Below are 57,671 nucleotides of genomic sequence, written 5' to 3' on the forward strand. Positions count from 1 at the left end.
GTTTCTGTTAAACCTAATATAAATAGAACGTTTGTACTCTTATCATTTTGTAATTTTATAAAAAAATGATGATGAAAGTTTTAATTACGGGTGCAACAGGGCTTATTGGGAAAGAAATAGTTAAACGTTGCCATAAAAATAACATAGATGTTAATTACTTAACCACAAGCAAGTCTAAAATTGAGAACACAAAAAATTATCAAGGTTTTTACTGGGATACTAAAAACAAAGAAATAGATGTAAATTGTTTTAAAGAGGTTGATGCCATTATTCATTTAGCTGGTGCCACTATTTCTAAGCGATGGACGCCTGCTTACAAAGAAGAGATTATAAATAGTAGAGTTGAAAGCACCCAACTTTTAATTGATTCCTTAAAGGGAGAGTCGCACACCATTAAACATGTTATTGCTTCAAGTGCTATTGGAATCTATCCAGATTCGATAACCCATTATTATGATGAAACATTTAAGGATTTTGATGATACGTTTATAAGTGACGTTGTTGTAAAATGGGAGCAAAGTGTAGATGGTTTTTCTAAATTAGATATATTAGTTTCTAAAGTCAGAACCGGATTGGTATTATCAGAAAAAGGAGGAGCACTTTCAGAAATGGTAAAGCCTATAAAAATTGGATTAGGAGCTTCTTTTGGAACAGGAGAACAATGGCAATCGTGGATTCATCTTGACGATTTAACTAATATGTATCTTTATATTTTAACCAATTCATTAGAAGGCGTTTATAATGGTGTCGCGCCAAATCCTGTTACTAATAATGAGTTGACAAAATCCATTGCTAAAACATTAGACAAGCCCTTATTTTTACCCCAAATACCTAAGTTTACTATGAAACTCGTTTTGGGAGAGATGCACACGTTGTTATTTGACAGTCAAAGGGTCAGCTCTAAAAAAATAGAAGAGATGGGCTTTAATTTTAAATTCAGCTATTTAAAACCAGCATTGGAGGATTTGTTGGGGTGATTTAATTCCAATAATCAACAACCAAAACATCATCCAAATGCGGACTTAAAACATCCACAAAGGATTTGTGGGATGGATGAGGTAAATATACAGCTCTGTCTTCTTCACTATCAAAAGTGACCAAAAAACAATGTGTAAATCCTTTGTTTAATCCTTCAGGACTGTTGTTCAATCCCCATTCATAGGCTTTAATTTCTTTAATTTCTGAAGGTAATTTTCCAAAGGCCGTTTCTACTTCTTTGATATCAGCAGGTGTTGATGATTCTTTAAATTTGAATAGCACCACATGGCGCAATTGTTTGGTCATTTCTTTTGTATTGGTTGTTATTTCAGGTTTTTGGTCTGTTTCATTTTTTTTATCAACGCAACTACATATTAATATAGAAGTAAATAGTAGTAAAAATTTTATTTTCATTTTGCTTAAATTTAATGGTTAGTTGGTTTTTAAATAAAAATATAAGAAAAGTGTAAAAGTTTATAAAACGATGGTTTGCTTACTTAGTGGTAATTAAAATAACCCCGTTGGCACCTCTAGACCCGTAAGCAGCGGTTGCTGATGCGTCTTTTAATACATCAATTGATTTTATATCCCTTGGGTTTAAATTCTTTAAAGAGCCATTATACTGTGAACCATTAAGCATGATAAGAGGTGCATCACTGGACATTAAACTGCGATTTCCTCTAATTGTAATTCCTAAATTCCCACCTTCTTCAACAACACTAACACCAGGAACAGTTCTTAAATAAGTTGCCATATCCAAATTGTTTTCTTGTTCGATAAATTTTTCGTCCACAGAACTCACAGATATAGTGCTTTCCGATTGCTTAATTTTTCCATAGCCAGTATTAACCTCTTTTTCTTTAAAAGCTTTTTCATCATACTTTAAAAAGATATTGATGATGTCTTTTCCTTTCACAGCTATTTTTTGCGTTTTGAAACCTTCTTGCGAAAAAAACAATTTTCCTTTTTGAGGAACGTCAATAGTGTAAAATCCAGTAGCATCAGTAAAAACTTCCACTTCACTGTCGTTTGTTTTTACACTAACATTGCTTAACGGATTTTTTGAATCATCTTTTACAATACCTTTTATGGTCGTATTTTGACTTGCTATATGCAAACTTGGTACTATGGATAGAAATAAAAGCATTAAGGTTCTACGTATCATGGCAATTGTTTTATTTAGTTATTTATTACGAAATTATGGTTTTTTTATGAAAATTTGTTTTCAATCGCTTATAAAAAAAATTTAATGACATTATGACATTTTTCTAATAATGGCAGTAATTTTGCCAATACGTTTACGTGTTTGTATTAATATCAGAAATATATGAGTAAAAAAGATAAGAAAGAGGATATAAAAACAGAAGCAACTACCCAGACTCAAACAGAAACTGCAGATTTAGAGCAACAAGTTGTTGAAGAACAAACCCTTGAAGAAAAATTACAAGAAGAATTAAGACAGGAAAAAGATAAATTTTTACGCTTATTTGCTGAGTTTGAAAATTATAAAAGACGCACTTCCAAAGAACGTATTGAATTGTTTGCTACGGCCAGTGAAGATGTCATGAAAACATTATTGCCAGTTCTTGACGATTTTGAGCGTGCATTAAGCCATATTGACGATGACAAAGAAGCGGAAGCTTTACGAAAAGGTGTGATGTTAATTTATCAGAAATTAATGAATACTCTGGAACAAAAAGGGCTTGTTGCCATTAAAATTGATAAGGGAGAAACGTTTAATGCCGACAACCATGAAGCAATTACACAAATTCCAGCGCCCACAGAAGATTTAAAAGGAAAGATTATCGATATTATTGAAAAGGGATATAAACTTGGCGATAAAGTCATTCGCTTTCCTAAAGTCGTTATTGGACAATAAAATATATTAATTTAAAAAATTCTTTCCATTGTAAAGGATTTAGTAAAGGAACATGGCAAAAAGAGACTACTACGAGATATTAGGTATTAATAAAAATGCTAGCGAAGCCGAAATAAAAAAGGCATATAGAAAAAAAGCTATAGAATACCACCCAGATAAAAACCCCGACAATAAAGATGCTGAGGCCAAGTTTAAAGAAGCTGCCGAAGCTTATGAGGTATTAAGTAATGCCGATAAAAAAGCTAGATACGACCAATTTGGGCATCAAGCTTTTGAAGGTGGCGGTGGCTTTAGTGGAGGGAACATGAATATGGATGACATATTCAGTCAGTTTGGTGATATTTTTGGCGGTGCTTTTGGTGGAGGCGGATTTTCTGGTTTTAGTGGAGGTGGCGGTCAACGCCGTGTAAAAGGAAGCAATTTACGCATCAGGGTAAAATTAAATCTTGAGGAGATTGCCAATGGTGTTGAAAAGAAAATAAAAGTAAGACGTAAAGTCCAAGCCCCAGGAACTACCTATAAAACATGCTCAACTTGTAACGGTAGCGGTCAGGTAACACGAATTGCCAATACCATTTTAGGTAGAATGCAAACGTCTTCTCCTTGTAACGTGTGCGGTGGTGCCGGACAAATTATTGATAAAAAACCAGCTGATGCCGATGCGCAAGGTTTAAAAGTCGTTGAAGAAACGGTGTCCATTAAAATACCGGCAGGTGTTGTAGATGATATGCAACTCAAAGTCTCAGGAAAAGGAAACGAAGCTCCTGGACATGGTATTTCGGGGGATCTTATTGTGGTTATTGAAGAAGAAAAGCATGATAAACTACAGCGTGAAGGTGATAATTTGCATTACGATATGTATATTAGTTACCCTGATGCGGTTTTAGGGACTTCAAAAGAAATTGATACCGTAACAGGAAAAGTGCGTATTAAAGTGGATGCTGGTGTGCAATCCGGTAAAATTTTACGCTTACGCGGAAAAGGAATCCCCAGTATAAATGGTTATGGCCGTGGCGATTTACTGGTGCATGTCAATGTTTGGACGCCAAAAACGTTAAGTAAACAGCAAAAGGAGTTTTTTGAATCCATGCAAAATGATGAGCATTTTGAGCCGAAGCCAGATAGCACAGATAAATCTTTTTTTGAAAAGGTAAAAGATATGTTTTCTTAGTATTAAAGCCTTAAAACATAGAATCCGTATTTATACGGATTTTTTTTGCTTATAACTTATCATATTCTTTTGTTGATAATTAAAAAAAAACTATATTTGAATATCACTAATTCATTTTAGTGATATTTTTCTTTTTCATAGCAATTTTTTTCCCATCCTTAATTTATTGAGGGTGGGTTTTGCTTTTATAGCCACAGCATTTAAATATTAAATTATCATAAAAGGTTGAAACTACTCCCTTAACATTTAATATATTTACGTTTCAAAGTCAATTAAAAACCAGTATGAGCAACTTACTAGAAGTCAATGGCGTTTCAAAAAACTACGGAGACTTTACGGCACTTAATAATGTGTCTCTAACGGTTCCCAAAGGAAGTATTTACGGATTATTAGGACCAAACGGCGCAGGAAAAACAACTCTTATTAGAATTATAAACCAAATTACGATGCCAGATAGCGGCAGTGTGTTTTTAGATGGCACGGCACTTAACTCAATTCATATAAAGGATATCGGCTATTTGCCAGAAGAACGTGGGTTGTATAAAACCATGAAAGTGGGCGAGCAGGCGTTGTATTTGGCACAATTAAAAGGTTTAAGCAAGGCAGAAGCTAAAATACGGTTGAAGTATTGGTTCGAACGCCTTGAAATCGGGGATTGGTGGAACAAAAAAATTCAAGAACTCTCAAAAGGGATGGCGCAAAAAATACAATTTGTGGTGACGGTTTTGCACAATCCGAAACTTTTGATTTTTGATGAGCCTTTTTCGGGTTTCGACCCTATTAATGCCAATTTAATTAAAGACCAAATTTTGCAACTTCGAAATGACGGTGCCACGGTTATTTTTTCAACCCATCGTATGGAATCCGTTGAAGAATTATGCGATGATATCATGTTGATACATAAATCGAATAAAATATTGGATGGAAAATTGTTGGATGTAAAACGCCAATTTAAGACCAACACGTTTGAGGTTGGTATTAAAGTTTCAGAGAAATTGAGCTTAGAGCAAGAATTGTCTCAAAAATTTCAAATTGCACCTGCTAATTTTAAAACCTTGGGAGATGAATTGAAACTCAATATAAAACTTGCGGAGAATGATAAAGCAAATGATTTATTGAGTTTTTTAACATCCAAAGGTGAAGTGTCACATTTTGTGGAATTGATACCAAGCGTGAACGATATTTTTATTCAAACAATAAAGAATAACTAACAGTATGAACCATTTACCACTCATTATAAAACGCGAGTATTTAACAAAAGTTAAAAATAAATCGTTTATAGTCATGACTTTTTTAAGTCCGATTATCATGATTATTCTAATATCTGTTGTTGCCTATTTGTCGCAATTAAATAATGAGAAACAGCGTGTTATTGCCGTTTTAGATGAATCAGGATTGGTAAAAGATGCGTTTCAAAATACCGAACACACAAAATACAATGTGTTTGAAGACATGACTTTAACAGATGCTAAGGCGATTGTTAAGGAAACATCTAATTACGGATTATTATATATAGGTAAATTAGATACCATAAATTTTGTTCCACAACACATGGAATTTTATTCAGAAGAATCACCGTCTCTTGGCTTAATTTCAGATTTGGAAGGCATTTTGGAAAATAAGCTTACAGACCTAAAGTTACAAAATGAGGGCTTTGATATCGAAAAAATAAAAACATCAAGAGCAACAGTTTCTATTGAACAAGAAAGTTTTGATGGTCAAAAAACATCCAAAATAGATAGCGTTCTAAAGCTTATTTTTGGAGGTATGGCAGGTTATCTGTTGTTCATGTTCATCATTATTTATGGCAATATGATTATGCGTAGCGTCATTGAAGAGAAAACAAGTCGTATTATTGAAGTGATTATTTCTTCAGTAAAGCCAGTCCAATTAATGTTGGGCAAAATCATTGGAACTTCGTTGGCTGGAATCACTCAATTTCTAGTTTGGATAGTATTAGGTGGCGTTTTACTGATTATTATTTCTACAGTCTTTGGAATTGATGTTACCCAAATGCAATCACCACAACAACAAATGATGCAACAAGCCATGGAAAATCCAGAGGCCAATATGCAATTACAAGATATCATGATGGCGTTTTACAATCTGCCCATTACCAATCTTATTATTGCATTCATTCTATTTTTTATTTGTGGTTATTTATTGTATAGCTCGTTATATGCTGCTATCGGTGCCGCTGTTGATAATGAAACCGATACCCAACAATTTTTATTACCAGTGATGATGCCTTTGATATTAGCCGTTTACATTGGCTTTTTTACAGTAATTGAAGATCCGCATGGCACAGTTTCAACCGTATTTTCGTTTATACCGTTTACATCACCAGTGGTTATGTTAATGCGCATTCCTTTTGGTGTGCCTTGGTGGCAACAATTGTTATCATTATTAATTTTAATTGGCACCTTTATTTTAATAGTATGGTTTGCAGCAAAAATTTACCGAGTAGGTATTTTAATGTATGGTAAAAAACCAAGTTATAAGGAATTGATAAAATGGATGAAGTATTAAAATGAATCAGGAGTTACAAAAAATAGAAGAAAAAATTAAAGAAAGTTCTCTTTGGGAAAAAACAAGTAAGTTCCTAAATGAACATGTCGATTTTACTAAAGATATTAGTATTTCGGTTAAAGATGTATTAATTGTTATTACTATTATTTTCATAACCACACTTATATTAAGATTGGTTTTAAGAATTATAACAAGAAAACTTCCAGAGGATGATAAAGGCAAGTTTAATGTTGTTTTTGGATATTTCAGATGGTTGGTCTATTTAATCATTTTGCTTATTACCCTAAATGGCTTAGGCGTAGATGTCACAGCCATTTTTGCAGCATCTGCAGCATTAATGATTGGTATTGGATTAGCCCTACAAACATTGTTTAAAGACATCATTTCTGGGGTTTTTATTTTAATTGATCAAACGGTTCATGTGGGCGATATTATAGAAATTGATGGAAAGGTAGGACGGGTCGAAGAGATTAAATTGAGAACAACTAGAGCGGTTACAAGGGATAATAGGGTTTTGATAATTCCCAATCATTTGTATTTAGACAATAGTCTTTATAACTGGACACAAAATGGAACAACGACAAGAGAGGTTGTTGATGTTGGGGTAGCTTATGGTAGCGATGTTCACTTAGTGAGAAAGCTATTAATACAAGCAGCTAGTACGCATCCTGACGTGTTGCCTGAGCCAGAAGTTATGGTCCTGTTTGATAATTTTGGCGACAGTTCATTAGACTTTAAAGTCATATTTACCTTAGCGGATAGTTTTGCGGCTAATACCCCAAAAAGTGATATCCGTTTTGAAATAGACCGCTTATTTAGAGAGCATAATATTTCCATACCATTTCCGCAGAGAGATATTCATATTATAGGACAGACAATAGACAATAGATAATAGGCTAGAGATTTTTTAGTTTACAAATTTAAAAACGCAATTGTTTTAGTAGGGGATAGAAGAAATATTGAACAATCAATTAGAAATATTAGAGCTGTAAATTAATTATGATAGGACAAAAATCTAATTTATATAGTATAGATGTCTTTTGTCTATTATCTTATATTTTTTAATCTAAAATAAAAAACATGCCAAAAATTTTAATAATAGAAGACGAAGCAGCTATAAGACGTGTATTGGCTAAAATTCTTTCCGAAGAAAATGATGCCTATCAAGTTGAAGAAGCCCAAGATGGTTTGGAAGGTATCGAAAAAATTAAAAATGATGATTTTGATTTGATTCTTTGCGATATTAAAATGCCTAAAATGGATGGTGTTGAGGTTTTGGAAGTTGTAAAAAAATTAAAACCAGAAATACCCATTGTTATGATTTCTGGGCACGGGGATTTAGATACAGCCGTTAATACCATGAGGTTGGGAGCTTTCGATTACATCTCTAAACCACCCGATTTAAACCGTCTACTAAATACCGTTAGAAATGCTTTAGATAAAAAAGAACTTGTTGTTGAAAACAAGCTACTTAAGAAAAAAGTCAGTAAAAATTTTGAAATGGTTGGCGAAAGTAAGGCCATTACACATATAAAAGATATTATTGAAAAAGTAGCACAAACGGATGCTAGGGTACTTATTACAGGGCCAAATGGAACGGGTAAAGAACTGGTGGCGCATTGGTTGCATCAAAAAAGTGACCGCTGTGAAGGTCCCATGATTGAGGTTAATTGTGCGGCCATACCAAGCGAGTTGATAGAAAGTGAATTGTTTGGACATGTAAAAGGTGCTTTTACAAGTGCTGTAAAGGATAGAGCAGGAAAATTTGAAGCTGCTAACGGAGGCACTATTTTTTTGGATGAAATAGGGGACATGAGTTTATCCGCACAGGCTAAAGTGTTACGCGCCTTACAGGAAAGTCGGATTCAGCGTGTGGGCAGTGACAAAGATATTAAGGTGGATGTGCGCGTCGTTGCCGCTACCAATAAAAATTTGAAAAAGGAAATTGAAGAAGGTAGGTTTCGTGAGGATTTGTATCATAGATTGGCAGTGATTTTAGTCCAAGTGCCACCTCTTAATGATAGACGGGAAGATATTCCTATGCTTATTGATTATTTCACCAATAAAATAGCCGATGAACATGGTAATACTAAAAAAGTATTTTCTAAAGAAGCTATCACATTATTACAGAATTACGATTGGACTGGTAATATCAGGGAATTGCGGAATGTTATTGAACGCTTAATTATATTAGGCGGTAATGAAGTTAGTGAAAATGACGTGAAATTATTCGCTTCAAAATAAAACAAGCTCCTTAAAATAAACACTTTAAGGAGCTTTGGTTTTTATATAATGCAAAAATTATTTGTCACATGAATTTAATTGTGCTAAATAATTTGATGTTAATCCTTTTAAGCTATTTAGATAATAGGATTTAATTTCATCAACGCTTTTTTGAGACACATCTGTAGTTTTATCATCAAGTTTTATGGGTTCATGGGCACAATTACAGACTTTTAGGGCATTATTATAACTTTCAATGTTTGATGAAATCGCACTTTTATAAGAATTAATCATTTGCTCTTTTTTCAGTTTTAATTCCATATCATTTTGTTCAGCCAATTTCACTTTAATTTCTTCTGCTCTGCGCTTTAATTCTTCTTGTTGCTGTTTTAATTTTTCTTGCTCCATTTGCAAAGAAAACAACTGGTCGGAACCATTACTTACTTGAATATCTTTCGTAGGAATGGTACATTTGTCAAGTTCGGTAACACTTTGTTGAGCAATATCCCTTGCTCTTTTAACAAAAAAACGCCCATCTTCATAAGTTTCGGCGGTTTCCACTTTAGCTAAAAGCTGAGCAGCTTCAAAAGCCAAATCGAAAGCAGTGTCACAACCGCATTCTTTTAATTTTTTCTTGGAACGCTCAAACACTTCTAAAGATCTATTAGCGTAATATTTTAAATGGGATATATTGTTGGAATTATATGAAGATTTAGCATGGGAATACGCGTAAATCAAATCCGAATTAGCATCATCACAAGCTGTTTGTCCATAAAAGACCAAAGAAGATAATGCAAAGCATAAAAAAAGGTAATGTTTTTCCATAACATTTGGTGTTAAGTTAATAAGTAGGTGGGTCAAATATATTAAAACCCTAATTAATAAGAATGTAGTTCGTCGAATATATGATTTTAGTATATTTAGGAGATATAATCAAACAAATAACAAAATATGGAGCCTATAAACATAAACGATTTTAAAATCACCTCAAGTATATCGATAAAGAATGCACAAACAAAAATGGTAATAGACAATGCTGATAAAGACATTGAGGATATAAGAAAAAAGCTTGGCGATATTCAAGATACGATGTATGCGCATGGAAAATATGCCGTTTTAGTTTGTTTACAAGGTATGGATACAGCAGGAAAAGACAGTTTAATAAGGGAAGTCTTTAAAGATTTTAATGCCAGAGGTGTTGTGGTGCATAGTTTTAAAGTCCCTACGGAGTTAGAATTAAGACATGATTATTTATGGCGTCACGCGGTAGCATTGCCAGAACGAGGTAAGTTTAGTGTTTTTAATAGAACCCATTATGAAAATGTATTGGTTACACGGGTGCATCCTGGTTATATTTTAGGTGAAAATATTCCAACAGTAAATTCGGTTGAAGATGTAAATGATACTTTTTGGGATAAACGTTTTGAACAAATAAATAATTTTGAAAAGCACATTGCCGAAAATGGAACCATCATTTTTAAGTTCTTTTTAAATCTTTCAAAAGACGAGCAGCGCGATAGGTTGTTAAGGCGTCTGGATAAAAAAGAAAAAAACTGGAAGTTTTCACCAGGCGATTTAAAAGAACGAAAACTTTGGGATGAATATCAAAAATACTACGAAGATGCCATTAACAGAACCACAAAACCACATGCGCCTTGGTATAATATCCCAGCAGATGATAAAGATTCCGCGCGCTATATTGTTGCCAAAATCATGTACGATACCTTAAAGGAATTTACCGACATTAGAGAACCGGAGTTGGATGACGATATTAAGGAAAACCTAAAAATGTATAAAGAGCAGTTAGAGAATGAGTAAATTTTAAATGTTTTGAAGCTTTTATAGACTTGTTAATTAAGATTGTATTAAAAATAATCACACGAAATTTTATAAAAAATGCCCAACAAACGTTGGGCATTTTTTATAACTAAGATTTAATACGATTTATTTAACCAATTGTTTTTCCTTTTTTGGAGCAAAATCAATGGCTATTTGATTGTTTAAAATATCTTCAAACGTTTCTCTTTTTCGAATAAGATGGGCTTTGTTATTATACCATAATACTTCGGCTGGTTTAAAACGTGAGTTATAATTGCTTGCCATGGAGAAACAATATGCTCCAGCATTTTTAAAACACAAAATATCACCATCATTAATTTCATTGATACGTCTGTTATTTCCGAATGTGTCCGTTTCACAGATATAACCAACTACCGTATAGAATCGTTCACGGCCTTCTGGGTTTGAAATATTGATGATGTCATGATGGGAACCATAAAACATGGGTCTGATCAAATGGTTAAATCCAGAATCCACTTGTGCAAACACCGTCGATGTGGTTTGTTTAACGGAATTCACCTGAGCTAAAAAGTAACCAGATTCACTTACCAAAAATTTACCTGGTTCAAAAGCTAACGTAAGGTCTTTGCCATACTCTTTGCAGAAATCATTGAATTTATCAGATAATTTTTGTCCCAATTCTTCAATATTGGTTTCAATATCGCCAGCTTTGTAAGGCACTTTAAAACCAGAACCGAAATCTATAAACTCTAAATTTTTAAATTGTTTAGCCGTTTCAAACAAAATTTCACTAGCATATAAAAATACATCAATATCCAAAATATCACTACCAGTGTGCATATGAATACCATTGATATTCATTTTAGTATTTTCTATAATACGCAGCAAATGTGGAATTTGATGTATGGAAATCCCGAATTTAGAGTCGATATGTCCAACTGAAATATTGCTATTTCCACCAGCCATTACGTGCGGATTTATACGAATACAAACAGGTGTTTTAGGGTGTTTGGTTCCAAATTGTTCTAAAATAGACAAGTTGTCTATGTTAATTTGTACACCGAGTTTGGCTGCTTCTTCTATTTCATGCAATGACACACCATTTGGCGTAAAAATAATTTGTTGGGGTTTAAAACCAGCAGCCAAACCAAGTTGAACTTCTTGCATAGAAACGGTATCTATACCAGAACCAAGCGTATTAAAAAACTTTAATATCGAAATATTTGATAATGCTTTGACAGCATAATTTATTTTTAATTTTTTAACCGATTTAAAAGCACTTGTTAATCGTTTATATTGTGATTCAATTTTTTCTGCATCGTAAATATAAATTGGGCTTCCAAATTCTTGTGCTATTTTCAGCAACTGACCTTTTTCCATAGTCTTTATTAATTTTCCGCAAAGATATTTTTTTACTTCCAATAAAAAATAAATAAATAAAAAATTTTACAAATTAAACAAATTGTTAATTATTTAACAATTTAAAAAAGTATATAGTTAAATGAGCATTCGCAAATAAAATGTTAGTGTAATTAATTGGTATTATTTACATTTGCCTTTCTTAAAAAAGATTAAGCAAGTTATGAATTTACACGAATATCAAGGTAAACAGATTTTAAGCAGTTTTGGAGTAAGAATTCAGAGAGGAATTGTTGCCCAAAACGCAAAAGAAGCAGTAACTGCTGCAAAAGAACTAACTGCAGAAACAGGCACAAGTTGGCATGTTATAAAAGCGCAAATTCACGCTGGAGGCCGGGGTAAAGGTGGCGGAGTTAAGCTTGCTAAAAATATAAATGAGGTAGAAGAGATTGCTGGAAAAATTATTGGCATGAATTTAATCACACCTCAAACGTCAGCCGAAGGCAAAAAAGTACACCAAGTGTTGGTTGCCGAAGATGTTTATTATCCAGGAGAAAGTGAAACCAGTGAGTTTTATATGTCCGTTTTATTAAATAGAGGTACTGGCAGAAATATGATCATGTATTCTACCGAAGGTGGTATGGATATTGAAACCGTAGCAGAGCACACACCACATTTAATATTTACTGAAGAGATTGATCCTTCAGTTGGATTATTGCCATTTCAAGCTAGACGTATTGCCTTTAATTTAGGATTGTCTGGAAATGCTTTTAAAGAAATGACCAAGTTTGTTACTAATCTTTATACAGCTTACATAAAATCTGATGCGTCATTATTTGAAATCAATCCAGTTTTAAAAACCAGTGATAATTTAATTTTAGCGGTGGATGCTAAAGTGACCATTGATGATAATGCGCTTTACAGGCACAAAGATTATTTGGATTTACGTGATTTACGTGAAGAAAACGCCATTGAAGTTGAAGCTAAAGAAGTGGGATTGAATTATGTTGATCTTGACGGAAACGTTGGTTGTATGGTTAACGGAGCAGGTTTGGCTATGGCGACGATGGATTTGATTAAACAAGCAGGGGGTGAGCCAGCAAACTTTTTAGATGTTGGTGGTACTGCCGATGCCGCTCGTGTGGAAGCTGCCTTTAAAATCATCTTGAAAGATCCAGCAGTAAAAGCCATTCTTATTAATATTTTTGGAGGTATTGTACGTTGCGATCGTGTAGCTCAAGGTGTTATTGATGCTTATAAAAATATGGGGACTATTAATGTGCCTATTATAGTACGTTTACAAGGAACCAATGCAGATATTGCAAAACAATTAATAGATAACTCTGGTTTGGCAGTATTGAGTGCTACCGAATTTCAAGAAGCTGCAGATAAAGTTCAAAAAGTATTGGCGCAATAACGTTTTTACTTAAAGTTAAAAAAAGAGCAACGTTATTCGTTGCTCTTTTTGTTTGTTTTAGAGTGTAATAAGCTTTTCTTTTTTACAAACTTATTTTGTGTCGCTTTCGAGGAAGCTTCGACTTGTTGTGTTTCTCCAGTTTTGGAATTTTTATTTTTTTCTTTGTTGGAATTTTTCTCTGGCATGGGTCCTCTTAAGTGAATAACCAAACCATTTAAAAAATTCCTTAGAATTTGGTCGCCACATTCCACATATTTAGGATGATCTTCTTTTCTAAAAAAAGCTCCTAGTTCACTTGTTGATATTCTAAAATCTACCAACATTAAAATGGCAACAATATCATCATCACGAAGCTTTAAAGCCACTCGTAATTTTTTCAAAATATCATTATTTGTCATACTACTTATTTATATGTGCATTTCATCGATTCCTCTCAGCAACGCATGTATTTCTAGCGTTTTTTAATTTTTTGTAAAGATACTTTAATTTTTTGTGCCTAAAATTAAAAAATTGATATTTAAAAAATAATTTAATTAATTGATTATCAAGTATTTATATATTAAAATTATATCTATTTATGCATCGTATCTTAGTGAAATCCAGCAGTTTTTTAGTTTTAAATTTTCATTTTTGAGATGAAATAAATAAAATCCCCGACCAAGTACGAACCACTTTTCGACAAGCTACAAAATATCCCCGATTATAAAATGGCACTTCGTTGTACCTTTATATTGTTAATAAATAATCCCTCGGACTATGATAAATCGAGTAGAAAAATTAAGTCTTCTTTCAGAAATGATAGCTTTTGCTAAATATGATAAAGACATAAAGAATATAGAATATAACTTTTTATTGGGAGTTGCTAGACAATTGGAAATTTCTCGTGAAGATTTTGATTATTTAATTGATCACCCAATAACCTATACGCACTTAAAGTCTCACAGTGAGCGTATTGTACAATTTCATCGTTTAGTTTTATTGATGAATATTGATGAAGATAGTTCATCAAAAGGTGCTATTAAATTATATAACTTCGGATTGAGAATGGGTTTAAGTCACGAATCTATCAGCAAGGTTTTATATTTAATGGAAAGTTTTCCTAATAAAATAGTGCCGCCAGATGTTTTGATAGATATATTTAAAACACAATATAATTAAAATTCGGCTAAGTTTTAATTGATTAACCTTATGGTTATAGAAAAGCTAAAAGTTTTAAACTTTTAGCTTTTCTAGTTTATCTTGGTAACCTTTAATTTCATCCCTTAGTTTTGCCGCCACAATAAAATCCAATGCCTTAGCGGCTTCTTCCATAAGTTTTCTTTTTTCTCGAATTCTCTTTTCTAATTCTGGCTTACTCAAATAATTGCTTTCAGGTTCCGCAGCTTTTCTAGCCTCTAGTTCATAGCTATATGTACTAATGGAATTTTTTGTTAAAGCATTATCTAAACTTTTATTTAATGCTTTAGGAACTAGATTGTGTTCTGTGTTGTAAGCTATTTGTTTTTCGCGTCTATAATTGGTTTCATCAATGGTCTTTTGCATGCTATTGGTCATTTTATCGGCATACATAATGGCTTTGCCATTTAAGTTTCTAGCCGCTCTACCAACTGTTTGGGTCAATGAACGCGCCGAACGTAAAAAGCCTTCTTTATCGGCATCTAAAATGGCAACTAGTGATACTTCTGGTAAATCCAAGCCTTCCCGTAATAAGTTGACACCGACTAACACATCAAACAAGCCTTTACGTAAATCTTGCATGATTTCAACACGCTCTAAAGTATCCACATCACTATGGATATAACGGCAGCGGATTTGAATTCTGTCTAAATATTTAGTCAGTTCTTCAGCCATGCGTTTCGTGAGTGTTGTCACCAATGTTCGCTCATCTTTTTCAACACGAAGCTGAATTTCCTCAATTAAATCGTCTATTTGGTTCAAACTTGGACGAACCTCAATGATAGGATCTAATAATCCTGTCGGACGAATTAACTGTTCAATATAAACACCATCCGTTTTTTGTAATTCGTAATCAGCAGGCGTTGCACTTACATAAATAACTTGGTTTTGCAGAGCTTCAAATTCTTCAAATTTAAGTGGACGATTATCCATGGCGGCGGGTAATCTAAAACCATATTCCACCAAATTTTCTTTTCTGCTTCTATCTCCACCATACATGGCATGGACTTGGGAGATAGTGACATGGCTTTCATCAATCACCATTAAAAAATCATCGGGGAAATAATCCAATAAGCAGAATGGTCGAGTGCCAGGCAAACGTCCATCTAAGTACCTCGAATAATTTTCAATACCAGAACAATAACCTAATTCCCTAATCATTTCCAAATCAAATTCGGTGCGTTCTTTTAAACGTTTGGCTTCTAAATGTTTCCCGATTTTCTTGAAATAATCATGTTGTTTTACCAAATCATCTTGAATTTCCTTGATAGCACCTTGTAAAACATCTGGAGATGTCACAAACATATTGGCGGGATAAATATTCAATCGGTCATATTTTTCAATAACACGATTGGTTTCAATATTAAAAGATTCTATATCTTCAATTTCGTCACCAAAGAAGTGAATTCTAAAGGCATCATCTGCATAACTTGGAAAGATATCAACGGTATCGCCTTTTATTCTGAAATTACCATGATTAAATTCGCTTTCCGTTCTGGAATATAGACTTTGAACGAGTTGATGCAGCAATTTGGTTCGAGAAATCACTTGATCCCGTTCTAAAGTAATCACGTTTTTTTGAAATTCCACAGGGTTACCAATACCATATAAACATGAAACCGATGCAACTACCAATACATCACGCCTTCCAGAAAGCAGGGAAGAAGTAGTACTTAAGCGCATTTTTTCAATCTCTTCATTGATTGATAAATCTTTTTCTATATAAACACCTGAAACAGGAATATAAGCTTCAGGTTGGTAGTAATCGTAATAAGAGACGAAGTATTCTACTGCATTATTAGGAAAAAATTGTTTGAATTCTGAATATAATTGAGCAGCTAAAGTTTTGTTATGGGCTAAAACCAGAGTGGGTTTTTGCACTTCTTGGATCACGTTGGCGACGGTAAATGTTTTACCAGAACCTGTTACGCCAAGCAAGGTTTGATATCTTTCATGACTGTTTATACCATTAACAAGTTGTTTAATGGCTTGAGGCTGGTCTCCCGTAGGTTTAAATTCTGATTCGACTTTAAATTGCATATTGCAAAATTAAGCAAAATAAGTATGTTATCGCTTTAAAGCAAAGTGGCCTTTTATGGTAAATGCATTACCTTGTTGAATAATATTTGCAACAAACCAATAATCATCCGCGGGCATGTTGTAGCCATTATAAGTACCATCCCAACCTGTAGAAAAATCAGGTAAAGTCTTTAAAAGTTTGCCATATCTATCATAAATATATACCACAGTTCCCGGTAATTGTCTATTATCAACAACATGCCATGTGTCAAAATAACCGTCATTATTAGGGGTTACAAATTTAGGAATATCAAAAACGGTCACTTCTTGAGAAATATCTTCGCAACCATTTAAGTCCCTTACAGTAACTGTATGCGTACCAAGTGTTACATTATCAAATGTATTTGAAGTTTGCGGTTCACCACCATCTAAAATAAAAACATAATCACCAATACCACTAACATCTACGGTAATACTATTAGGGTCGGCAAAATTAACAGTTGTTGTAAAATTGATATCAGCTATAGAAGATTCAATAACCGAAAACGGTTTTGTAAACTCACAAGTAGGAGCATTTGTGTAAGGTCTTGTTACGGTTACCCAATAATTACCAATATCACCCATACCTAATTCTATTTGTGGCGTGGTTTCTCCAGTAGACCATAAATAGGTGTCAGTTGGATTTCCTGTTTCAGCATCTATAACTAAAGGTAAATCGTTTAAACATAAAGTAATCACGTTTTCAACAGGTACTACAGGTAGTGGATTTACAAAAACGTTAAATTGTGTGATGTCATAGCAACCGGTATTATTATTTTCTAATCTGGCGTAAATAATGTCTCCATTAATTGCGGGGTGTAAATTATTTACGGCATTAATTCCTGCTTCGGCATTTGCTAGATTGGTGTGATAAGTAATTGTGTAAGCCGTTTGATTTTGAGTGCCCAAAATAGCGTTATTATTTTGCGCCAAATCGAATGTAAAGATGCCATCATAATTATCATCACATTCAACTAAATCTTGTGGTGTACTGGCAATAGGATTTGGATTGATTTGCAAGTTAAAAGAGGTTGTAATAAAACATCCTGTGTTAATATCTGAAAGTCTGACAAAAATAATATGGTTGTTAGATGTGTAATTGAATGTATTTCCGATTGGTGCCACGTTATTATCAGCATCGGCTTGCGAATTGTGATAAGATATATTAGCAATGCTAGGATTATTCAATAGCATTTGATTTACTAGTGATAAATCATAAGTATCCGTATTATTATCACATATCTGAATGGTTCCAACGTTATTAAAAGTTGGTGGTAAATCAACTATTAAATCTAAAGGAATTATAGTAAAACAATTGGTAATGGTGTTGGTTACTTTGATGTAAACGGTTTTGGAGCCTGAAACGTAATTTGTTGGATTAGGAATGGCAAGCGCATTATCCAAAGCGTCATCTTGATTGATGTCATCAAAATTTTCAAAATAATGTACGGTGATGGTTTGTATTCTATCTAGATTTTGGTAATCAGCATTATCAAGATTGAAAACAGCGATGCCATCCAAACGATCCGTATATGTATCACAAACTTCTAGCGGATTTGCATCTGTTAGATTTGGTGAAGGCACAATGTTAATACCTAACTCATCAAAAACCACGCATTGTGTATCGGTACTTTGAATTCTAATGTACAAGGTTTGTGGATTTGTAGCATTTGTATATTGAAGAGGTAGCGCGCCTATACCATTTTGTGCATCAGCAGATGTTAAATGAAAGGTTACGTTCAAATTATTTGGGTCAGGTGAACCTTGTCTAATTTCCGTTATTTTTTCGCTTAAATAGAAAAGATGTTCTTCATCATTGCTTCTGTCATCACATTGAAAGTAATCTTCAAAAGCCGTATTGTATATAGGATTGGAAGACACTCTGATAGTGAATGAACTCGTTCCGAAGCAACTCGAATCCGTTGTGTTTTCTACCCTAACGTAAATAGTTTGTGTGGGTGATGTGTTAAAGTAATCATTGTTTTTATCAATGGCATTGACTAAATTTCCATTTAGTGCATCGGTTTCATTTTCAAAATAATAAACCTCTTTTCCTGTTTGTCCGTTTAATATTTCGACATCCTTATCAGATAAAATAAAGGCTTCTGTTTGATCGGTATCATCTTCACAAACTTGCATGATTCCTATGGTAGGAAAAACAGGAAGGGTGTTTACTATAATTTCCAGAGGAACTACTTTATAGCAAGGCGTTATGGTACTTTCTACCCTAATGTAAACGGTTTGGGTTGAAGCATTAAAAGCGATTCTTTCTGCATTTGAAAGCGGATTTGTATTGGCTTCTGCATCTGTAATGGAATTGAAAAAATCAATATTCAGACCAGTGGTACTTGGCACAACTTCTGGTATTGAAGAATCAAGATTTACTATTGAAAATCCATCTTGGTCATTATCACAGATAATAATTGGACTAGGAATTGCAGCTTCAGGAGCTTGAATGATTTGAATATCAAAACTAGAAACTGTAGAGCAGCCTGTTTCAACATTTTCTATACGTACCCATATAGTTTCAGTTCCATTTACCGAGTAAAAAGGTGGGTGTTGATTAAAATTTGTATCAGCGTCATTCTCTGTCGGAAAATAATTTACTATAAAATCTGTGTTGCCATTTGTTATAATGTCATCAAACGAAGATAAATCAACCGTGATAGTACCGTCTGTAACATCACTATCATTGTCACAATAGGTTAAAGGCGCTGTAGGATTAAATAGCAAGATTGGGTTTACTATAAGTCTAATTGAAGCGACTTCTTCACAAATACCATTATTAATTCTCAAATAAAGCGTTTTTGGGGTTGTATTACTAACATTGTATAAAGCGTTTTTGGGAATTGGATTGATGTTGTTATCCCTATCGTTTTCAGAATCAAAAAATGTGATAGAAATATTATCTAAGTCATTGGCAACATATGTTTCAACAGTATTTAAGTTAAATCCAATAATACCACCACTTCCTTCAGTATCGCATAACGCATAATCCTCAATAGCAGTTCCTGTCAGTAACAAATTGGAATGTGCTTGTATGGGCACAATGGTGAAGCACCCAGTTGAATCATCTTGGATACGTACGTAAACACCTTGGACATTTGGTTGAATATTAGCATAATTTGTTGGATCTAAAATAGGATTCGAGCCAGATTCAGCATCAGAAAAAGTTTCATAAAAAGAGCTAGTTACTCCAGTTAAACCATTTAAGATATCAGCCAATACTTGGGTTAGATCAAAGGTTGCAAAGCCATCCATGTCAGTATCACAAGCGTCAATAAATTGTGTGTCGGTAATTACCAATGGGCTTATGTCCATATTTATATCCAAAGTTGTGGTATTAACACAGCCAGTTTGCGTACTAAAAACCCTAACATAAACCCGATCTGTTGGTGTGGTACTGTTTATAAAAGTTGATATTGGGTTATTTCCAGAATTGGCATCGGGTTGATTATAATGATATGAGACTATTAAGTTGCTTTGTCCTCCAGTTATTTCATCATCTTTTTCAGTTAAATCTATAATACTAAAGCCATCGGGTAATGAGTCACTATCACATGCAGACAATGGTGTTGGAGGTATTATATTAGGAATTGGATTGACTATTAAGTTAAAAGTTGTAAAACCCAAACAACCAGTATCAGTATCTTCTATTCTAACATATATTGGCTGTGGACTCGTCGTATTTTGAATAGGAGCTGTTATACTTCCAATATTGTTTCTTGCATCGGCATCAGATAAATGGTAAGAATATATATAGTTTGCAAAAGGAATATTATTTTCGATATCTGTATTTTTATTTGAGAGATCGAATGTTTCAAAACCATTCCCACCTATATCGTCACATAATTCAAAAGTAGAAATAGGATTGATGTTTTCTTCGGTATTTAAGGTTACGATAATCTCATCCTCTTCAACACAGGTATTACTTCCTAATGGTACAGAAACTTCAACTTTATAAGTGCCATTTTGGACAACATTAAGTGTTGGATTTGTTTGCCCAATAATTTCGTTATTATTTAAAAACCATTTATAGCTGGCTGATGGATTTTGGATATCTGCATTCAGTAAGGTAGAACCAGAACAAGTGGCAATATCATCACCTAAATTTAAAATATTGAAACTGCCACCTTCTATGAATACAGCCGAATCAAAATTTTGATCAGAATTATCGGCGATTACTAATTTTATATGGTATTGTACATAAGGAATTATAGTGGCAGATGCCGTTAATACAGTTGTTCTTCCTTCATAATTAGTATCGCCTATGTTGTAACCATCAAAATACTGTTCGTTAACAGCGGGACAATTAGGACCTAGTTGCGGATGTATAGTTCCAGTATTTACTGGTGTTGAAGTGTTTGGTATTAAAGCTATATTTTGATAGGGGACGGCACTTCCTGTTGGTTTTATTAAAAAAGCAAAACCATCGGAAAACTGACAAGAATTAATGCCTTCATATTCTTCTGAAGCCAATAAATAATTAAATTGAAGTTGGTTAGAGGTAGATATAATATCAAATTCAATAGATGTTGCATTGAGGCTATTGCTAACTCCTAAAGCAGCTTCTAAATCAGGGTCAGATCCCCAAGCGGTAGAACCTTCACTAAGTGTTGGTGTTATTAAAGAATTTCCAGCTGATAAGGCATTGCCCGTGGATAACATAATACCATTTTCAAACGGGAAATTAGAACTGCCTCTAGTAAATTGCCCATAACTGGAAAAACCATAGCTACTGCCATTTATAGATGAGGTTATATTGGTCACTTCAACGCAACCATTAATAAGATTGTTTAGTATTAAATCTTGTAAGCTAACAGAATTATTGACATTGATTTTTTGAGCAGATGCTACAGTTACACTACAAATTAGCATAGCAATAAAGTAATGTAAATTTCTGTTCATTTTTGCTTTATTTGGGTAAAACTTTTTAGCCATCAATTTTGTGGTGAAAGTAGATATAATTAAGATTAAACGCAAAAAAAAGCGATAAAATACATTTTATATCTCTTAATGATTTAAAATGTTAATTAATTCTTTAACGTAAAATGATTTTTAAACACACGTCCGTCTTGAAGTTTTACTGAAAACCAATAATCATCAGAGGGTAACCTTTGTCCATTAAATTTGCCATCCCAGCCTTCACTTAAAGGATCCAATTGTTTAATTAATTTTCCAAACCGATCATAAATCGTAATATTCGTATTTGGTTGAAACATATCTGATACCCCAATTATTTGCCATTTATCATTGACACCGTCATTATTTGGAGTGAAAAATTTTGGATAACCAATGACAGAAACCTGGCTATCAACAACCCCACAATCATTTTCTACATCTTTAACATATACAGTATAGATACCTGGGTATATATTCTCGAAAACATTACTATCCTGATAAGGTTTGTAAACATTATTTCCAGAATCGTATAACGCATAATTATAAATACCTTCACCAGTTACCAAAACGGTAATAGTATTGTTCTCGGTTACATCTTCTACTTTAATGTCTTTGAATGTGGCTATATTTGAAGACTCTACTGTAATCGTCCTAGTCTTACTGCAACCATTAATTTTGCTGGTTACTGTTACTGTGTAATCACCAACAGCATTTACTAAGGTTTGGTAGCTTGTATCTCCATTAGACCAAAGAAACGTGTAATTATTTGGGTTGTCATCTATAAGTCCCGCATCAAGGGTAATGTATTCTGGAGATTTGTTTAAACAATAATAATCAACACCTGTTAGCTCTATATTGGGCAATCTATTTACAATTAAGCCAACTTCACTAATACCATAACAAGCATTTGAATTTTCTACTCGTGCGAAAATGGTTTGTGCATAAGGTTGCTTATTTATATAACTTACTCCTAATTTGTTAATTTCTAAAAGCGCATCTTCATAAGTTTCATAATATGATATATCTAGGTCGATGTTTGGAATGCCATTTAATATTTCGGTATTGGCATCATTTAAATTAAAAACATGTAACCCGTCTTCAACGCCATCATCATCACAAACAGGAGTTAAAACCGTATTATTGACATCGGTTAAGCTGACGGTTAATGTCAATTCCGAAAAAGAGAAACAGTCGGTATCCACATTCGTTGCTTTAACATAAATGATTTGCGGATTAGAACTATTTTTATAAGAATGACCATCAATTTCCATAGTCCCAGCTATATCAGTAAAAAAAGTATAAACTAAAGTGGCGCCCAAATAAGGCTCCTTATAAGCTTCATACAGATTAAAAGCTGTAATGCCATCTTTTAATCCATCTTCATCACATTGAATTAATGTTTTGTCTTCAACGGTTGGGTTTGGATTAAAAAGCACATAAGCTTGCCCTTCTATTTCACAATCACCATTATTAGGATTTATTAGGACTTCATAATGTCCGCTAGATGTCACCGTTAAATCAAACGTATTGTTAGGTAAGACTATATTATCTTTTGTCCAAGTGTAAGTGGCACCTGATATATTTTCAGAAGTCAGTTGGTATGAATCACCATCGCAAAGTGCTAAACTAATATCACTTTTTCCATTTTTTATGATATCAATTTGCGTATTGAATAATGATTGAATAAAAGGAGGAAGCCCTTGGGATGATTGGTTTGGCGACAGATTGATAGCGTTATGTTGATAATTACAAGCTGTACCAACTTCATTAGGATTTCTTATAACACCTAAATAAGGTAAACCAACTTGATACGTAGCCGTTAAAGCTCTATAGATTCTCCCATCGGGACCTAATTGTAAACCACCTCTATATAATTGTCTGTCATCAATAATGACTTGTGAAGTTTGTATGTTAGCTTGTGTTAAATCAAACTGCGCTAAAGAAGAACGATGGTTTGTAGGGTCATCATCTAAATCAAAGCTATTGCTCTGAAAAGCATTAGAGGAATGCACATATAACAATTGACTGTTAGGAGAGAATTCTAAACCATAAGGGAAATTATTTTGTGAATTTATTGAGAGGCTGATTGCATTAGACACGATACCGGTGGCTGTATCAAAATCATATAAGAATAATCTATCTGCTGTAGAAGAATTGAAAATATTCGATGTAAAATTAGCGCAAGCCATCTTTGTGCCATCAGGAGACAGTTTTAAATAACCTCGAGGGTCTGTTATACTAATGGGGAAAGTTGATTTTACTGAATTGCTGTTTACGCCATTTACACTAACCTCAAAAGCATGGAAGGTATTATAGCTATCTGTATTTCCGTCAGCAGAAGCAAACGAAACGACCCACATGGATTTGGAAATGCAGTCTTTTAAAACGGCGGTTATTTTTTCTGAACTAACGTTTAAAAGTCTTGTGTTGTAATCGGTAACTGCTCCTAATCCATTGTTTAAAGTAATATCAACTACCGAATAGTGCAATCCCGTGTTATTAAATTGGGAACCAACAGTGAATACGTAATAAATATTGGAATCATCTGGTTTTGGGACTATAATGGCAGATTGTGTGCTAGAACTATCGCCTAATAAACCTCCAGCCATAACGCCATGATTTTTATTCCAAATGGTCGTTCCATCCGTGTAAAATAATAAATTACCAGTATCATCGGAAATAGACGTACAACCTTCGTAGGTAATAAGCGAACCATCATCTAAAGATGTAATTGTGCTGTTGGCTTGATTGAATTTTATACCTGCACCAAATCCGAAATACCAATTAGCAGCTTCACTTTGCGCAAATAGGTTTATGCTTAAAAAACAGACTATGAGGGATAATAAATATTTCATCTTTAATTGGCAACTGCCTTTAAAGATATTATAAATCCCTTTTCTTCAATAATAAATACGATAAAAATATGAATAGGGCAGTCCAACCAACTACAATGGCAATTTCGTACCAATGTATGGCATAATCGAAATTAAATTTTTCACCAATTTGATTGGCAACTGATTGTACAGCACTCAAGCGTGTAAAAGGTTCCTTAATTAAATTGGACATCGCATTAAGAGGGAAAAACTGCATGATAGTACTGGCAATATCTGGATTGGTATTCCATCTTAATACACCAAATATAATGCCCTCGACAAATTGCCAAACAAAAAGAAACCCAAGTGCAAAAGCAGAACGTTTGACCAAAATGCCTAAAAATAAGCAAAACGAGAAAAACCCAACCAGCTTTATAAAAAAGGCTATAAGATATTCTAAGTCAGAGAAAATAATGCTTAATTCAGTATAACTTGAAAAAATCAATCCTAAAATTAAGGACACTATAAAAAGAAATATAGTTGACGCTAGTGATAATAATACAACGGTATAAAATTTAGATAAAATGAATTCCTTTTTGCTTAATCCGTCAATCAGATTTTGTTTTAAGGTTTTATTGCTATATTCATTGGACATCATAGATACAATAACAATCGCAAGAAATAACTTAAAAAGCGCAGAAATGTAGCTATTAAAATGCCATACATACGGAAAATTAAAAATACCCATTTCAGCTAAATGGAATTGTATGGGGCCAATATCAAACTTAATGGCAGCCACCAAAGCAATAGAGGTCAATAAAACAAAGTAGGTAATAATTAAAATTTTACTAGACCTGCTATGTTTTAGTTTATGTAATTCTATATTTAGTAATCTGTACATGTTATTGGTTGTTGGTTAATGTTAAAAATTGCTCTTCCAAACTTTCTTTACGTTGAACAAGATGTGTTAAAACAATCCCTTTTTCAAAAAGCAATGTGTTTAATGTTTCAGATTTTAATGGCTCATTCAAAAAAGCAGTAACCAGTTGTTCTGTAACCTTGATATTTCCGAAGTAAGGAAGATTTTCAAGAACTTTCACCAACGCTTCCATATCATTACATTTCAATTCAAAAAAACCATGACTGGAAATCATTTCATCAACTCTACCAGAGTAGAGGTTCACTCCTTTACGTAAAACCACGACATGCGAACATACTTTTTCAACTTCATCCAGTAGATGGGACGCTAATAAAATGGTAGTTCCTTCACTAGCAATTTTTTTAATTATTTCCCTAATTTGATGAATACCTTGCGGATCCAGTCCGTTGGTAGGTTCATCCAATATTAAAATTTCCGGGTCGTTTAATAGGGCAGAGGCGATGGCTAAACGCTGTTTCATCCCTAAGGAATAGGTGCTGAATTTACTATCTTTTCGTTCTAATAGTCCGACAATCTCAAGCTTTTCTTCTATTTTGCTTTCATTAACGCCTTTAATTTTGCATACCAATTTTAAATTTTGTTCAGCAGTCATGTAAGGGTAAAAATTAGGACGTTCTATAATAGCGCCTACTTTTTTTAAAGCATCATGCGTGGTGGTATTACCATCAAACCATTTAAAATCGCCCGACGTTTTATTCACTACATTCAAAACAATACCGAGGGTAGTCGATTTTCCACTACCATTTGGTCCTAAAATACCATAGACATTGCCTTTATTTATGGTGAAGGATAAATCGTTGACGGCCGTTAAATAGCCAAATTTTTTGGTGAGATTGCTAATGGTTAGTATAGAATCCAAAATATATTATTTTTAAACTGATGAATCCGATGACTATCGGGGCAGTTAGGTTAGTTACAAAAGTATGACGATAGTTAGTATATTTTGTTACAAGGGTATTTTAAAAAGCATTAAATTTGAGTCATATAACTAGTATGGAAGATTTAAAGATTTCAAAGAAAAAACCATCATACCCTATAAACTCTAAATTACACCAGTATCTTACAGAGTATAATAGGAACATAAAAATGCCCATTTTTTATGATGATTTAAAACGTTTTCAAGGTTCTGTAGCTGTTTATGATAAGGAAGATAATGATACGCTGTGGGTTCGAGTTTATTATAATGAGTTTGACAGAAAGGAAATCGATTTATCATTAAAAAAAGTATATACCATTTTACATTCCGATGGTAATGAAAACACGATTCCCTTCTTAAATGTGGATGCTATTGATTATTGCACCTTTGGGAATTCCAATCCGTTCAGAATAAAAATCAGAAATATTTTAAATGATAATTACACGTATTTTTATGTGAAAACGGCTGATGCCTCGCGCATTTATGGTTTGGAACTGGAGCACATGTTATCGCCTTATAATCTAAATTTTTTGGTGAGCAACGCCACATTGATTGAAGAACATATTGCAGGAATTCCAGGCGATGTTTTTATAAAGGATATGTTGCCACATTGTACTAAAAGTGAAAAATCACAAATTGCGAAAGAGTTTGTTAAGTTTAACGAACGCTGTATGATACGCCTTTTGGGCGATATGCGTTCGTACAATTATGTGATTGTGCCAACTCACGATTTTGATCATGTAGTATATAAACTGCGGGCGATTGATTTCGACCAGCAATCTTACGAAGGAAAGTTTAATATTTACAGACCTCAGTTTTTTAAGGAAAACTTTAAAATGGTAGAATTGGTTCAAGAATGTTTTGAACGACTTTCCATAGATCAATATAAAATTGAAGAGCGTTCTATTTTGGTAAAACGTTTAAAAAGTTTTCACGGAAGAATTGATGAATTGATAACTTGTATGGCTGAAGATGTGATTTCTAAACCAGAAAATATTGATTTATTAAAAGGTAAAATCTATGAATACACTCAAGATGAAAAATTTATGAAATGTAAATCTATGGGAGAAATTCTTAAAAATGCATTAGAGTTTTTAACGAACAATTACGAAAATGTCAATCCGAAAGGGTTTTGATGAATTGAAAGTTAATTCCAATTTTCATCAAAATCCAGATTTTCATAATCATCTATATCTAAATCGTCTTCAAATTCATCAAAATCATCATCAAAGTCTTCAGCTTCAAATAATTTTTGTGGCGCGTCATCGGGTACTTGACCTTTTACAAACATAATGTTAGGATAGGTGACGCCTTGTGATGGTTCTACAATTTCAGCTAATTCCACAAAGAACGTCCACATACTAAAGAAATCGTATACGTAAATGAGTTTCGGACTTATTTCATGAACCACATCATTAATAACGGTCTCGCTCATTAATCGTGCAGAATTATCATCGCTTAAATCGAATAAAGAGATTTCTTCACCTTGTTCCCATCTGTCGTCACTGATGTAAAATGACGCCATTTCTGTGCCGTCAAAGCCAAAAGATTGGGTTATAATATTGTGTAAATCTTCAAGGGTACCGGTTTCGCTAATTTCTAAATCTCGAAACACATCATCGTCCGTATCATTATCAAGAATGACTCTAAATCTGTAAATCATAGTTTTTGGTTGAGTTGCAAAGATACTATCTGAAATTTAAATTACTTTGGCATTTGTGTTTTTTTTAGAATGACATTCCATCATAATATAAAATTGGATACCAAATAAAATAGATGCAATTACCAAATGAAGCGTTTGTGTTGAAAAGGGGAAATTGAAATAATACATCAAAATACCAGTAAAAATTTCAAAAATAATCAGCATCAAAACAGCATTGATTTTTTTATAACCTAATTGCAGTTTTTCATTCAAGTACACAAGCCAAGCCGTTGTAATAATTACTAATACTGATAAGGTACGATGAATATAAAAACTCAATTCTGGAGTTTCCAACCATAAAGATTTCACATAGCCAACCGATTTTACTTGTTCGTCCACATACTGGCGTACTTGTGTGCCTAAAACAACTTGAACTAACGTGAGCATGGTGGCAAAAATCATCACATACTTAAAAGTGGGATTATAATTGAACGATTTAATATTTGATTTCGATTTAAAAATGATGACGAGCATTATGGCTACAATCAATAAAGCCATGACCATATGAATGGTGATTTTTAAAGGTGATAAATTAGAATCTACCACTGTTTTTCCAAGCCAAGCTTGAAATCCCATCCCAAAAACGACTAAAACTGAAAGTATGGTGATGATTTTTTTCTTTTTCCAAAAACTAACAGATGTAATTGCTAGAAATAGAGTTGCCAATCCAGATATAGCACCAAACAAGCGGTTGATATATTCTACCCAAGTGTGTATGGGGTTAAAAACGGCATAATCGTGTTTTGTGTAAGGTTCCCAATTGTTGGCTTCAAAATTTTCTGAAGATTGGAAATTTGATTTCGCAACTACAAGCGTTTCATTTTTAATAATTACCACACCTTTTTTATACTCATGATGGGGTTGAAACTCCAATTGCGATTGTTCAGTTGGAGGGATATAGTAGCCAAAACATTTAGGCCAATCGGGACAACCCATGCCGCTGCCAGTCATTCGGACTACGGCACCAGCAATGATGACTAAGTAAATGAGAACAAGCGTGATTTTGGCTGTTTTTGTGAAATTAATATTTAAGTTCAAGGTTCAAAGTTTAAGGTTCAAAGTTCGAGGTTTAAAGTTGAGTAAGCATTTTAATTTCAACTTTTAGTTTTCCCCTTCGGGGGATTAAGGGGGCTTAATCCCAATCGTTTTCCTTCTTTCAGCATCAATTGAAATGCTGCTTCATATTCGTTCGGGATATCACCTTCTAAAATAGCTTCTTTGATGGTTTCTTTAATGATGCCAATTTCCTTAGAAGGTTTTAAATTAAAGGTTTCCATGATTTCTTCACCAGAAATGGGCGGTTGGAAATTTCGAACATGGTCCCGTTCTTCAACTTCAATGATTTTTTCACGTACAATCTTGAAATTCTGATGGTATTTATTGAATTTCTTAGGATTCTTTGTGGTAATATCAGCTTCGCAAAGTATCATTAAATCATCCACAAAATCACCTGCATCAAAAACCAATCTACGGACGGCAGAGTCTGTGACTTCCTCATTAGCCAAAACGATGGGTCGAGAACTCATCAATACCATTTTTTGAACGAACTTCATTTTTTCATTCATGGGCATTTTCAACCTTTTGAATAAATGAAATACCATTTTTGAACCCATAAATTCATGTCCATGAAAGGTCCAGCCAATTTTCTTATTGAATTTTTTTGTTGGTGCCTTCCCAATATCATGCAATAATGCTGCCCAACGCAACCAGAGATTATTGGTATTTTTTGAGATATTATCAACTACTTCCAGTGTGTGATAAAAATTATCTTTATGGCGTTGACCTTCAACTTCGTCTATACCTTTTAAGGCGGTTAATTCCGGTAAGATATAATCCAATAATCCAGTTTGTTCCAATAAAAGAAAACCAACAGAAGGCGTGCTACTTTCAAGAATTTTATTGAGTTCAACAACAATACGTTCGTTCGTAATGATTTTAATACGTTCCTTGTTTTTTGAAATGGATTTTAAAGACGCATCTTCAATTTTAAAATCGAGCTGCGTTGCAAAACGAATGGCGCGCATCATTCGCAATGGGTCGTCACTATAAGTAATATCCGGATTTAAAGGTGTGCGGATGATTTTGTTTTTTAAATCATCCAAACCGTTAAATGGGTCTAATAAATCACCAAATTTGCTTTCAGACAAATTTAAAGCAAAGGCATTGATGGTGAAATCACGACGGTTTTGGTCATCTTCCAAGGTGCCATTTTCAACATTCGGATTTCTACTATTTTCATTATAAGATTCTTTACGAGCGCCCACAAATTCAATGTCAATGTCATCATAATGAATCATAGCAGTTCCATAGGTTTTAAAAACCTGAACTTTTGTCTTTTTAGGTAGATTTTTAGCGACTTTTTCGGCTAGTTTAATACCATCTCCAACGGTCACAATGTCAATGTCTTTGGCATCACCACGGCTTAAAATAAAATCGCGCACAAAACCACCTATCACATAGGCTTCAAGTTCTAGCTCTTTAGCAGATTGTGATATGATTTTGAATATGGGGTGGTGTAATGCTTCTTTGTAATTCATCAATTAAATTTCAATAATCAAATTCCAAATTCCAACCTAGATTGTATTGGAATTTGGTTCTTGAAATTTGAGTTTTTATGCCCTTATTACCTTAACTTGTCCATCATTACCCAATTTAATAATGGATGATGGTTTGTCGCAAATTTTTTCGTGATGCAAATTTACAACATAGTCCACACCTTTTAAAACCTCGGGAGCTATTTCTTTGAATGATTTTGGGGTTGGTTGACCGCTTAAATTTGCTGAAGTTGAAACAATGGCTCCGTTAAACCGTCTCAATAATTGAAAACAAAAATCATCATTTGGGATTCTGATGGCAATGGTTTTGTCTTCGGCTATCAGGTTTTCTGCTAAATTTTGAGCATCGTCGTAAATAATGGTAATAGGATTGTCCGCTACATCTAAAATATTAAAAGCAACTTCTGGAATTTTCTTCACATATTTTTTAAGCATTCTGTCATCAGCAACCAAGCAAATAAGAGCTTTGCTATCTTCCCGTTGTTTTAATTCATATACTTTTTTTACGGCTTCTGTGTTGCTGGCATCACAGCCAATACCCCAAACGGTATCGGTTGGGTAGAGTATGAGTCCACCTTGTTTTAAGGTTTGCAGTGCGTTGTTTATTTCGGTTTGCATGTAAAGCTATATTTAAATTTCACTAAATATTATTTCTAATTTTTCTATATTTTTTGCCCATGAGAAATTAGTGGAAAAGTAATGATTTCCTTGTTTTGCAATTTTTATTCTATACTCATCATCCTTCAAAAAGAGTTCTATTTTTTCAATGATATCATTGATGTTTTCTGTTTTGATGGCTAAACCTGTTTCATTGTTTATTAAATAATCCTTGTGGCCACCAATATGAGTTGCTATTAAAGCACATCCACATGATAATGCTTCGCAAGGAGGAAGCGCAAAACCTTCTTGAATACTTGTGGTCAAATAAATGGCATGAGAATTATATACTTCCGATAAATTTTCCGGTTGATGATGATAATTAAAGTTTTTGGGAAAGTCAATTGGCTTTTTTGGAGTTCCAAACATAGAAATAACAACCGAAGGATATGCTTCCTTAATTTTAATTAAAGCAGTTATACCGTAAGAAGTTCCTTTCCTTTTTTCATTTGAGTACAGCATTAAAATGGATGGTTTGCGCTTTCCAATATCATTTTTTACACAAAAAACAGAATCATCAATAGCGTTAAAAATGGTATATGTTTTTTTTACTGATTTCGGACTAACGATATCATACAAATAAGACGCTATAACAACATTAGTTGTATTTGGTAAAGAATAGGATTGTAAAAGTTTATCCTCATGACCTTTCCAGTTTTCATAATCTTGAATGAGGTTGATTTTTTTTCCTTTTTCATTCTTTAATTTATCAACTTCTAAAGCAGTCGCCCACCAAGTGGAGATGATGAAATCAGCATCAGATATATAGTCGTCTGAAACCTTTTTAATATTAAAAGATTTTATATTAGGATTCAATTTAAACCATTTAGGACGACTTGTCTTTCGCAATTTGTGTAAAATAGCTCTTATAAAATAGGGTTTTTTATATTTAGTATAAGAAGTGTTTAAAGAATGATATATTTGTACATCGTATCCTTTTTCGGCTAAAAGATTAGCGTAAGTATACATGACTTTAGGACCACCATTTGGACGTTTTGTTGGAAAAGGTAATATAAAATTAATTTTTTTTGAATGACCCATTTACAAGAAATTTACATTCAATGATAATACTTAATTTCAATACATCCAAACTGAAAAACAGACAAATGATTCTAGAACCTATAAAATAAAAAAAGCGTATGCAAGAAAAATTGGTAACCATAATCATACCAATATACAAAGTGAATCTTTCTAAGACAGAACAAATGTCTTTAAATCAATGCATAAAAGTGTTAGGTGATTTTGATATTGTTTTTGTTCAACCAGAAAAACTAGATAGTTCAAGCATAAATTTTGAAGGTAAAATAAGAACTGAATTTTTCCCAGATTATTATTTTGAAAATGTCTTTGGTTATAATCGATTGATGTTGTCAGAAGATTTTTATCAACGTTTTTTAGATTATAAATATATGTTGATTTATCAATTAGATGCGTTTGTTTTTAAAAATGAATTGAAAGCATGGTGCGATAAAGAGTATGATTATATAGGAGCGCCATGGATTGCTTCTCCAAACACACCACAAAAAAAAATACTAGGATTGTTCGATTCTAAAAGAAAAAAAGAACGACGAAAAATATTCTTTAAGGTTGGTAATGGTGGATTTTCATTGAGAAATATATCCAAAAGCTTTAAAATAGCACAAGAAATGAAGGATGATATTGAAACCAATTTAAAACGAGATAAAAAGGATTTTTATATTATGGAAGATGTTTTTTGGTCTATAATAGTGCCGAAACATTATCCTGATTTTAGAATACCAGAATATAAAGAAGCCTTAGGTTTTGCGATGGATAGAAAGCCTGATTTGGCTATAAAACTAAATAAGAATATGCTTCCTTTTGGCTGTCATGGTATTGATAAACCAAAAGTTGAAACATTTTGGAAAGATATTTTGACTTCAAATTATTTAGGTTAAAAATTTATTAGATAGTATAAAATGAAGAAACATATTGAAATAAATACACCTTTTAAAAATGATAGTCAATTTTTTAATCATATTATTTTAAATTATGATGTTGAAGGTGAAAACTATGGCAATCAAGATCGTAATTCATTAAAATTATTTCAGTTTAAGGAGATGACAGTTAATGTGAAATCCTTTAAGATCCCCAATATTTTCAATCAAATCGCTTATAAATTTTTTAGAAAAAGTAAAGCCCAACGTTCTTTTGAATATGCCAATAAATTAAAGGAATTACATATCGGCACACCACAACCTATCGCATATTACGAGTTTACAACGCCTTTTTTATTTAAAAAAAGCTATTATGTAAGTGAGCATTTGGATTACGATTTAACCTATAGGGAATTAACAACGGATTTAAATTATCCAAATCACGAAAATATATTACGGGCTTTTACCAGATTTACATTTGAACTGCACGAAAAGGACATCCTTTTTTTGGACCATTCCCCAGGAAATACCTTGATTCAATTAAATAGCGGCGATTATAAATTTTATTTAGTGGATTTAAATAGAATGAATTTTGGCAAACTAGATTTTGAAACTAGAATTAAAAATTTCTCCAGGCTAACCATTCATAAGTCCATGGTTGAAGTTATGAGCAATGAATATGCAAAATGCACTGGTTATGATTACGAAAAAGTATTTAATTTAATGTGGCAGGAAACGGAAGCTTTTCAAGAACGGTTTTATAGAAAAAAGCGTTTAAAAAAGAAGCTTAAGTTTTGGAAGAAAGATTAATCCCTCTCTTTTCTTAACAACCAAAGCTTAACATAGCGCATGAATACCACATAGCCTTGAATGTAACCAATGGTTAAGCCAACAACGCCATCTCTAAAGCCGCTTTGTACAATGTAATGTTTAAAAAAGCCCCAAAAAGGTTTTATGAGGAAATGATAAGGTGTTAAGATACCTGTTTTTTTATCGTAGTCTTTCGCTTGCCAAGAGGCGTATGTGTTCATTTTGTCAATATACTTATCGAGCGAGATATAGGTATTATGGTAAAGTTTGTTTTTTAATTTTCCAACTGGGCCATCGGCAATAATTTCTTCATGCACGTGTTTATCTTCGTATTTGCAAACATCACGTCTAAACAGTCTGATTACTTTGTCGTTTCTCCAGCCGCTATAATGAACACGTTCTCCCATAAAATGGTTCATTCTTCCAATCCAATATGCTACTATATTCGGGTCTGGATTTTTAAGAATGCCTAGAACTTCAACTTTTAGTTCAGGCGTCACACGCTCATCGGCATCAAGAAGTAAAATCCATTCGTGTGTTGCTTGGGGAATCGCCCAATTTTTTTGAGATGATGGATAATCAAACGGTCTTCTAATTACTTTTGTTGCCAGTTTTTCAGCGAGTTCAAACGTGCCGTCGGAGCTAAAACTATCAACCACTAAAATTTCATCGGCAAAATTCACCGAAGCAATAACAGCTTCTATATTATGAATTTCGTTCCCAACTGGAATAATAGCAGTGAGTTTTTTCATTTTTTGGTAATAGTATTTAAAAACGTTTTTAATGCTTCTAAAAAGTATGAAGGCTTAAATTCTTTATATAAAGTTAAGGCTTCTTTTTTTGCTTTTTTTCCTTCTTGGTTGCGAAAAAATTCAGGTTTAAAATCTATTAAATGAACGGACGTGTTTTTTTCGTCTTCAAACGACGCCCAAATTTTCTTTTCAATCCAAGGAGAAAAAATGGTAAAGGTTGGTATGTTTAGCGCTTTTGCCATATTGACTGCGCCACCTTCATTGCCAATCAGCGCATCGCAGTAAGAAGTCAGTGATAGAAACTCACGAAGATTATTGCCAAAAACGGACATATAAATATGCTTTTGCGTGTCTGGTTTACATAAATTGAACACAGCTTCAGCCTCTTCAATTTGCTTCGGAATGTAATTGAACAAAATTTGTGCATCGGTTTCTTCCACTATAAAATCAATCACATTCGCCATATATTCCAAAGGATATGTTTTGTCTTTTCCACTTCCTAAAACACTCATCATGAAAATAGGTTTGGATAGATTTATATTTGATTCCGTTAGCAGTTGTTTGGCCTTATCTTTTTCGGAATCCGTTAAATATATTTTCGGTTTGATGGTATTTTTTGAAAGTGAAACATCAATCGGTTCCAATAATTGCAATCGGTTTTCAATAGCCAAACCAGCCACAGTGGTTGATTCACTCTTGTATTTAATGGGATGTGTATAAATAAAAGAAGAATACGATTTATATTTTGAAATTTTTATGTTGGCACCACTAAGAGCAGTTATCAAGTTGCTCGATAATTTGCTGTAGGCATCAATAACCATATCGAATTTTTGTTTTCGGATGGCTTTGGCAAGCTTGAGTAATTTTATTTTGCTTGTCTCCATTTCTGGAGTGAAAATAATAAAATGATCTATAAATGGATTGTTTTGAACAACAGGAAAGGTGTGTTCGTTGATTAAATAATGTAATGCAGCATTTGGATATTTTAAGCGAAGTGCTTCAAACAGAATACTGCTTGTAAGCACATCGCCAATCATTTTTTGCTGTATGACTAGAATTTTCATTTACACTGCTACACCGTTTTCACGAAGCGCATTATTTAAAGAGGTTTTCTTATCGGTACTTTCTTTACGTTTCCCAATGATTAATGCACAAGGCACCTGATATTCTCCAGCGGCAAATTTTTTGGTATAACTTCCAGGGATGACTACCGAGCGTGCTGGCACCTTCCCAATCATTTCAACAGGTGTATCTCCAGTAACGTCAATTATTTTAGTACTCATAGTCAACACCACATTCGCGCCTAAAACGGCTTCAGTTTCCACATGCACACCTTCAACAACAATGCAACGTGAGCCAACAAACACATTATCTTCAATAATAACGGGAGCTGCTTGTAAAGGTTCCAGTACCCCACCAATGCCAACGCCACCAGATAAATGCACATGTTTTCCAATTTGCGCACAACTACCAACAGTCGCCCACGTGTCTACCATCGTACCTTCATCAACATAAGCACCTATGTTCACAAAGCTCGGCATCAAAATAGTCCCTTTTGAAATATAAGCGCCATAACGAGCCACGGCATGCGGAACCACACGAATGCCTTTTTCAGCATAACCTGTTTTTAAAGGAATTTTATCATGAAATTCTAACGGACCAGCTTCTAAAGTTTCCATTTTCTGAATAGGAAAATATAAAACAACGGCTTTTTTTACCCATTCATTCACTAGCCATCCTCCAGAAATCGGTTCTGCAACTCTTAAAGTTCCTGAATCCAATAGAGAAATCACTTTTCTAATAGCGGTAGTGGTTGTTTCTTCTTGTAAAAGGGCTCTGTTTTCCCAAGCTTGTTCAATGGTTTTTTGTAATTCTGTCATTTGTAATATTATTTTGGGCAAATATAATAGGTATGATTTAAAAAAGGGAAAAGAAATGGGTTTAATATGAATTCTAAAATCCATTTTTCAACAGGTCGTTTAACGGAAATTTTGCAATAAAAGCAAGGTCATTTTTCCTTTGAAATAAAAAAATAAATCGATTAAATACATTTTGGCGGTTTTTAATCTCTAAAATCATGCATTTTATCTATTTATCGATAAAAATTTGCCGCTCCACTACTAATCGAAAATACAGCCGCTTATAACTAATAAATTGTGTTTGAGCTTTATAGTGACCATATATTTGCTTCATCATTATAACCCAAATCAAAATGAAAACAAATTACATCTTATTAATTTTATTACTTACTTTCTCTTTCGCAAGTGCACAAGAAAATGCTGAAGTTAAAAAAATTGAATCTACTGTAATGGTTTCTCAAAATAATGAAGACGTTACTTTAAATGTTACTGCTACTGAAACAGTATCAACAATTAAAGAAGATGTTACCACTGAGGCTACTATAGCTCGTAACAGCGACATTAAAATTTACTTAAACCGTTTAAGAAACGTTGAAAATATTGATTTGTTATTTCCTAAAATAAATAAAACTGTAAAAGCTTAATATCTAAAAATATTAATAATAAGGCTAAGTGTTAAGAAAGGTTGTCCAAAAAGACAGCCTTTTTTTATTTATTGTATATTTTTGCAAAAACATTTATATGCCTAGAATTTTAGCAATTGATTATGGTTTAAAAAGAACCGGAATAGCTGTAACAGATGAATTGCAGATTATCGCTTCTGGTTTAACTACCGTTGCTACACAAGATATATTTGTTTTTTTAAAAGATTATACCGCAAAAGAAAACGTAGAATTATTTTTGGTAGGAGAGCCAAAGCAAATGGATAATACAGCTTCTGAAAGTGAAGTATTGATAATTCCTTTTATAAATCGGTTAGTACAGGAATTCCCCAACATCCTTGTGAAACGTGTTGATGAGCGGTTTACTTCAAAAATGGCATTTCAAACCATGATTGATAGTGGATTGAAAAAAAATCAAAGAAAAAATAAGGCACTTATTGATGAAATTAGCGCGACACTTATTTTACAAAGCTATTTATATTCAAAATAATTTCCGTTAAGAAGACATTTTCAAACGCAAAAATTTCAATTGAAAAGTAAGAATTGTATTTTTGCTCCCAATAATTCAAATAAAACGATGATATTACCAATTGTAGCCTATGGCGACCCGGTTTTAAAAAAGAAAGCTGAAGATATCTCTAAAGATTATCCGAATCTCGATGCACTTTTAATAAACATGTTTGAAACCATGTATAATGCTTTTGGTGTTGGCTTGGCTGCTCCGCAAATCGGACTTCCTATTCGTTTGTTTTTGGTTGATACGGCACCTTTTTCTGATGAAGATTTAAGTGAAGAAGAGCAAATGAAATTAAAAGTATTTAAACGTGTTTTTATCAATGCTAAAATATTGAATGAAGAAGGGCAGGAATGGGCGTTTAATGAAGGGTGTTTAAGCATTCCCGATGTTAGGGAAGATGTTTTAAGAAAACCTATAATTACAGTTGAATATTTTGATGAAAATTTCAAAAAGCATACAGAAGTATTTGACGGATTGATAGCTAGGGTTATCCAACATGAATACGATCATATTGAAGGTGTGTTGTTTACCGATAAATTATCTGGTTTAAAAAAACGATTGATTAAAGGAAAACTTAATAAAATATCAAAAGGTGAGATTGACGTTGATTACAGAATGCGATTTCCCAATGCAAAAAAGAAGCGATAATATTTGTAAAACAACTATAAAGAAATGATATTTGCCACCCTTTAAAACCAATTTATGAGCTTAGAAAAAATATTATCAATTACTGGAAAACCAGGTTTATATAAATTATTAGCACAAACCCGTGGTGGATTTGTAGCAGAATCACTATTGGATAAAAAGAAAATAACCGTAAACGTTAGGCAAAATGTGAGCGTTTTAAGTGAAATAGCTATTTATACCTTAACGGAAGAAGTGCCTTTAAAAAAGGTTCTTAATACCATAAAAGAAAAAGAAAACGGGCAACCAACCACAGTTACTGCTAAAGACAGCAATGATAAACTTGAAGAATATTTCTTTAATATATTACCAGAATATGATGAAGATAGGGTGTATGTTAGTGATATAAAGAAGATTATACAATGGTATAATTTATTGCAACAACACGATTTATTGGATTTTTCAGAAGTTGTTGAAAAGCCAAAATCCGAAACCGATGAAGAAGAATAAAATCATAAAAAAACCTCCAATTTTGGAGGTTTTTTTATTTAATATAGTTCTTTTATTTTGCTTAACTTTTTCTTCCAAAGTTTTAATTCGTCTTTATGGTTTTCAATATTTTTAAGAACTTCTTTAACTACTGGATTGGTATCATCAACATTAGTGAAAAACTGCAAATTATTTTCCAATTGATTGATTTGACCTTTAATATCATCAATTTTCTTACTGATGAATGAACGTTCGTTATCAAGATTTTTGTTATTATCAGAGTTATTTAAGTCTTCCAATTTATTTTCAAATCGAATCATTTCCAACTCGTCCTTATCCATTTTTAAGTTAGAAAACAGCTCATCCAATATTTTAGAATATTTACCTTCAACGTATCGTTTGTCGTTTGGCACTTTACCAATAGCGTTCCATTGGTTTGTATACTCTTTAATGGTTTCTAGATCTTTTTCTTTATCCTTAGTAAGTTTTAAAGATTTTAAAACCTCTAATAATTCTTGTTTTTTATTGAAGGCATCTAGACTTTCTTTGTTTTCAGCATTTTTGTTGGCGTGAAGTCTATCAAAAAAATGATTACAGGCCGCCTTAAATTCATTCCAAATTTTATCGCTGTCTTTTCTGGGAACATGGCCAACTTTTTTCCAATCATTTTGGATTTTTTTCATTAAAGCCGTGGTCACTTCAATATCATCACTATCCTTATTGTCTTCAGCTATTTTTATAAGCTCTAATTTTTTCTGAAGGTTGGTGAATTGGTCTTTTTTTAGCCCTTTATAGAAGGTATTTTTTTGTCTGTTAAACGTTCTAACAGCCGCTTTGAATTTAGCCCAAGTAGATTCATTAACTTTTATTGGTACTTTACCAGCATTAAAAAAATCGTTCCTTAAAGTTTCAATAGCCTTAATTTTATTTTGCCAGGCACCATGCGATTTGGTTTCTTGATTATTTATCTCATTGATTTTATTAATAATATCCAGTTTTATATCCAGATTTTTCTCGTAACTTTTATCAATTTCTTGATAATATGCCTGACGTTTATCATTAATGATTTTTGTAGCGGATTTAAAACGTTCCCAAATGGCTTCTCGGTGTTCTCTGTCTACAGGTCCTAATTCTTCCTTCCACATTTTATGGAGCTCTTGAAGTTCTCTAAAAGCCCGCATAACATCGGTGTCTTGTGCCAATTCTTCTGCACGTTCAATAATTTTTACTTTCTGTTCTAAATTATGTTTGAAGTCTAAATCACGTAAATCCCTATTTAAATGTAGAAAATCATAAAACATTTCAACATGATGGTGGTAACTATTCCAAGCATTGTTGTATTTATCTCTAGGAATAGGACCAGTATTTCTCCATCGTTCTTGAAGTTCTTTAAAATGTTTATAAGTTGTATTAATGTTTTCTTCTACATTAATTAAACCTTTTATTTCTTCTATAATTTCAAGTTTATTTGCTAAATTTTGTTTAAGGTTTAGATCTAGATTTTTACGGTGTTCATGTAATTTATTTCTATATTCTTTATAAGCATTTGTAAACTGTTTTTGGAATGGAGATGTGTAATAAAAATCTATTTCATTGCCTCCATCACTTATAAAGTCTGCCTTTTTTTCTTCCAATAAATCGTTAAACCGTGAGTTGAATTCAATTTTAATGGTGTCAACTTGCTTTTTTATTGCTTGAACTTTTTCGCTTTTTACTAATCTTTCAAGTTCAGTGGCCAGCGCTTCTAACGACATTTTGTCGTATTCCTTAAATTCTATGGTATGTCTGTCTTTATTTCCTTCGTCTTCTGAATCTTCAGCATTAGAATCATCTATCTCATTCAAAAGTTCATCATGCCCATCTGATTCCTTGCTTTCATTAGGTGTATCCTCTGCAGGCGAGGTTTCAATATTTTGTAAATTTGAAGATACCTCTTCAGTTTTTATAGCGTCATCATCATTATTAGAATGAATTATTTGTCTATTTTTTTTCGGTCCGTCTGCATTTTGCAGGTTATCTATCTCTGACATTTTAATAAATGTTTAGGTTCAAATGAATATGTTTTGTGTTTAAAGATACTAACAAGTGCAGTATTTACAAAAAGGAGACGGACTTTTCTTTTATGTACTGAAAGACATTCTTGCTATAAATTCCAAATAGACCATGATTTTTCAGCTTGTAATTCCAACATTTTTAAACCATTTATGGTTATTGCATTATGTTCTTTTCCAAGTTTCAGGAATTTTGTTTCCAAAGGATTGTATATTAAATCATACATAATATGCTTTTCAGTAATACCTTCATATGGAATATTTGGACAATTTTCAACGTTAGGAAATGTACCCAATGGTGTGCAGTTTATAATAATATCGAACTCCTTTATGATGGTTTCATTGAGGTTGTCATAAGTAAGATGGACATCTTTTGATGTGGTTCTAGATACAAAGTTATATTCTATTTTTAGCTCATTAAGCACATAGGCAATCGCTTTACTGGCGCCACCAGTACCAAGAATCAATGCTTTTCTATGGTGCGGTTTAAGTAAATGCTTAATGGATTTTTTAAAACCATAGCAGTCAGTATTATAGCCCACGAGTTTACCATTTTTTTTAATTTTAATGGTATTAACGGCTCCAATGGCTTTTGCTTTTTTATCGATTTTGTCTAAAAAAGGCATGACGGCTTGCTTGTATGGAATGGTGACATTTAAACCTTTTAATCCATTGGTGTTTTTTATTATGGAAGGGAATACTGAAATATCTTCAATATCAAAATTGTCATAGATAACATCTGAAATTCCTTCTTTTTCAAACTTTAGTTTAAAATAGTTTCTTGAGAACGAATAAGAGATGTTTTTTCCTAAAAGACCTAATTTATGCATGTGTTTTTCTGGTTTTTTGTGCATATATTTCGAGCGCTAGAACAATAGCGATGCCAAGACATATAAATAAAATAGCGTAAAAAGTTTCTAAGTTTATTTCTGGAATAAAACGTTTAAAATTTTCTACTACTTTTTCTCCTCTAGAATCGTATATAAAAGCGCCGTCATTGGTTAGTTTATATATGGTTTCTTTCCATGGCCAAACAACACCTAAAGAGCCTACTATAAATCCGATGATAGATGAAAGTGTGATATTTTTATAATGCTTTAAAATATAGCTTAATATATGGGAAAAAGTGACTAAACCCGTTATAGAACCTAAGGTAAAAACAGCTAATACTTTCAGCATTCTAATGCGTTCAGGGTTGTTTACAAAGTTTAGGTTACCTCCTAAAACGTCATAGAATGTATCAAACAAAGCGTTTACCGAATCAACTAAAAGTAATACATAATTCCCTAATAGAATGAGTATAAATGATCCAGAAAAACCTGGTAGTGTCATCCCAGAAACACTAATAATACCACAAAAAAACACAAACCATAAGTTGTCATTTTCTTTTGCAGGATTTAAAAAACTAATTCCTATTCCTAATGTAATGCCAATGGCTAAGGATGTATATGTTTTAAAATTCCAATCCCTAAAATCTTTATTAATGTAGTATATAGAACCTATAATCATTCCGAAGAAAACACTCCAAACATATAGTTCGTAATGTTTAATTAAATAATCCAAAACTAATGAGACACTAAAGTAACTGATAATCATTCCAGAAAACAAAAGCACTATAAAACGACCATTTATGTAATTATAAAAACTTTTAAAACGTCCGTTAATCAATAATTTAAATGCTTTACCATTTACTTTTTTAAGCGAGTATATAAATTCTTCGTAAAAACCAGCAACAAACGCCACTACACCACCAGAAATACCAGGAACTTTATTGGCTGCGCCCATTCCAATCCCTTTTAGGATAAGAAACATTTTGTCCTTAAGTGTTCTGGTACTTTCCATTACTGTTTTTTCGAGCCTATTTTTTCTAAAATAAAAATACTTAAAAATCCAATAATCATTAAAATAGTAGCTACTAGTAACTGACTATCGCCATCAAAAGAAAAAGGAGAAACGCTTTCTTGAAGTAATGGTTCATTAATCCCTTTAGAGTTTGTATACCACGTTATTGTTTCCTTCCATGGCCAAACTTTGTTTAGTGATCCGAAGATAAACCCCGTAAGAAGTGCCAAAGTTATATTGTGGTAGTTTTTAAACAGCCATTTTAAAGCATGGCTAAAACTTAGTAATCCCACAACAGCTCCAGCAATAAATATTAAAAGTTTCTTAATATCAATATCATGAATGGCATCACTTATTGTTTTATAAGCTCCTAGAATAATCAATATAAAAGAACCTGAAATTCCAGGTAAGATCATGGCGCAAATAGCTATGGCTCCGGCAAAAAACAAGAATAATAAACTGTCATTGGCAGCCATGACTGGAAGTATGCTAATATAAAAAGCGATACCAGCACCAATTATTAAAGCTATAATGGTGGGCAAATCCCATTTAGTGATTTGTTTCCCAACGAAATAAATACTAGCTACAATGAGCCCGAAAAAGAATGACCAAATAAGAATGGGATGATATTCTAAAAGATATTTAGCAAGTTTCATGAATGATATGTAGCTAATAACAATACCAGACAGAAGAGCAAGGACAAAATTACCATTAGCTTCTTTCCAAAAAGCAGCTATGCCTTTTTTAAAAAGTGTTTTAAAAAGAGAGGGTTTTATATTGCTAATCGTGGAGATTAACTCTTCATAAATTCCAGAAATAAAAGCGATGGTTCCACCGGAAATGCCTGGTATGGCATCTGCCGCACCCATTGCCAATCCTTTAAGAGTAATGATCAGATAGTCTGAAAAACGTCTTTGCATATATTGATTTTAAAGCTAAAACCAAAGGTATACAATTTAGGTTAACGTTTTATTATTGATTTGCTTTTAGTAAATCTTTAACTTGTACTTTGTTTATAATTTCAGGAAAGAGTTCGTCTAAAATAAAGGTATAATCTTCATTGTATCTCAAACCGTTTTTTAGATGAAAAGCACCTTTGTCGGACTCATTCAAAGTAAAGTACAATCCTGCTAAACGGTATTCTATTTCGGCATTTTCAGGATAAAAGTCAACTGCCTGTTCAAAATTATAAATAGCCGCTTGGGGTTCGCCAAGTTTTATTAAAAGATCACCACGTGAGAGCCAAGTATTCAATTCGTAATTACCCAATTCCAAAGTCTTTTTGTAACCACGTTCTGCCTCTTCGTAAAAGCCTAAGCGTTGGTTTATTTGGGAATATAATTTCCAATATATAACGTGCTCTGCATCAATATTAATGGCTTTATTAATGAAATATAGTGCACGTTGATAGTTTCTTTTTTTGATGTAAAATCTGGTAATGGCAATCCACCCTTTATCCAGAGAAGGGTCTTGGTGCAAGGTTTTTTCGTAAAACTGAATGGCCATGTCGGTATTATTCAATTTTTCGTAACATGTTCCTATACGAAGTAAGGCATAGGGGGTAGGGTCATCTAATTTGAGTGTTATGGAATAGCTTTCAATGGCATCTTCAAAACGTTTTAATTTCTCTAAAACTTTACCCCTTTCAATATAGGCTCCAACAAACATATCATCAGAAATGATTGCGAAATCATAAGAAGCTAATGCTTTTTTATATTTTTTAAGCTCAAAATATTGTTTCCCCAACTGGTGCCAAGCGACTTCACAATAAGGGTTTTTATCTAAAAACATATTGAGGTATTCAATACATTCTTCTGTTTGGTTCAAAAAGTCAAAACAATATACCACATTATACAGTGCTGAGTAATCTTCAAAATCCTCTTCCAAACACTTCATGAAATACACTTTGGCATCTTCATATTCATCTAAAAATAAATATTCCATACCAATAAGTGAATAAACATCTACAACATCATCTGTAAGCTCTAGTGCCTTTTTAAGCACATCTATGGCTTGTAAATGATCGTCTTTCTTTGAAAAGATATTTGCTTTTTGAATATAGATTTCTTCGTTATTGGGTTCTAAGATATAAAGTTCGTTTAATAGCTCATCTGCTTGAATGAGCTTATCTTCAAACACATAGATTTCAACTTTGAATAGTTTTAAATTTATTGATGCGGGATGTTGTTCTAAGCCTAATTTTATGGCTTTTTTAGCTAGCGCTATTTTTCCTTCGTTGAGATAGTGGTGAATGATGTTTTCAAATTCTTCGGAATCGAAGAACAAAACATGGTTTGTTTTCAACATCGATTCAAACTTGGTTAGCGGCAAATTGTTGTTGTCATCATGACTAAACTCCATAAGCACATTTGTAAGTGTTCTTCATCAATAAATTTAAGGCTTGAATCGAATTTTTTATAAAAAATAAGTAAATGTTTTTAACAAAGTAATGAACACTATGTTTATAATATGTTTTCTTTTGATATTCAGAAAGTTGAATGAAGTCTTTTAATGTTGAATAGTGTTTAAAACATCCAGAATGATGTTACATCCTTTGATTATTTCCTCATTTGATATGGTTAAAGGCGGCGTAATTCGTACGGCCTTGGGTTCAAAAAGCAACCAAAACAATATCAAACCAAGGTCTTGACATTTAAGAATGATGGTATTTGTGATGTCCGCCGAAGGTGTTATTAAAGCCAACATCAATCCTTTTCCTCTAATTTCTAAAATAAGCGGATGTACCAAAAGTTTTCGAATCAGTTGTTCTTTTTCTAAAGCCAGTGGCATCAAATCACTTTCCGTAATTTCTTTTAAAGTAGCCAATGCAGAAGCCGCAATAAGTGGATGGCCACCAAATGTAGTGATATGGCCTAATTTAGGGTTTTCTGAAAGCAAATCCATTAATTTAGCAGATGCTGTAAAGGCGCCAATGGGCATGCCGCCACCCAAGCCTTTGCCGGTTACTAAAATATCTGGAATGCAATTGTAATGTTCAAAACCAAACAATTTTCCTGTTCTACCAATGCCAGGTTGAATTTCATCTAAAATCAGGAGTGCTCCAACTTCGCTGCAACGCTGTCTGACCTTCTCTAAATATCCATTGATGGATTCCACAAAGCCAGCACTTCCTTGAATGGTTTCTAATATGATACAAGCCGTTTTTGTGGTGATATGGTTTAAATCATCTTCGTTATTAAAACTTATAAACCTCACATCTGGTAATAAGGGTCTAAATGCTTGTTTGCGCTCCTCATATCCCATAACACTTAATGAACCCATAGTATTACCATGGTAGGCATTGTGTGCCGAAATTATTTCACTTCTGCCAGTAGCTCGTTTTGCAAGTTTTAAAGCGCCTTCAATAGCTTCCGTACCAGAATTAGTTAAATAGGTTTTTTCTAAAGGATAGGGCAGGTGTTTAGCAAGCAATTTTGTGAGTTCTACGGCTGGTTTTTGAATGTACTCACCATAAACCATGACGTGCAAATACTTGTCTGCTTGTTCTTTAATGGCATTAATGACTTTAGGATGATTGTGCCCCAAAGGTGTAGCCGATACGCCAGCTACAAAATCTAAATAGGCTTTATTATTGGTGTCGTATATGTAAGAACCATTGGCATGGGAAATTTCCATTGCCAATGGGTGAGTCGTTGTTTGAGCTTGGTATTTAAAAAAATCTGATTTCATTATTTCTGACCGCCAACTGAATCGTTTGCCGGGGTAATGAGTTGGTTTTCTTCTTTGTCTTTTACGCTTTGCGGTAAATTTCTAGATGCTTTTGGGTCTTGGCCCTTATCTGTTTTTTTACTTGCGGCATCGGCTTGTTCAATACGTTCTAGCATTTCTTCATCAAAAAAGTCTTCTTGCGGAACATAGTCATCTAGGCCTTTAATAACAGGTAACACTAGGGGCGGGTCGTCCTTAAATAAATCTTCAACACTTCTGGGACGTTCTTCATCGCGCCAATCAAAACCCTTTAAAAATTTTTCGTTATCTGGGAATTGAGATTCAGGATATACTTTGCCGTCGGGATTATTGAGTTCAATTACTTCATCTATTTCCTTATTAGAAATCTTTATGTTGATAGAACCTGATTTTACTTTTTTGATCCCAATCAATTCTTCATCATCATTCCTTAAATAATAAATAGACTGGGCGTTTTTAATAATATCAATATTATACAACTCATTATTATCATCAAACAAGCCTATAAGTTTCTGTCCATTAATTTGATTATAGCCCGTACCAATAGAGTCTTTACTTATAATAAAAGCATTATTAAAGACAATGAGGGAATCTAATTTCTCTGCTTTAGTATCGGATATTAAATGAATAGTGTCACCAGTCATTTGGTTTTCTATATTCCAAAGAATGGGCTTTAGCTTTACTGAAAATGCTTCATTTTGTGCGCCTTTAGATATATTTATAAGCTGGGTAAGTCCTGTTTCTTGATTCATATGAATGGAATCTGCTTTTCCGCTCATATCCGATTTATAAAGTTTTACATTCCTGAAAACCCTTGTAATACGCTTTTCTGGTTTGCCAGTTACCATCAATGTATCACCGTGTATATAAATAGAATCATTTTCTTGAACCGTAATAGCGTAGGCGCGTTTTGTTATGAATACAGAATCTTTTGCCTTAAAAACCTCGGCATAATGGCCTTTTACAATGCTGTTATTTAAAGTATCTGTTACTTTAATATTGTTGGTTGCCGAAGCAAAACTGATGTTATTATCAAAATACAAACTATCGCCTTTAATTTCTCGATTATCATAATCAATTTTAGCATTCTTCATGGCATAACCAATTTTGGTTTTGGTATCATAAAAGCCTTTTTCACAATAGGTTTTGCTTTCTTCGGTGACGATGGTTGAAGGCCCAAAAAGATAAGCCTGACCAGTATCTGAATAAAAATCGAAATAATTAGAGTTAATCGTCGCGTCCTTATTTACTAATACGACATCTTGCACGAACTTATATTTTTTAAGGTTCATGTAGTATCTACCTATTTTACTGGTAATGGTTCCAGAAGTATCTTTTACAACCGTTCCACCATTTCTGTAAAACGCTTCTTGTTTTAAGCGGTCGAAATACAAGGTGTCTGTTGTAATGGTAGAACTTGGGTCTTTCAATGTAACATCGCCACTGGCAAATGCTAATTGTGTTAACCCGCTATATTCTATGTATTTTGATGTCATGGTGATGGTGTCACCTTGTACCATTCTCACATTACCATAAGCCTCAATAAAATTTTCGTTACTATATTGTATAGCTCTGTCACACCACAGATTAATATTTTCATGAAGGATATGAACCTGTTGGGAATCATCTCTAGTCAAAATTTTTGCTCCAGGATATTTAGCCTCATTCCAGTTAATCCTTCCTGAATACAGAATTTCGATTTGTTTTTTTTCTTGGGCATATCCATATATGGAAGCTGCTAAAAAAAAGACTACAAGAATATAAAAAGGCTTTATTACTTTCAAACTGAAATTATTTGTCGCAAAAATAACGATTAATATGATGTTTAAGTATAATGAAAAGAAAAACGCTTCAAAATAATTTGAAGCGTTTGAATTATAAAATTGAATAGGTCTACCTAAAAATAGTTTGTTTTCTGTCAGGTCCAACAGAAACAATGGTGATTGGAACTTCCAATTCTTTTTCTAAAAATTCTATATAATCATTTAATGCTTTTGGAAGTTGTGAATCTTCAGACATGGCTGTTAAATCTTCTTGCCATCCACTAACTTCCGTGTAAATAGGTTCTACATTCTCGGGCTCAATATTATAAGGGAAATGATGAATTATCTCGCCTTTGTATTTGTAAGCTGTACATACTTTTAAGGTTTTAAAGCCAGAAAGCACATCGCCTTTCATCATCATTAATTGGGTAACCCCATTCACTTGGCAGGCATATTTTAAAGCGACTAAGTCCAGCCAACCGCAACGTCTTGGACGACCTGTTGTTGCTCCAAATTCTTGACCTACACGACCCATAGTGGCACCATCTTCATCAAATAATTCTGTTGGGAAAGGACCAGAACCCACACGAGTGGTGTATGCTTTAAAGATACCGAATACCTCACCGATTTGGTTTGGTGCTACACCTAGTCCTGTGCAAGCGCCTGCAGCTGTGGTATTGCTTGATGTTACGTATGGATACGTTCCAAAATCAATGTCCAATAATGAGCCTTGGGCGCCCTCAGCCAATATGGTTTTACCAGCTTTTTGTGCTTGATGAATATATTCTTCCGAATCAATAAATTTTAAAGATTTTAAAATATCAATGGCTTTAAAAAATTCTATTTCTAATTCTTCTAAATCATATTCAATCTTTGCATCATAAAAAGCTATCATCGATTCATGCTTATCGGCCAACGTTCTATAACGTTCTTTCCAATCGCTTAATTCCAAATCGCCTACACGAATACCATTTCTACCGGTTTTATCCATATAAGTAGGACCAATACCTTTTAGGGTTGAGCCAATTTTAGCTTTTCCTTTGGAGGCTTCACTGGCAGCGTCAAGTAAGCGGTGTGTTGGTAATATAATATGTGCTTTACGGGAAATTAGCAGGGATTTTCTATAGTCTATGTTTTGCTCTTCAAGTTTTTTTAATTCACCCTTAAAAATAACAGGATCTATTACCACGCCATTTCCCACTAAATTCATAGCATCATCATGAAAAATACCTGATGGAATGGTGTGTAAAACATGTTTTTTTCCATTGAAAACTAAGGTGTGTCCTGCATTTGGGCCACCTTGAAAACGAGCAATGATGTTGTATTTGGATGTCAGTACGTCAACAATCTTTCCTTTGCCTTCGTCTCCCCATTGTAATCCTAGTAGTAAATCTACCGCCATTGTAAAATATATATTTAAAGATTATTTATCCTGATTGCTTTCAGGAGATTTTCTGGTTCCGTAAAAATAAAGCGAGTGTGTATTGATCTCGATATCGAAAACCTCTTCTATTGTTTTTTTTATTGATTGAATTCTTGGATCGCAAAATTCGATAACTTCACCGGTGTCCGTTAGAATGACATGATCGTGTTGCCTATCAAAATATGATTTTTCGTAATGTGCCTGATTTTGGCCGAATTGATGTTTCCTAACCAAACCACATTCTAGAAGTAATTCTATGGTATTGTATAGAGTAGCACGAGACACGCGATACTTTTTGTTTTTCATATTTAGATATAGGGATTCTATATCGAAATGCTCTTCGCTGTTATAAATTTCTTGTAAAATAGCATAGCGTTCAGGTGTTTTACGATGCCCTTTATTCTCTAAAAAGCTTGTAAAAACACTCTTAACGATGTCTTGATTTTTTGTGTCTGTTGGTAAACTCATAATTGCAAATGCAAATTTACACTTTTTTACACTCTATAGACCTTATCGATGCCATTAATTTTTTTAAGCATTTCTACAACCTTTTTCAAAATGGTATTGTTATTTACAATAAGGTTTATTTTTCCAGAAAAGAGGCCATCATTTGTTTCAAAGCTAAGACTTTTCATGTTTACATGCATATTCTCTGAAATGATTTTGGTCACTTCATTTACCAATCCCATATGGTCTATTCCAGAAATCATAATATATGCTGAAAATTCTTGACGGTTAGAGTCTACCCATTTTGCAGGCATAATTCTATAAGCATAGTTAGATTGTAAACTTAAGGCATTCGGGCAATTTTTTTTATGCACTTTAATACCTTCACTAACTGTTACAAACGCAAAAACCTCATCGCCTGGAATTGGGTTACAGCAAGTTGATAATTTGTAATCAAGTTTTTCATCTTCTTTTCCAAAAACCAATGAATCGTAATTGACCGTGACGTCATCTTTCTCTAATTCTTCTTTGGGGATGTTTGTTTTGCGTGTAATCTTATTTTTTAAAAAGCTCATTAAAGCATTGCTTCTGGATGAGGCAAACTCTTTAAGCATCACATTGTCAATAGAACCAATCCCTACACGATAAAAAAGATCTAAACTTGTTTTAAGTTTAAAGTATCGAACCATTTCGTTGATACTATTCTCATTTAACGTTATTTTAAGCTGTCGTAACTTTCTTCTTAAAACCTCTTTGCCTTCTTCGCCAATGATTTTTCTGTCTTCTTTTAAAGCTGATTTTATTTTTGCTCTAGCTCTGGCCGTAGTGGCATAATCTAACCAATTGGCATTTGGTTTGGCATTATCTGAAGTTAATATATCCACTTGATCGCCACTTTCCAATACATGGCTAAGCGGTACTAACTTGCCATTTACTTTGGCACCACGGGTTTTCATGCCAACTTCTGTATGGATATTAAAAGCAAAATCCAGTGGTGTAGCACCTTTTGGCAACGATTTTAATTCGCCCTTTGGCGTAAAAACAAATATTTCTTTGGAATATAAATTGAGTTTAAATTGTTCCACAAAGTCTACCGCATTCGTCTCTGGATTTTCGAGGGCTTCTTGAAGTCTATTAATCCAGCTTTCGAGATTATCTTCTTTTTCGGTATCTTGTTTGTACTTATAATGTGCTGCATAGCCTTTTTCAGCAATTTCATTCATGCGCTCACTACGTATCTGTACTTCAACCCATCGTCCTTTAGGCCCCATAACCGTAATGTGCAAGGCTTCATAACCTGTAGATTTTGGTGAAGAAATCCAATCGCGAAGGCGCACAGGATTTGGTCTAAAATGATCGGTTACTATGGAATATATTTTCCATGCCAAGAATTTTTCGGTAGTTTCATCACTCTTATAAATGATTCTAATAGCAAATTTGTCATATACTTCATCAAAAGAAACCCCTTGTTTGATCATTTTTCGTCTTATGGAAAAAATGGATTTTGGACGGCCTTTTATGGTGTATTCTAATTTTTCTTTATCCAATGATTTTTTTATGACATCACTAAACTCTTTGATATATAGGTCTTGTTCTTCCTTACTTTCTTTTGTTTTGAAAAGGATGTCATTATAAGTATCTGGTTCTAAATATTTTAAACCCAAATCTTCGAGTTCTGTTTTTATGTTGTAAAGCCCGATTCTATGTGCTAAAGGGGCATAAATATACATGGTTTCTGATGCGATTTTGATTTGTTTGTCCTCTCGCATCGAGTCCATGGTTTGCATATTGTGGAGTCTATCTGCAATTTTGATGATGATGACGCGTACATCATCATTCATGGTAAGAAGCATTTTTCGGAAGTTTTCAGCTTGTAGCGACACATCCATATCTTGCTCTTTGCTTAACGACGAAATTTTGGTAAGTCCACTAACAATTTTAGCAACGGTTTCCCCAAAAAGACTTTCAATATCTTCTATGTCATAATCTGGACTATCTTCTACAACATCATGAAGTAAGGCAGCAGCAATGGATGTTGCGTCCAAACCAATTTCTTGGGCAACAATTTTTGCAACAGCAATTGGATGAAATATATAAGCTTCACCAGATTTTCTGCGTTGGTTTTTATGTCCGTCAACTGCAATCTCAAAAGCCTTTCGTATTAATTTTTTATCATCATCCGTTAGTGTGGTATAGCTAACGCTCAATAACTCTTTGTAGGCTTTGGTAATGGCAGCATTTTCTTTTTCTATGTCTTCCTCTGTCATAGACTAAAAGTAGTGTAAAGAATATTAACTAACAACTCGCTTTTTTGTTTTTTATAATTTAATTTTAAGTTCTAGGAATTTAAAAACGCAATTAGCTGAGAAACGGCTTTGCCACGATGGCCAATCGTGTTTTTAAGTTTTAAATCCATTTCGGCAAATGTTTTTTGGTATCCATTAGGTTTGAAAATGGGGTCGTAGCCAAAACCATTTTTTCCTTGTTTTTCATTGGTTATTTCACCTTCACAAATACCTGTAAATATATGTTGTTGATTGTTAAGTTCTAATGCAATAACGGTTTTAAAATGAGCGCTTCTATTTTGGCAATCTTTTAAAGCATTTAGCAATGCATTCATATTATCTTCCGCATTTCGTTGTTCGCCAGCATAGCGCGCTGAGTAAATTCCAGGTTCACCGTTTAAGGCGTCAACTTCCAGTCCTGTATCGTCTGCAAAACAATCATAACCATAGTGGGTTTTTATGAATTCTGCTTTTTGTATGGCATTGCCTTTTATGGAATTTTGGGTTTCGGGAATCTCCTCATAGCACCCAATATCTTCTAAACTTAATAGTTTAATGTGTTGTGGAATTAATTCTTGTACTTCTTTTATTTTGTTGGGATTATTTGTGGCAAAAACGAGTTGCATATATTTAATTTTTTACCAAAATTAAGACAATCAAAAAAATAGATTAATTTAGTTTTCATTATTTTAACATTAATATATGAAAGGACTTTTAACCATTGTGCTTTTAGTGATAAGCAATACGTTTATGGTAATGGCTTGGTACGGCCATTTAAAATTTGCCGAGTGGAAGTGGTTCAACAAATTAGGGTTGGTAGCCATCATATTAATCAGTTGGTTTATAGCTTTGTTTGAATATGCTTTTCAGGTGCCTGCGAATAAAATAGGGTTTAAAGCAAACGGAGGCCCTTTTTCACTTCTTCAATTAAAATTGTTGCAAGAAGTTATAACGCTGGTGGTTTTTGCCATTTTCACACTCATTTTTTTTAAAACAGAAACTTTTAAGACCAATCACATCATTGCCTTTATTTTCTTGATTTTAGCGGTTTACTTTATGTTTAAGAAATGAAGTTATGCAAATATTTATGTTTTTTTTATGATGAATGTTAGTTTAAAATAGTTGTAAAAAATGTAATTTCCCTTTATAAATAAATTAAATAAAACATTAAGTTATGATTGTAAATTTTGAATATGTTGGTGTTGATGTAAGTGAAACGTTATCAGCATTCACTGAAGAAAAATTGAGGAAATTATTTGATAGATATGAGTTTTTGATAAGTGCTACGGTGTATTTCAAGCAAGACGAAAATCAGCATGAAACAGGTAAGATTTGTAATATCGAGCTAAGTTTGCCAGGGCCAAGAATTTTTGCCTCATCAAGCGAACAAAATTTTGAAGTATCAGTGAGAGAAACTATCAGTGATTTAGAACGTCAATTAAAAAAGAGAAAAGAAGTTTATAAAACGCATTAAATCAATTAATAATTATTTTACCTGTGGTGATAGGGTTCATTCTTTAAAATAGTAAATCCTCGATACAGTTGTTCAATAAAAAATAAGCGAATCATTTGATGGGAAAATGTCATTTTAGAAAGTGATAGTTTCCCATTTGATTTGTTATAAACATCATCCGAAAATCCATAAGGTCCACCAATAACAAACACCAATTGTTTGATGCCAGAATTCATTTGTTTCTGTAAATATTCAGAAAAGGCTAAAGAATCATATTGTTTGCCGTTTTCATCCAAAAGAACCAATACATCGGTATTATTTATCTTTTCTAATATAAGTTCCCCTTCTTTTTGTTTTTGCTGACTCTCACTTAAATTCTTAGCGTTTTTTATATCTGGAATAATATCCAACTGAAAATTAATATAAAAGGATAAACGTTTAGCATAACCCTCTATTAAAGATTTCAATTCTTTGTCATCTGTTTTCCCAATTGCAAGCAGCTTAATAGTCATATGGCAAAATTAGCATTTACTATTTATGAATAATGGATTTAAATTAAAGAAAAATACAAAATTCATAATTGCAAAATTTCAATTAGCCAATCAATTTCTTATTTTAGCGCAAACTTTCTAAAAATGATAACCAAAGAACAATTTGAATACGAAATTGAATTAATAATTTCTAATGCTATACGAGAAGATGTAGGTGACGGCGATCATAGCTCTTTAGCATGTATTCCTGAAGCTGCAAGAGGAAAAGCGAAACTTTTAGTTAAGGACAAGGGGATTATAGCGGGGGTTAACTATGCCAAACGCGTTTTTGCTTATGTGGATAAAACCTTGAAAGTAGATATTATTATTGAAGACGGCTCTGAAGTTACTTATGGCGATGTCGTTTTATATGTTGAAGGGTCGCCACAATCTATATTAAAGTGTGAGCGTACCGTTTTAAATGGTATGCAGCGTATGAGTGCTATTGCTACGAAAACTAGAAGGTTTGCCGATTTGTTAAAAGGCACTAAAACACGAATTTTAGACACTAGAAAAACAACACCAGGCATCAGAATGCTTGAAAAATGGGCTGTAAAGATTGGTGGGGGCGAAAATCATAGGTTTGGGTTGTTTGATATGATTATGCTTAAAGACAATCATATAGATTTTGCGGGTGGTATTACAAGGGCTATTGAAATGACAAAGGAATATCTTAATGAAACAGGTAAAGATTTAAAAATCATGGTAGAAGCCAGAGACTTAACAGAGGTTAAAGAGATATTACAAAATGATGGTGTTTATAGGATTTTAATTGATAATTTTGATTACGAAGACACCAAAAAAGCCGTGAAATTGATTGGTGATAAATGTTTAACAGAATCTTCAGGAAACATTAATGAAGAAACCATTAGGCATTATGCCGAGTGTGGCGTAAATTATATCTCATGTGGAGCGCTAACACATTCTGTATATAATATGGATTTAAGCTTAAAAGCTATAAAATAACTTTTAAAGATCTAATAGTTTAATGAGTTGTAGAGGTTATAGAACTCTTTATTTTAATAACTTTGCTTTAAACCCTTATGCAAATTATTAATGACCAAACCACTTGAGGACAAGTTAGCTAAAATTCCTGTTTTAAATGTATTGGTTCGTTTTTTTAAACGATTTAAATTACCAGGTCTTGAAGGATTGTCTTTTTATGATTTATTGGAATTATATGTCACTGGTATTGTAAAAGGAGCTTTAACAACCAGAGCAAGTGCTATTGCTTTTAGCTTTTTTATGGCACTGTTTCCTTTCTTGTTGTTTATTCTTATAATTATACCCTATGTGCCCATCGATGATTTTAAAATCGATTTTTTAAAATTTTTAGAATCGTATTTACCGGCTAGTACTTCAGATTTTTTCTTTGAAAACATTTTTGAAAACATAGACCAATCGCAAAGGGGTGGATTGCTGTCTTCTGTTTTTATTTTATCTATTGCTTTAATGGCAAACGGCGTGAGTGCCTTGTTTTCTGGTTTTGAAAATTCATATCACAGTCATATTTCAAGAAATATATTCCGACAATATTTATATGCTTTGAGTATTGCCTTGATATTGTCATTTTTGTTCATTATAATGATCGTGTTCTTGGGGTATTTTCAAATTTATGTCGTTGAAAAATTATTATTAAGCATTAATGATGGTTACGACGAAAAGGCTCAATTAGTATTTTGGACCAATGCGGTAAAATATGTATTTTCAATTATCATGGTTTATTTAGCTACTGCAACATTGTATTATTTTGGAACCAGAGAAGGGAAAGATTCTAAATTCTTTTCCGTAGGCGCACTTTTTACAACAATTCTTGTGGCGCTTTTATCGTTTTTATTTGGTGTTTACATTGACAACTTCAGTAATTATAATAAACTATATGGTTCTATTGGAGCGCTTTTAATTTTAATGTTTTACCTATGGCTCAATGCGAATGTCTTGCTTTTGGGCTACGAATTAAATGTGTCTTTAAACCGACTTAGAAAAAGGAAATAGCCATGCCACATTTTATTGATGTTATCATTCCTATTCCACTTCAAAAACTGTTTACTTACAGTATTACAAAAGCGGAAGCAGACTTTTTGAAAATAGGTATGCGCGTGTCCGTTCCTTTTGGTAAGTCAAAAATTTACACAGGGATTGTTTACAATATACATAACGATGCACCAACTGCTTATGAGGCGAAAGAGATTCACCAAATTTTGGATGATTCACCCATTGTCAATCAAAAGCAGTTGCAATTATGGCATTGGATTGCCGATTATTATATGTGTACGTTGGGCGATGTGATGAGAGCGGCTTTGCCAAATGCTTTTATTTTAGAAAGCGAAACCATCATTAGTAAAAATAATATCAAAGAAATTGATGAATCTACTTTAAAAGATGATGAATTTCTGGTTTATGAAGCTTTACACCATCAATCTTCATTAAAAATCCATGATCTCGTTGATATTCTTGACAAGAAGAATGTTTTGCCTGTTATCAATGGATTGTTGGAAAAAAACGCCATTCAGTTAGATGAAGAGGTTTATGAAAAGTATATTCCTAAGTTGGTGCGTTATGTGAAGTTGCATACAAATTTCTCTTCGGAAGCAACACTTCATAAATTATTGGATGATTTGAATAATGCACCGAAACAGCGTCAAGTCATTATGACCTTCTTTTCTATTTCGGCTAAAACGAAAAAACCAGTAAAAGTATCCGATTTATCTAAGGAAAGTGATGCGTCTCCAGTCATTATAAAATCGTTAATAGATAAGGGTATTTTAGAAGAATACTATATTCAAATGGATAGAATCCAATATTCTGGTGATGCCAACGAAGATTCAAAAAACTTAAACGATTATCAAACCATTGCATTAAAAGAAATTAAAGAATCTTTTGCAACTCATAATATTACCTTGCTTCATGGTGTCACGTCTTCCGGAAAAACAGAAGTGTATGTGAAGCTTATTGAAGAAGCCTTGCAAAAAGGCAAACAAGTTTTATATTTATTACCAGAAATTGCTTTAACTACGCAATTAATTACCCGTTTACAGAATTATTTTGGCGAACAGGTGTCTGTTTTCCATTCAAGATATTCCGCCCACGAACGTGTTGAGGTTTGGAACAATGTTTTGAAAAATGCCGCGCAAGCGCAAATCGTTCTCGGAGCGCGTTCTTCCATATTTTTGCCATTTAATAATTTAGGATTGATTATAGTGGACGAAGAGCACGAGCAATCCTTCAAACAATTTGATCCGGCACCACGTTATCATGCACGCGATACGGCTGTAGTTTTGGCAAATATCCATCGAGCTAAAACATTATTGGGTTCCGCCACGCCAAGTCTGGAAAGTTATTATAATGCCCAACAAAATAAGTATGGTTTGGTTGAAATCAACCAACGCTATAATAACGTGTTAATGCCAGATATTGAATTGGTAGATATTAAGGATAAGCACAAGCGTAAATTGATGAAAGGACATTTTAGCGACCGACTCATTG

52 protein-coding genes (1 of these 52 only partly in view) are annotated in these 57,671 nt (G+C 33.2%); 22 read left to right on the forward strand and 30 right to left on the reverse strand.

The genetic code is table 11. The features are described from left to right. Positions 1-65 precede the first annotated feature (65 nt). The gene (locus CDH50_RS11980) at positions 66-977 is read left to right on the forward strand and encodes a TIGR01777 family oxidoreductase (protein WP_317044654.1); all 912 of its coding nucleotides are present in this window, start codon (positions 66-68) and stop codon (positions 975-977) included. 1 nt (position 978) lies between these two features. Here CDH50_RS11980 and CDH50_RS11985 read toward each other — a convergent pair whose 3' ends face one another. Then, the gene (locus CDH50_RS11985; RefSeq protein WP_100612518.1) at positions 979-1,392 is read right to left on the reverse strand and encodes a Dabb family protein; all 414 of its coding nucleotides are present in this window, start codon (positions 1,390-1,392) and stop codon (positions 979-981) included. Positions 1,393-1,471: 79 nt separating this feature from the next. Next, positions 1,472-2,143, reverse strand: a complete 672-nt coding sequence (locus tag CDH50_RS11990; protein WP_100612519.1) for a TonB-dependent receptor plug domain-containing protein — start codon at positions 2,141-2,143, stop codon at positions 1,472-1,474. Positions 2,144-2,305: 162 nt separating this feature from the next. Here CDH50_RS11990 and CDH50_RS11995 point away from each other — a divergent pair, with 162 nt between their 5' ends. The 6 genes from CDH50_RS11995 (at position 2,306) to CDH50_RS12020 (ending at position 8,801) form a co-directional block, all read left to right on the forward strand. Beyond that, positions 2,306-2,857, forward strand: a complete 552-nt coding sequence (locus CDH50_RS11995; protein WP_100612520.1) for a nucleotide exchange factor GrpE — start codon at positions 2,306-2,308, stop codon at positions 2,855-2,857. A 52-nt stretch (positions 2,858-2,909) separates the two neighbouring features. Beyond that, positions 2,910-4,028 carry a molecular chaperone DnaJ gene (dnaJ, locus tag CDH50_RS12000; protein ID WP_100612521.1) on the forward strand — a complete coding sequence of 373 codons (1,119 nt, stop codon included), beginning with the start codon at positions 2,910-2,912 and terminating at the stop codon, positions 4,026-4,028. Between the two features lie 284 nt (positions 4,029-4,312). Then, positions 4,313-5,239, forward strand: a complete 927-nt coding sequence (locus tag CDH50_RS12005; protein ID WP_100612522.1) for an ABC transporter ATP-binding protein — start codon at positions 4,313-4,315, stop codon at positions 5,237-5,239. 4 nt (positions 5,240-5,243) lie between these two features. Beyond that, positions 5,244-6,557: an ABC transporter permease gene (locus tag CDH50_RS12010; RefSeq protein WP_100612523.1), complete on the forward strand. Its 1,314-nt coding sequence runs from the start codon at positions 5,244-5,246 to the stop codon at positions 6,555-6,557. 1 nt (position 6,558) lies between these two features. Continuing rightward, positions 6,559-7,449 (forward strand): mechanosensitive ion channel family protein, encoded by an 891-nt coding sequence (locus CDH50_RS12015; RefSeq protein WP_100612524.1) that lies wholly within the window; start codon positions 6,559-6,561, stop codon positions 7,447-7,449. 188 nt (positions 7,450-7,637) lie between these two features. Then, on the forward strand, positions 7,638-8,801 hold the full coding sequence (locus CDH50_RS12020; protein WP_100612525.1) for a sigma-54-dependent transcriptional regulator: 1,164 nt from the start codon (positions 7,638-7,640) through the stop codon (positions 8,799-8,801). Positions 8,802-8,858: 57 nt separating this feature from the next. Here CDH50_RS12020 and CDH50_RS12025 read toward each other — a convergent pair whose 3' ends face one another. Next, complete coding sequence (locus tag CDH50_RS12025; RefSeq protein WP_100612526.1) at positions 8,859-9,605, reverse strand: hypothetical protein; 747 nt, start codon at positions 9,603-9,605, stop codon at positions 8,859-8,861. 126 nt (positions 9,606-9,731) lie between these two features. Between CDH50_RS12025 and CDH50_RS12030 the strand changes: the two genes are divergently transcribed. Then, entirely contained in the window at positions 9,732-10,598 is an 867-nt protein-coding gene (locus CDH50_RS12030; protein WP_100612527.1) for a PPK2 family polyphosphate kinase, read from the forward strand. Between the two features lie 126 nt (positions 10,599-10,724). On the opposite strand, the gene lysA is transcribed toward CDH50_RS12030, so the two are convergent. Beyond that, positions 10,725-11,960 carry a diaminopimelate decarboxylase gene (gene lysA / locus CDH50_RS12035; RefSeq protein WP_100612528.1) on the reverse strand — a complete coding sequence of 412 codons (1,236 nt, stop codon included), beginning with the start codon at positions 11,958-11,960 and terminating at the stop codon, positions 10,725-10,727. A gap of 202 nt (positions 11,961-12,162) precedes the next feature. Between lysA and sucC the strand changes: the two genes are divergently transcribed. Next, complete coding sequence (gene sucC, locus CDH50_RS12040) at positions 12,163-13,356, forward strand: ADP-forming succinate--CoA ligase subunit beta (protein ID WP_100612529.1); 1,194 nt, start codon at positions 12,163-12,165, stop codon at positions 13,354-13,356. 32 nt (positions 13,357-13,388) lie between these two features. Here the strand turns inward: sucC and CDH50_RS12045 are convergent, their stop codons facing one another. Further along, positions 13,389-13,754, reverse strand: a complete 366-nt coding sequence (locus CDH50_RS12045) for a DUF1456 family protein (RefSeq protein ID WP_100612530.1) — start codon at positions 13,752-13,754, stop codon at positions 13,389-13,391. A 358-nt stretch (positions 13,755-14,112) separates the two neighbouring features. On the opposite strand from CDH50_RS12045, the gene CDH50_RS12050 reads away from it, so the two are divergent. Next, entirely contained in the window at positions 14,113-14,514 is a 402-nt protein-coding gene (locus tag CDH50_RS12050) for a hypothetical protein (protein ID WP_100612531.1), read from the forward strand. A gap of 54 nt (positions 14,515-14,568) precedes the next feature. Here the strand turns inward: CDH50_RS12050 and uvrB are convergent, their stop codons facing one another. From uvrB to CDH50_RS12075, 5 genes are all read right to left on the reverse strand, one after another. Continuing rightward, positions 14,569-16,572, reverse strand: a complete 2,004-nt coding sequence (gene uvrB, locus CDH50_RS12055; RefSeq protein ID WP_100612532.1) for an excinuclease ABC subunit UvrB — start codon at positions 16,570-16,572, stop codon at positions 14,569-14,571. 27 nt (positions 16,573-16,599) lie between these two features. After that, a complete protein-coding gene (locus CDH50_RS12060) occupies positions 16,600-21,498 on the reverse strand; it encodes a T9SS type B sorting domain-containing protein (protein ID WP_100612578.1) in 4,899 nt (1,632 codons plus the stop codon). Positions 21,499-21,623: 125 nt separating this feature from the next. Beyond that, on the reverse strand, positions 21,624-24,347 hold the full coding sequence (locus CDH50_RS12065; protein WP_100612533.1) for a T9SS type B sorting domain-containing protein: 2,724 nt from the start codon (positions 24,345-24,347) through the stop codon (positions 21,624-21,626). A 28-nt stretch (positions 24,348-24,375) separates the two neighbouring features. Further along, positions 24,376-25,206, reverse strand: coding sequence for an ABC transporter permease (locus CDH50_RS12070; RefSeq protein WP_100612534.1), 831 nt, complete (start codon positions 25,204-25,206; stop codon positions 24,376-24,378). 1 nt (position 25,207) lies between these two features. Continuing rightward, positions 25,208-26,104, reverse strand: a complete 897-nt coding sequence (locus CDH50_RS12075; RefSeq protein ID WP_100612535.1) for an ABC transporter ATP-binding protein — start codon at positions 26,102-26,104, stop codon at positions 25,208-25,210. A 134-nt stretch (positions 26,105-26,238) separates the two neighbouring features. On the opposite strand from CDH50_RS12075, the gene CDH50_RS12080 reads away from it, so the two are divergent. Continuing rightward, the gene (locus tag CDH50_RS12080; RefSeq protein ID WP_100612536.1) at positions 26,239-27,297 is read left to right on the forward strand and encodes a hypothetical protein; all 1,059 of its coding nucleotides are present in this window, start codon (positions 26,239-26,241) and stop codon (positions 27,295-27,297) included. Between the two features lie 11 nt (positions 27,298-27,308). Here CDH50_RS12080 and CDH50_RS12085 read toward each other — a convergent pair whose 3' ends face one another. The 5 genes from CDH50_RS12085 to CDH50_RS12105 form a co-directional block, all read right to left on the reverse strand. After that, positions 27,309-27,824 carry an IS1096 element passenger TnpR family protein gene (locus CDH50_RS12085; protein ID WP_100612537.1) on the reverse strand — a complete coding sequence of 172 codons (516 nt, stop codon included), beginning with the start codon at positions 27,822-27,824 and terminating at the stop codon, positions 27,309-27,311. 36 nt (positions 27,825-27,860) lie between these two features. Beyond that, on the reverse strand, positions 27,861-28,901 hold the full coding sequence (locus tag CDH50_RS12090) for a COX15/CtaA family protein (protein ID WP_232732008.1): 1,041 nt from the start codon (positions 28,899-28,901) through the stop codon (positions 27,861-27,863). 56 nt (positions 28,902-28,957) lie between these two features. Then, complete coding sequence (locus CDH50_RS12095) at positions 28,958-30,400, reverse strand: CCA tRNA nucleotidyltransferase (RefSeq protein WP_100612538.1); 1,443 nt, start codon at positions 30,398-30,400, stop codon at positions 28,958-28,960. Positions 30,401-30,475: 75 nt separating this feature from the next. Further along, positions 30,476-31,036: an L-threonylcarbamoyladenylate synthase gene (locus tag CDH50_RS12100; RefSeq protein ID WP_100612539.1), complete on the reverse strand. Its 561-nt coding sequence runs from the start codon at positions 31,034-31,036 to the stop codon at positions 30,476-30,478. A gap of 12 nt (positions 31,037-31,048) precedes the next feature. Next, entirely contained in the window at positions 31,049-32,116 is a 1,068-nt protein-coding gene (locus CDH50_RS12105; protein ID WP_100612540.1) for a glycosyltransferase family 4 protein, read from the reverse strand. Between the two features lie 98 nt (positions 32,117-32,214). Here CDH50_RS12105 and CDH50_RS12110 point away from each other — a divergent pair, with 98 nt between their 5' ends. Together CDH50_RS12110 and CDH50_RS12115 are read left to right on the forward strand one after the other, a co-directional pair. Continuing rightward, positions 32,215-32,991, forward strand: a complete 777-nt coding sequence (locus tag CDH50_RS12110) for a DUF5672 family protein (protein ID WP_100612541.1) — start codon at positions 32,215-32,217, stop codon at positions 32,989-32,991. Positions 32,992-33,012: 21 nt separating this feature from the next. Beyond that, on the forward strand, positions 33,013-33,780 hold the full coding sequence (locus CDH50_RS12115; RefSeq protein WP_198513493.1) for a Kdo domain containing protein: 768 nt from the start codon (positions 33,013-33,015) through the stop codon (positions 33,778-33,780). On the opposite strand, the gene CDH50_RS12120 is transcribed toward CDH50_RS12115, so the two are convergent. The 3 genes from CDH50_RS12120 to CDH50_RS12130 are packed head-to-tail and all read right to left on the reverse strand — an operon-like array spanning position 33,777 to position 36,412. Beyond that, positions 33,777-34,532 carry a glycosyltransferase family 2 protein gene (locus tag CDH50_RS12120; RefSeq protein WP_100612542.1) on the reverse strand — a complete coding sequence of 252 codons (756 nt, stop codon included), beginning with the start codon at positions 34,530-34,532 and terminating at the stop codon, positions 33,777-33,779. The genes CDH50_RS12115 and CDH50_RS12120 overlap by 4 nt on opposite strands. Continuing rightward, positions 34,529-35,596, reverse strand: coding sequence for a glycosyltransferase family 9 protein (locus CDH50_RS12125; protein WP_100612543.1), 1,068 nt, complete (start codon positions 35,594-35,596; stop codon positions 34,529-34,531). Before CDH50_RS12125 ends, CDH50_RS12120 begins: the two co-directional genes overlap by 4 nt. Next, positions 35,597-36,412 carry a 2,3,4,5-tetrahydropyridine-2,6-dicarboxylate N-succinyltransferase gene (locus CDH50_RS12130; protein WP_100612581.1) on the reverse strand — a complete coding sequence of 272 codons (816 nt, stop codon included), beginning with the start codon at positions 36,410-36,412 and terminating at the stop codon, positions 35,597-35,599. Positions 36,413-36,744: 332 nt separating this feature from the next. Between CDH50_RS12130 and CDH50_RS12135 the strand changes: the two genes are divergently transcribed. From CDH50_RS12135 to CDH50_RS12150, 4 genes are all read left to right on the forward strand, one after another. Continuing rightward, positions 36,745-37,035, forward strand: coding sequence for a hypothetical protein (locus CDH50_RS12135; protein ID WP_100612544.1), 291 nt, complete (start codon positions 36,745-36,747; stop codon positions 37,033-37,035). Between the two features lie 97 nt (positions 37,036-37,132). After that, positions 37,133-37,543 (forward strand): Holliday junction resolvase RuvX, encoded by a 411-nt coding sequence (gene ruvX, locus CDH50_RS12140; protein WP_100612545.1) that lies wholly within the window; start codon positions 37,133-37,135, stop codon positions 37,541-37,543. Positions 37,544-37,630: 87 nt separating this feature from the next. Then, positions 37,631-38,218: a peptide deformylase gene (gene def, locus CDH50_RS12145; RefSeq protein ID WP_100612546.1), complete on the forward strand. Its 588-nt coding sequence runs from the start codon at positions 37,631-37,633 to the stop codon at positions 38,216-38,218. 54 nt (positions 38,219-38,272) lie between these two features. Then, positions 38,273-38,704, forward strand: a complete 432-nt coding sequence (locus tag CDH50_RS12150; RefSeq protein ID WP_100612547.1) for a DUF5606 family protein — start codon at positions 38,273-38,275, stop codon at positions 38,702-38,704. A gap of 38 nt (positions 38,705-38,742) precedes the next feature. Here the strand turns inward: CDH50_RS12150 and CDH50_RS12155 are convergent, their stop codons facing one another. The 11 genes from CDH50_RS12155 to CDH50_RS12205 all read right to left on the reverse strand — a co-directional run bounded on the left by CDH50_RS12155 (position 38,743) and on the right by CDH50_RS12205 (position 52,828). Beyond that, the gene (locus CDH50_RS12155; protein ID WP_100612548.1) at positions 38,743-40,713 is read right to left on the reverse strand and encodes a DUF349 domain-containing protein; all 1,971 of its coding nucleotides are present in this window, start codon (positions 40,711-40,713) and stop codon (positions 38,743-38,745) included. Positions 40,714-40,826: 113 nt separating this feature from the next. Next, positions 40,827-41,588 carry a shikimate dehydrogenase family protein gene (locus CDH50_RS12160; protein ID WP_232732009.1) on the reverse strand — a complete coding sequence of 254 codons (762 nt, stop codon included), beginning with the start codon at positions 41,586-41,588 and terminating at the stop codon, positions 40,827-40,829. After that, positions 41,557-42,576: a DUF368 domain-containing protein gene (locus tag CDH50_RS12165; RefSeq protein WP_100612549.1), complete on the reverse strand. Its 1,020-nt coding sequence runs from the start codon at positions 42,574-42,576 to the stop codon at positions 41,557-41,559. Before CDH50_RS12165 ends, CDH50_RS12160 begins: the two co-directional genes overlap by 32 nt. Next, positions 42,576-43,496, reverse strand: coding sequence for a DUF368 domain-containing protein (locus tag CDH50_RS12170; protein ID WP_100612550.1), 921 nt, complete (start codon positions 43,494-43,496; stop codon positions 42,576-42,578). Before CDH50_RS12170 ends, CDH50_RS12165 begins: the two co-directional genes overlap by 1 nt. Before the next feature lie 52 nt (positions 43,497-43,548). After that, a complete protein-coding gene (locus CDH50_RS12175; RefSeq protein ID WP_100612551.1) occupies positions 43,549-44,937 on the reverse strand; it encodes a tetratricopeptide repeat protein in 1,389 nt (462 codons plus the stop codon). Between the two features lie 147 nt (positions 44,938-45,084). After that, positions 45,085-46,266 carry an aspartate aminotransferase family protein gene (locus tag CDH50_RS12180; protein WP_100612552.1) on the reverse strand — a complete coding sequence of 394 codons (1,182 nt, stop codon included), beginning with the start codon at positions 46,264-46,266 and terminating at the stop codon, positions 45,085-45,087. Beyond that, positions 46,266-48,068 (reverse strand): OstA-like protein, encoded by a 1,803-nt coding sequence (locus tag CDH50_RS12185; protein ID WP_232732010.1) that lies wholly within the window; start codon positions 48,066-48,068, stop codon positions 46,266-46,268. Before CDH50_RS12185 ends, CDH50_RS12180 begins: the two co-directional genes overlap by 1 nt. A 109-nt stretch (positions 48,069-48,177) precedes the next feature. Beyond that, positions 48,178-49,449, reverse strand: a complete 1,272-nt coding sequence (locus CDH50_RS12190) for an adenylosuccinate synthase (RefSeq protein ID WP_100612553.1) — start codon at positions 49,447-49,449, stop codon at positions 48,178-48,180. 21 nt (positions 49,450-49,470) lie between these two features. Next, on the reverse strand, positions 49,471-49,938 hold the full coding sequence (locus CDH50_RS12195) for a Fur family transcriptional regulator (protein ID WP_100612554.1): 468 nt from the start codon (positions 49,936-49,938) through the stop codon (positions 49,471-49,473). 26 nt (positions 49,939-49,964) lie between these two features. After that, positions 49,965-52,184: a RelA/SpoT family protein gene (locus CDH50_RS12200; RefSeq protein WP_100612555.1), complete on the reverse strand. Its 2,220-nt coding sequence runs from the start codon at positions 52,182-52,184 to the stop codon at positions 49,965-49,967. Between the two features lie 71 nt (positions 52,185-52,255). Beyond that, positions 52,256-52,828, reverse strand: coding sequence for a non-canonical purine NTP diphosphatase (locus tag CDH50_RS12205; protein ID WP_100612556.1), 573 nt, complete (start codon positions 52,826-52,828; stop codon positions 52,256-52,258). 76 nt (positions 52,829-52,904) lie between these two features. Here CDH50_RS12205 and CDH50_RS12210 point away from each other — a divergent pair, with 76 nt between their 5' ends. Further along, positions 52,905-53,273 carry a DMT family protein gene (locus tag CDH50_RS12210; protein ID WP_100612557.1) on the forward strand — a complete coding sequence of 123 codons (369 nt, stop codon included), beginning with the start codon at positions 52,905-52,907 and terminating at the stop codon, positions 53,271-53,273. Between the two features lie 103 nt (positions 53,274-53,376). Continuing rightward, complete coding sequence (gene hpf, locus CDH50_RS12215; RefSeq protein ID WP_100612558.1) at positions 53,377-53,676, forward strand: ribosome hibernation-promoting factor, HPF/YfiA family; 300 nt, start codon at positions 53,377-53,379, stop codon at positions 53,674-53,676. A gap of 17 nt (positions 53,677-53,693) precedes the next feature. Here hpf and rlmH read toward each other — a convergent pair whose 3' ends face one another. Beyond that, on the reverse strand, positions 53,694-54,167 hold the full coding sequence (rlmH, locus tag CDH50_RS12220) for a 23S rRNA (pseudouridine(1915)-N(3))-methyltransferase RlmH (protein ID WP_100612559.1): 474 nt from the start codon (positions 54,165-54,167) through the stop codon (positions 53,694-53,696). Between the two features lie 123 nt (positions 54,168-54,290). Between rlmH and nadC the strand changes: the two genes are divergently transcribed. From nadC to priA, 3 genes are all read left to right on the forward strand, one after another. Continuing rightward, entirely contained in the window at positions 54,291-55,151 is an 861-nt protein-coding gene (nadC, locus tag CDH50_RS12225; protein ID WP_100612560.1) for a carboxylating nicotinate-nucleotide diphosphorylase, read from the forward strand. Positions 55,152-55,241: 90 nt separating this feature from the next. Further along, entirely contained in the window at positions 55,242-56,180 is a 939-nt protein-coding gene (locus CDH50_RS12230) for a YihY/virulence factor BrkB family protein (protein WP_100612561.1), read from the forward strand. Positions 56,181-56,182: 2 nt separating this feature from the next. Next, positions 56,183-57,671, forward strand: the 5' portion of a protein-coding gene (gene priA / locus CDH50_RS12235) for a replication restart helicase PriA (RefSeq protein ID WP_100612562.1). 965 nt of this gene lie beyond the right edge of the window; 1,489 of the gene's 2,454 nt are visible here — the first part of the coding sequence; the start codon lies at positions 56,183-56,185; the stop codon falls past the right edge of the window.

Source organism: Confluentibacter lentus (assembly GCF_002806995.1).
GTDB classification, from domain to species: domain Bacteria; phylum Bacteroidota; class Bacteroidia; order Flavobacteriales; family Flavobacteriaceae; genus Confluentibacter; species Confluentibacter lentus.

What these genes read in the sequence shown, in the direction of transcription:
- dnaJ (WP_100612521.1), top strand. Translation starts at nt 2,910, where the DNA reads ATGGCAAAAAGAGACTACTACGAGATATTAGGTATTAATAAAAATGCT.
- CDH50_RS12105 (WP_100612540.1), bottom strand. Translation starts at nt 32,116, where the DNA reads ATGGGTCATTCAAAAAAAATTAATTTTATATTACCTTTTCCAACAAAA.
- lysA (WP_100612528.1), bottom strand. Translation starts at nt 11,960, where the DNA reads ATGGAAAAAGGTCAGTTGCTGAAAATAGCACAAGAATTTGGAAGCCCA.
- sucC (WP_100612529.1), top strand. Translation starts at nt 12,163, where the DNA reads ATGAATTTACACGAATATCAAGGTAAACAGATTTTAAGCAGTTTTGGA.
- CDH50_RS12085 (WP_100612537.1), bottom strand. Translation starts at nt 27,824, where the DNA reads ATGATTTACAGATTTAGAGTCATTCTTGATAATGATACGGACGATGAT.
- CDH50_RS12135 (WP_100612544.1), top strand. Translation starts at nt 36,745, where the DNA reads ATGAAAACAAATTACATCTTATTAATTTTATTACTTACTTTCTCTTTC.
- CDH50_RS12230 (WP_100612561.1), top strand. Translation starts at nt 55,242, where the DNA reads ATGACCAAACCACTTGAGGACAAGTTAGCTAAAATTCCTGTTTTAAAT.
- CDH50_RS12200 (WP_100612555.1), bottom strand. Translation starts at nt 52,184, where the DNA reads ATGACAGAGGAAGACATAGAAAAAGAAAATGCTGCCATTACCAAAGCC.
- CDH50_RS12045 (WP_100612530.1), bottom strand. Translation starts at nt 13,754, where the DNA reads ATGACAAATAATGATATTTTGAAAAAATTACGAGTGGCTTTAAAGCTT.
- CDH50_RS12110 (WP_100612541.1), top strand. Translation starts at nt 32,215, where the DNA reads ATGCAAGAAAAATTGGTAACCATAATCATACCAATATACAAAGTGAAT.
- CDH50_RS12100 (WP_100612539.1), bottom strand. Translation starts at nt 31,036, where the DNA reads ATGCAAACCGAAATAAACAACGCACTGCAAACCTTAAAACAAGGTGGA.
- CDH50_RS12025 (WP_100612526.1), bottom strand. Translation starts at nt 9,605, where the DNA reads ATGGAAAAACATTACCTTTTTTTATGCTTTGCATTATCTTCTTTGGTC.
- CDH50_RS12125 (WP_100612543.1), bottom strand. Translation starts at nt 35,596, where the DNA reads ATGAAAATTCTAGTCATACAGCAAAAAATGATTGGCGATGTGCTTACA.
- def (WP_100612546.1), top strand. Translation starts at nt 37,631, where the DNA reads ATGATATTACCAATTGTAGCCTATGGCGACCCGGTTTTAAAAAAGAAA.
- CDH50_RS12150 (WP_100612547.1), top strand. Translation starts at nt 38,273, where the DNA reads ATGAGCTTAGAAAAAATATTATCAATTACTGGAAAACCAGGTTTATAT.
- CDH50_RS12165 (WP_100612549.1), bottom strand. Translation starts at nt 42,576, where the DNA reads ATGGAAAGTACCAGAACACTTAAGGACAAAATGTTTCTTATCCTAAAA.
- CDH50_RS12005 (WP_100612522.1), top strand. Translation starts at nt 4,313, where the DNA reads ATGAGCAACTTACTAGAAGTCAATGGCGTTTCAAAAAACTACGGAGAC.
- CDH50_RS12130 (WP_100612581.1), bottom strand. Translation starts at nt 36,412, where the DNA reads ATGACAGAATTACAAAAAACCATTGAACAAGCTTGGGAAAACAGAGCC.
- CDH50_RS11985 (WP_100612518.1), bottom strand. Translation starts at nt 1,392, where the DNA reads ATGAAAATAAAATTTTTACTACTATTTACTTCTATATTAATATGTAGT.
- CDH50_RS12070 (WP_100612534.1), bottom strand. Translation starts at nt 25,206, where the DNA reads ATGTACAGATTACTAAATATAGAATTACATAAACTAAAACATAGCAGG.
- CDH50_RS11980 (WP_317044654.1), top strand. Translation starts at nt 66, where the DNA reads ATGATGATGAAAGTTTTAATTACGGGTGCAACAGGGCTTATTGGGAAA.
- CDH50_RS12050 (WP_100612531.1), top strand. Translation starts at nt 14,113, where the DNA reads ATGATAAATCGAGTAGAAAAATTAAGTCTTCTTTCAGAAATGATAGCT.
- CDH50_RS12205 (WP_100612556.1), bottom strand. Translation starts at nt 52,828, where the DNA reads ATGCAACTCGTTTTTGCCACAAATAATCCCAACAAAATAAAAGAAGTA.
- CDH50_RS12030 (WP_100612527.1), top strand. Translation starts at nt 9,732, where the DNA reads ATGGAGCCTATAAACATAAACGATTTTAAAATCACCTCAAGTATATCG.
- CDH50_RS11995 (WP_100612520.1), top strand. Translation starts at nt 2,306, where the DNA reads ATGAGTAAAAAAGATAAGAAAGAGGATATAAAAACAGAAGCAACTACC.
- ruvX (WP_100612545.1), top strand. Translation starts at nt 37,133, where the DNA reads ATGCCTAGAATTTTAGCAATTGATTATGGTTTAAAAAGAACCGGAATA.
- CDH50_RS12080 (WP_100612536.1), top strand. Translation starts at nt 26,239, where the DNA reads ATGGAAGATTTAAAGATTTCAAAGAAAAAACCATCATACCCTATAAAC.
- CDH50_RS12065 (WP_100612533.1), bottom strand. Translation starts at nt 24,347, where the DNA reads ATGAAATATTTATTATCCCTCATAGTCTGTTTTTTAAGCATAAACCTA.
- CDH50_RS12015 (WP_100612524.1), top strand. Translation starts at nt 6,559, where the DNA reads ATGAATCAGGAGTTACAAAAAATAGAAGAAAAAATTAAAGAAAGTTCT.
- CDH50_RS12190 (WP_100612553.1), bottom strand. Translation starts at nt 49,449, where the DNA reads ATGGCGGTAGATTTACTACTAGGATTACAATGGGGAGACGAAGGCAAA.
- CDH50_RS12120 (WP_100612542.1), bottom strand. Translation starts at nt 34,532, where the DNA reads ATGAAAAAACTCACTGCTATTATTCCAGTTGGGAACGAAATTCATAAT.
- CDH50_RS12010 (WP_100612523.1), top strand. Translation starts at nt 5,244, where the DNA reads ATGAACCATTTACCACTCATTATAAAACGCGAGTATTTAACAAAAGTT.
- CDH50_RS12115 (WP_198513493.1), top strand. Translation starts at nt 33,013, where the DNA reads ATGAAGAAACATATTGAAATAAATACACCTTTTAAAAATGATAGTCAA.
- CDH50_RS12155 (WP_100612548.1), bottom strand. Translation starts at nt 40,713, where the DNA reads ATGTCAGAGATAGATAACCTGCAAAATGCAGACGGACCGAAAAAAAAT.
- hpf (WP_100612558.1), top strand. Translation starts at nt 53,377, where the DNA reads ATGATTGTAAATTTTGAATATGTTGGTGTTGATGTAAGTGAAACGTTA.
- CDH50_RS12210 (WP_100612557.1), top strand. Translation starts at nt 52,905, where the DNA reads ATGAAAGGACTTTTAACCATTGTGCTTTTAGTGATAAGCAATACGTTT.
- CDH50_RS12170 (WP_100612550.1), bottom strand. Translation starts at nt 43,496, where the DNA reads ATGCAAAGACGTTTTTCAGACTATCTGATCATTACTCTTAAAGGATTG.
- CDH50_RS11990 (WP_100612519.1), bottom strand. Translation starts at nt 2,143, where the DNA reads ATGATACGTAGAACCTTAATGCTTTTATTTCTATCCATAGTACCAAGT.
- CDH50_RS12175 (WP_100612551.1), bottom strand. Translation starts at nt 44,937, where the DNA reads ATGGAGTTTAGTCATGATGACAACAACAATTTGCCGCTAACCAAGTTT.
- rlmH (WP_100612559.1), bottom strand. Translation starts at nt 54,167, where the DNA reads ATGACTATTAAGCTGCTTGCAATTGGGAAAACAGATGACAAAGAATTG.
- uvrB (WP_100612532.1), bottom strand. Translation starts at nt 16,572, where the DNA reads ATGCAATTTAAAGTCGAATCAGAATTTAAACCTACGGGAGACCAGCCT.
- CDH50_RS12060 (WP_100612578.1), bottom strand. Translation starts at nt 21,498, where the DNA reads ATGAACAGAAATTTACATTACTTTATTGCTATGCTAATTTGTAGTGTA.
- CDH50_RS12180 (WP_100612552.1), bottom strand. Translation starts at nt 46,266, where the DNA reads ATGAAATCAGATTTTTTTAAATACCAAGCTCAAACAACGACTCACCCA.
- nadC (WP_100612560.1), top strand. Translation starts at nt 54,291, where the DNA reads ATGATAACCAAAGAACAATTTGAATACGAAATTGAATTAATAATTTCT.
- CDH50_RS12160 (WP_232732009.1), bottom strand. Translation starts at nt 41,588, where the DNA reads ATGCACAAAAAACCAGAAAAACACATGCATAAATTAGGTCTTTTAGGA.
- CDH50_RS12095 (WP_100612538.1), bottom strand. Translation starts at nt 30,400, where the DNA reads ATGAATTACAAAGAAGCATTACACCACCCCATATTCAAAATCATATCA.
- CDH50_RS12020 (WP_100612525.1), top strand. Translation starts at nt 7,638, where the DNA reads ATGCCAAAAATTTTAATAATAGAAGACGAAGCAGCTATAAGACGTGTA.
- CDH50_RS12195 (WP_100612554.1), bottom strand. Translation starts at nt 49,938, where the DNA reads ATGAGTTTACCAACAGACACAAAAAATCAAGACATCGTTAAGAGTGTT.